Source organism: Pseudoalteromonas sp. TB41, from assembly GCF_000497975.1.
In the GTDB taxonomy this organism is placed as follows: Bacteria; Pseudomonadota; Gammaproteobacteria; order Enterobacterales; family Alteromonadaceae; genus Pseudoalteromonas; species Pseudoalteromonas tetraodonis.
The window spans coordinates 1-57,671 of sequence record NZ_AUTH01000087.1 but is presented as its reverse complement, the minus strand read 5'-3'; the positions used below and the strand labels follow the sequence as shown (position 1 = coordinate 57,671).

The window sequence follows — 57,671 nt, the reverse complement described above, 5'->3', positions numbered from 1 at the left end:
CACCATAGATCCTAGCTTTTCGAGTACGTCACTTAGCTTACTCGACCGTGGTTTTGTTTATGCAATTGCGCATGTGCGTGGTAGTGAAATGCTAGGGCGTTCATGGTACGAACACGGTAAAAAACAGCATAAACAAAATAGCTTTAATGACTTTATAGATATAACCAAAGCGCTCACTGAGCAAGGATACGGCAACAAAAGTAAAGTGTTTGCCTCTGGTGGCAGTGCTGGGGGGTTATTAATGGGAGCTGTGGTAAATCAAGCGCCTGAACTTTACTGTGGAGTGGGCTGCCATGTGCCATTTTTAGATGTGCTCACCACAATGTTAGATGAAAGCATTCCGCTTACAACAAATGAGTATGATGAATGGGGTAACCCAAATGACCCCCATTTTTACGACATTATTGAAGCGTATTCACCGTACGACAATATTAGCGCGCAACACTACCCCAATATATTGGTGACAACCGGCTTGCACGACTCACAAGTACAGTATTGGGAACCAATGAAATGGGTGGCTAAAATGCGTGAATATAAAACCGATGATAATATTTTAGTGTTTAAAACCGACATGGATGCAGGACATGGTGGGGCATCGGGTCGCTTTAAGAGCTTAGAGGAAAAAGCGCTAGAAATGGCCTTTTTTATCGCTTTGTCATAGCCCGTAAATGATTGTTACAAAAAAGCCTCAGTAATAACTGAGGCTTTCTATTTTTTAAAATAACTTAATCTAGGTAGGCTTTTAACATCCACACTAGTTTTTCTTGCTCTTTAATGTAGTCACTCATTAATGACGCGGTACCTTCATCATCAGCTTCAGCGGCTTGTGCAAGAATATCGCGCTGCATTTTAATTAAGCTGCTGTATCCGGCAAGTAAGTTCTCTACTGCGGTTACGCCATCGCTGATCCCTTTTGCTTCTTTAATTTCACTTACTTCTAAGTAATCTGAAAACGCATGTAGCGGTGCACCATCAAGCGTTAAAATACGTTCTGCGATTTCATCTACTTTTAATAGTAGTAAGTTATAAATTTCTTCAAACTTTAAATGTAATTCAAAAAAGTTTCGGCCTTTAATATTCCAGTGAAAACCGCGTGCATTCATATATTGAATTTGATAGCTGCTTAAAAGCGTATTCAGTGACTTAATGATATCTTCACTTTTTGTACTGTTTAAACCAATTGCATTTACTTGCGACATACCTTGCTCCTTAAAGAACCGTTTTATGAATTTGTTTACACCTTGTTCAATACAGTCATTATTACCTAAGATGGTGTATTAATAAAATTGTTTATATATATTGGTGTCATAGCTAAAAGCTATCACCTTAGCTCGACTTTTTAAATAAGTTAGCTAACGCTGTTCAATAGATATGGGTTGTGTTTATAAAAATACTACCTTGAGCAGCGAAATTGTTTATTTTGTGAGTACAAAATATGATCTAAAACAAGCTTTTGACAGGCGCAGCGCACACTTATTTTATTTATTGATGTAGGTCAAAAAACGCACACCAGTAAAGCGCATAATCACTATAACCCAACTTGATAGAGAACACTTTATTGAGTTAAGGGGCTACTTGATTAGATGCGGAGAGAAATTATGGAAGCTAAAACACGTAAAGAAAATAAAGCTGAACTCATCGTTATTGGTATTGCTTTGCTAGGGTTTGTATTAGGGTTAGTTGCGCACTTAGCGGGTGCGAGTTTTGCAAACTCTGATGCCTTTGGCTATATTGCTGCACCAATGCCGCTGGTATTAGGTATTATATTTTTGATCAGCTATAAAGTGGCGGCTGCAGCCGAGGACTAAATGTCCTCATTCAAGCGCTCAAGAATATAATTAACGACTTGGCGTGAGTAAATCATACTGGTATGGCTTAAGTGAAATACCTTATGTTCGGCCATACCCTTTAGCTTTGTTTCATCTAGTAATACGGTGCCATCAGAGCGGCTGCCTTTTACAATGAGTGGCATTAAGCCAATCGGTAAGTCGCCGGCAATGCTATATAGCTTGGCTTTAAAAGGCCAATCACCATTCTTAGAGAGTAAAAACTCAACGCTATTTTTTAATAATAGCTCGAACCCTTTTTGCTGCATTTTTTCAGCAATATGGCTGCCAGTATGTGGCGTTCCTAAGGTGATTACCTTTTCAACATGATGACTTGGCGCTGAGTTTGCCTCTAAATAGGCGCGAGCAACTAAGCCCCCCATAGAGTGACACACTAAAGCAGAAGGCTCGTCGCCGATAAAGTCATCTATTTGCGAAAAAATAGCATCCCGATTAGGATCACGCGTATTGTAGGTAAGGTTTAAAACTTTAACGCCCGACTCTTCCAAGCGTGAGCACAACGGGCGCATCACCAAGCCAGACATATATAAGCCATGTAAAACAATAACGTGTTTAACCTTCATACGCCCCCTAATCGTGGGTAGTTACATTAATTGCTGAGGTTTTATCTCAATGTTAGTGGTGTCGGTATTAACCCAAACTTCACCATCTTGAATAGTAATAGCCAATTTAATATTGCGATCAACCAACGCAGCTAATAGTTGAGTGGCTGCATAATCAAGGCTAAAAATACTTAAGTTTTTAAACTCGTATAATTTAGGCTGATGCTTTTGCCACCAAATAGCTTGGTTATTTTCGCCATAGGTATATAAAATTACTTTTTTAGCTTTATTACAGGCTTTTTTAAGGCGCTTTTCATCTGGTAACCCCAGCTCAATCCACAGCTCTATTTCTTCACTGTAATTGACATGCCAAAGCTCCGGCTCATCATCAGCGCTTAACCCTTTGGTAAACTCTAAACCATCACAGCTATTAAGTGCAAAAGCGAGTAAGCGGATCATCAACCGCTGATCTGTTTCTGATGGGTGTTGTGCCAAGGTCAGGTGAAAGTCTTGGTATACGTGACGGTCCATATCGCTAAGCGATAACTGCGCCTTCATGATGGTAGATTTGAGAGCCATAGTGTCTTATATGAAAAAATTTGCGTCAGTATAGCGCAATTAAATGAATTGCCAGTTAAAATAGCTACAAATTATACGTTAGGAGTTAAAAATGGCTATCCAGTGGTTCCCTGGGCACATGAATAAAGCCCGAAATGAAATTAAAGAAATAATGCCACAAATGGATGTGATCATTGAAGTGCTAGATGCGCGCATTCCTTACAGTAGCGAAAACCCGATGGTGGCTACCCTGCGTGAAGGTAAGCCGGTCATCAAAATTCTCAATAAAGCCGATTTAGCTGATCCTAAAATGACGCAAACCTGGAAAGACTATTTTGAGCAAGAAAATGGCGTAAAAGCCATTGCATTTGGTAACGATAAAGCCGCAGAAGTGCATCGAATTAATGAGCTATGTAAAAAGTTAGTGCCACATAAAGTCGGTGCCGATAAGCAAATTAAAGCCATGATCATGGGTATTCCTAACGTAGGTAAATCAACACTCATTAATGTGCTTGCTGGGCGTATAGTAGCTAAAACGGGTAACGAGCCTGCAGTTACTAAGGCGCAGCAACGTATTAAACTTGATGATGGCATTATGCTTTACGATACGCCAGGGATGCTGTGGCCAAAAGTAGAGAACGAAAACTCAGGTTATCGTTTAGGCGCAACCGGTGCGATACGTGATACCGCTATTGAGTACGAAGAAGTGGCAAGTTACACCGCTGAGTATTTATTGCATGCTTATCCTGAGCTTTTAAAAGCGCGCTATAAATTAGATGAACTGCCAGAAAGCGATTGGGAGTTTGTTGAAATGGCGGGTAAAAAGCGCGGCTGTATTCGCGGTGGTAACCAAATCGATACGTATAAAATGTCGGAAATTCTAATTAATGAATTACGAGATGGCATTATTGGTCGTATTACCATGGAAACACCTGCTATGCGTGAAGAAGAAGAAATAATGGTGGCTGAATTGCGCGCGGCAGCAGAGGCGAAAAAGCAAGCCAAAGAAGAAGAGAAAAAACAACGCCGAGCACGTGCACGAAAAAACCGTCGTTAATTTATAAAAGCGCAGGTTAAGGCCTTACGCACTAAATTACAGACATAAAAAAAGCCCGTAAGGGCTTTTTTAGTTTCATATCTACCGTCACCGATATGAGCAATGTAGCAAGTAAATGAGTAGGGCGGAAACAGGTCATAAACAGCAAGGGGCGTTGTGGTTTATAACAGGTTTCCATAGCTGTTAACGTGCGCCACACGTTGTTTCAGAGTCGAGAAACAAATGAACTTTTCCGTCACAAGAAGTATGCTTCGTCTTGTTGATAGTGATTATCAATTAGATTTAAATAACTGTCAACACCTAAATGCAAATAATTCTTATTTTACCTTTTTGTTCATTTATAGCACTAAAGTAAGGGCTGCTTTTTGCTACACATCCCCTTATGCTAAGTTAAGTATTATAAAAATAATAACAAGAACAAAAATATGTTTTCAATTTGGTTTATTAGCCTTATTGCTGTGGTGTATCTAGGGATATTATTTGCAGTTGCGGGCTGGGCGGATAGGCGTAAGGTACTTCCTTTCAAAGGCTTAACCTACGGGCTGTCATTGGGTGTTTATTGTACCTCATGGGCTTTTTACGGCACCACAGCACAAGCGGCTAGTAATGGCTGGTGGTTGGCACCTACCTATGCGGGCACGATTATATTATTTATTTTTGGCTGGCAGCTGTATTGTCGTATTGCGCATATTTGTCGACAGCAAAAGCTTACTTCTATGGCTGACTTTATTGCCACTCGTTATGGGCAGTCGTCGAGTTTGTCAGGGCTTATTTCACTTATTTCAGTGATAGCAATTGTACCGTATATTTCTTTGCAACTTAGTGCGACCGCACAAAGTATTAATTTACTCACCGACCGAGCCCCCACTCAAAGTAACCAAGTATGGGCAGATAGTACGTTTTATATTACGTTATTGCTGGCTTTATTTGCTATTTTATTTGGCGCTCGCAGGCTTAAGCCTAGTGAGCATAACCCCGGATTAATTGCCAGTATTGCTTTTGAATCAATTGTTAAGTTACTTGCCTTTATTGCGGTGGGCTTGTATGTGTGTTTTTCTATATTTGATAGCCCTATTGCTTTGTATGAACAGGCGCAAGCGCTAAATATACCAACACACGTTGCCGCGACTCAAAGCCCCGTTTATGTCTATGTTGCACATACCTTGTTGGGGATACTAGCAACGTTATGTTTGCCGCGTCAGTTTCATATGAGCTTTATTGAAAACAATAACAATAATGAACTGGCAACTGCTCGCTGGTTATTTCCGTTGTATTTATTACTGATCAACTTATTTATTTTACCTATAGCTTACGCTGGGCTGGTTTATTTTAGTGATAGTAGCGTTGGTCAAGATACCTTCGTATTAGCGCTGCCAATGGCGACAGATAATAGCGGGGTAACCTTACTGGCCTTTTTAGGTGGCTTTTCAGCGGCCACAAGTATGGTGATTGTGTCGGCAATTGTGCTGTCGGTGATGATCACTAATGATTTTATTAATCAGTTTATTTTGCGTCGCTCACAGTTAACGTCAAGCAGCCGAGGATTGGATAAAAACAACTTATTGCATGCGCGTAAAATTGTAATTGTACTTATTTTATTACTCAGCTATTTCACTCATAGAGTGCTGGCAGAAACCACCACTCTTGCAACCGTTGGGCTTATGTCGTTTACCTTAGTTGCGCAATTTGCTCCTGCGATGATTATTGGTTTATGGTGGCGCCACGCATCGTGTCGTGGTGCACAGCTCGGTATTTTAAGTGGCTTTGTAATTTGGGGTTACACTTTACTGCTACCTAATTTAGCCAGTGGTTTTGGCAGCCAAAGTAGTTGGTTAATAGAAGGGCCATGGCAAGTTGCTTGGTTAGCGCCCACTAATTTACTTTCATTGAATTTAGAAAGTATTAGCCAATCATTACTGTTGTCGTTAGGGGTTAATACGTTAGTGTATTTGCTTGTACCACTATTTAGTCGTGCAACGCTTGCTGAGCGCCTGCAAAGCAATAAGTTCATATCTCAATTAAACGACTCGCGATTAAACACCACATTACAGCCACTCAATTATGAAGATTTAGGGGCATTACTACAGCGTTTTGCTGAAAAAGACGCGAGCCATTCTTTAGTGCAGCAGTATTTTCCGCATGATAAAAGCCAATGGAAACGGATTGCTAATGTTGAGCTTGAGTTATTAGTTGAGCGTGAAATGTCAGCGGTTATTGGTGGTGCATCAGCACGGCTAATTTTAGATGTAGCGAAAAATGAGCAGCGTCAGCCTTTAGAGCAAGTTGCTGAGTTTGTAGATGAAGCTAGCCAAGTGCTTAAATTTAATCGTGATTTACTGCAATCTACCATTGAAAACATTCAACAAGGGATTAGCGTAGTAGATAGTGAGTTGCGTTTGGTCGCTTGGAATCAGGGCTATAAGCACATGTTTAATTACCCCGATAGTGCTTTATATATAGGCCGACCCGTTGCCGATATTATTCGCTTTAACGCTGAGCGAGGCTTATTTCGTGGTGAGGATATTAATACAGAAGTCGATAAGCGTTTAGCCTATTTAAAACAAGGCAGTGCGTATAAATATCAACGCGCACATAGTGATGGCCGAGTATTTGAAATGCAAGGAAATCCGTTGCCTGGTGGCGGGTTTGTAACGACCTACACCGACATAAGTGAGTTTGTAAAACAACAAAAAGCACTCACCGAAGCGAATGTTAGTCTTGAAGAAAAAGTGGCTACGCGCACTGCCGCATTAACACAGGCTAACCAAGCGCTTTCTAAAGCTAAGCAAGTAGCAGAGCAGGCAACAGTAAGTAAAACGCGTTTTTTTGCCGCGGCGAGTCACGATTTATTGCAGCCATTTAATGCCGCAAGTTTATTTTGTTCGCTAATGAACGAAAAAGCCCAAGATACTGAGCTTAAAGATCTAGCTATGAATATTAAAAATTCCTTAGCAAGTGCAGAAGAGCTACTTTCGAGTATTTTAGAGTTAACTAAACTCGATTCAGGTTCGTTTAAAGTACAGTTAACGGAATTTAATGTGAGTAGTTTAATAGAGCCACTGCGTAATGATTATTTAGCACTAGCTCAAGAAAAAGGCCTCGGTTTTATTGTTGAGTCGTGCGATGCGCGAATTTATACCGACAAAGCATTACTTAAGCGTGTACTAAGAAACTTACTTAGTAATGCTATACGCTACACAGAGTATGGTGAAGTACGTTTAAAAGTTTTACTTGATGAACATCATGTATCGTTTGTGGTTGAAGATACAGGCATAGGCATTGCTACCAGTGATCAGCAGAGTATTTATCAAGAATTTAAGCAGCTGGGCGATAAACCTAACGCCGAGGGATTAGGATTGGGGCTTTCTATCACCAAACGTATTTGTGATTTATTAAATATTCCTTTGGTAATGGGCTCTCAGCTTAATAAAGGCACTCAATTTACTTTAACCATGCCATGCAAACCTAGTTTAAAAACACCAGCCACTGCGCATGTACCTGCCAATTCAGAAACTGAATTGGGTCGTTTATGTATTTGGCTTGTGGATAACGATCGTAATGTACTTGAAGCGCTAAAACAGTTGCTAGAAAACTGGGGCTGTGAAATTGCCACCGCCACTAACTTAATTGAACTTGAGCAACTCAAAGCAGAAAATACACTACCACAACTACTTATTGTTGATTATCAATTGGATGATGGTGTAACGGGGCTTGAGGTGATTGAGCAAGCAGGATTAATGACGTTGCCTGCCATTGTTAATACTGCAAACCACGATGAGCAAATACGCGAGCGCGTACTCGATGCAGGTTATCCTTTATTGTACAAACCACTTAAAGCACCGGCATTAAAAAGAATGATAAAACGACTGACTTAGAGATGTACACTATATTAGCTCGCCTCTAACTTACCAACTTGAGATAGCTGATTAAACAAAATGCCTGCTTGGGTACGGTTATACACATTCAGCTTTCGCAAAATGGCCGATACATGTTGTTTTATGGTGGTTTCTTGAATCGACATTTCAAAGGCAATTTGTTTGTTCAAGAGCCCGTCGGCTATCATCGCGAGTACACGGTATTGCTGTGGAGTGAGTTTTTCTAGGTTGCGGGCAAAATTGCTCTGTTCGTCATTAACAACCACATCAGTTAAGTCAATATCTGTTGGCAACCAAGAGTCTCCATTGAGTACATGTTCAATGGCTTCACTGATCACATCAAGGGATGATGACTTTGGAATATAGCCTGCAGCACCTAAGCTCATGGCTTGTTTTATGATAGTGGGGGTTTCGTTAGCCGATACCATAATAATTAATATATCAGGGTATTGATTTCTTAGTTGCGAGAGCGCTTGTAAACCATTGGCGCCAGGAATTGTTAAATCTAAAAATATCAGCTCTATCTCGGGGTGTGATTTTAATAAGCTAAATAACCCATCGATATCGCTGGTTTCTTTTATATATTGTTCTGGTACAGAAGTCGCTGCTGCTTGACGTAGCGCACTTCTGAATAAAGGGTGGTCATCAGCAATTATGGTATTCACAGCACAAGCCATTTCAAATAGTCTCCAATGCATTAAGTTATATGTGATTTTGCGATGTGAAACAAGGTTTGTCTGTGGGGATATACAGACAAACCTTAACGCTTAAATTAAATTTTAAAAACGATAGCCCACAGTGAGTGATATTGTGCGGGGGTCACCGTAATAACCAATTAAGGTATTATCGCCACCAAGACCCGGTGTGTATTTGCTGGTATCAGTTGGATCTGATGGGTCAGGAGCCACAAACTGATAACCACCAATCATGTATTCTTCATCGGTTAGGTTTTTACCATAAATACCCGCAGTCCAATGGCCATCTGCGCTGTACCAAGTAACACCAATATTTAATAATCCGTAGGCGTCTTGTGTTAAGAGGCTATCTTCTTCGAATAACGCATAATCACCGCGATGGTAATAATTACCATTTATAACGAAGTCGCCCATTTCTGTGTATAAACGATAGGTAGCACCTAAGTTGAAAGTTAGATCTGGGGTGTTTGAAACACTAAAACGGTCTGATTTATCAAATGTTTCACCGGTATCAGGATTGGTATCAATTACATTTTCAAAACTACTGTCGATGTAACCTATTGACGCGTCGAAAGTTAGTGCATCGTTTGCAACATAGCTAAGTTCTAATTCAACGCCATCAGACTTAGACTCGCCAATATTACCTAAGCGCTGGTTTAAATCGGCGGCGCTGTCACCGGGTAATACCGATATGTACTGACGGTCTTTATGATCAAGTGTGAATACAGTTAAATTTGCGCGTAAATTATCATTCCATTCGCTTTTCATGCCTAACTCAATAGAGTCAACCACTTCGGGCCTTGCTGCAGGTTCTGCTGTTGTAGCTCGTGGATTAAATGTCCCTGACTTAAACCCTTGCGAGTAACTAGCAAAAAACATGATGTCGTTATTATATTGATATTCAACACCCGCACGAGGCGTAAAGCGTGACCAATCTTCGCTGTCATCTAGTACCGTAGGCACGAGTTGTCCTTCTGGGCGAACATAACCCGGGATCCAACCTGATTCAGGGTAAACAATGTCAAAAATAAGACCATTATTTACAATCGCTTCTTTGCTGTCTTTGGTATAGCGAGCGCCAAGTGTCATTGACCATTTTTCATCAAAGTCGTAGCTTCCTTGTATATAAGCCGCTTTGCTGGTGGAATTGCTGCAACCGCTTACTTCACGCGTAAGCCCAGGGGCACCTAAACTTTGACCAAGCACACCTAATATTGCTTCAAACTGGCCACACGATTCACCATCATAGTAATATAAGCCCGATACTAATTTGTAGTTATCGCCACTGTGATTTAGCTGCAACTCATGCGTGGTTTGTTCATCGTCATAAATGGCTGGAACATCAAAAATAGGTAAAGAGGTATTATCAAAGTCGATATTGGTTGGTGAATAGCTCTCTCTTGTTGCTGCAACGTATTTAATGCTGGTGTTTGCGCTCATATCCCAGCGAGCAGTTAAGCTCATACCTTCAAGTTCTACTTTGTTCCATGTAGGTAAACTAGTATAAGAGTCATACACGCTATCTGGCACAGGTGCATTCGTTAACAAGCTTGGAAGTAAGCGATACCCGCCTTTCGCATTGGAGTCATCATCGGTTTTATCCCACGCTAAACGAAAGAATAAGTCATCGGTAGGGGTGTACTCTAACGTAACCCGTGCTGCGGTAACATCTTTGTTATAGTTTTCGCGGTCTTGATTATCAAGCGCTGACGTTAAAAATTCACCATAGCCATCACGGTTCAATGTGGCAAAACCAAAACCAACATAGAGTTTTTCGTCAATAAGCGGGAGCTGCCCAGTGACTTTTAAATCTTTTTGGCTGTAGCTGCCTACGGTGCCTTGAATATTTAGCGTTGCATCTCCGCTCATTTCTTTGGTGACATACTTAACTGCACCACCAATAGTGTTTTTGCCATATAGCGTACCTTGTGGGCCACGTAACACCTCAATTTGTTGTACATCAAGTAAGTCGAGCACGGCACCTTGCGGGCGGGCGATGTATACATCATCAATGTAAATACCTACGCCAGGTTCATAGCCCCAAAGCGGGTCTTGCTGACCTACACCGCGAATAAACGCAGTGATGGTAGAGTTAGTGCCTCGGCTTGATTGTAGCGTAGTGTTGGGTGAAAACTGCTGTACTTCAGTCATTACGCTGATGCCGTTTTCTGCTAATTCTTGTGCGCCAATTGAGGTTACGGCAACCGGAACTTCTTGTAAGTTTTCAACGGTTTTGCGAGCGGTTACTTCTATTCGCTCTAACTCTGCTTTTTTTACTTTAGGCGCTTGTTCAGCTGCCACACTTGTTGCACTTAATAAGGCGAGTGAAACAGCGAGTGTAACGGGTGTGATATTTTGTTTGAGCTTTATCATTGGTGTGTTCCTGTTGTTATTAGTTGATTATTTGTTTGCTCATGTCACCTGCACTTAATGTAGAAGATAGTGTTAAAAAATGAATTAGTACCATAGTGCTATAAAAGCTTAACACCTTGACTTATATGATTTTTGTGTAAGTTTTATAACGTATAGTACCTTAGTGCTATGTCTTTATTTGCGCTGAGCGATAAAACTAACAACAGTTACTGCGATGTCACCTCATCTGGGTAATAACAATAATTATAGGAATGTCTATGCTGAGCATGATAGGGCTGTTAGGCGGTTTAATACTGCTGATAATTTTAACGTTGCGCGGGGTCAATTTATTTATTGCCGCGCCAATATGTGCATTGTTGGTGGCACTAACAAGCGGGATGGCTATATTCCCGGTGACTGCCGACAGTAATTTTATTAACGCGTACATGGATGGCTTTGCTGGATTTTTAAGTGCATGGTTTTTTATGTTTTTACTGGGCTCGTTGTTCGGTAAGTTTATGGAAGATACTGGTGCAGCAGATAGTGTAGCCAGTTACATTGTTGGCAAGTTAGGTATGAAGCATGCGGTGCTGGCGGTGGTGATTGCTTGTGCCGTGCTGACTTATGGCGGAGTCAGTGTATTTATTGTGGCGTTTTCGGTTTACCCGATGGCGCTCAGTTTATTTAAAGATGCCGATTTGCCGCGGCGCTTTATACCCGCAACATTAGCGTTTGGCTCAGTGACATTCACTATGACCTCTGCGGGCTCGCCTGAAATTCAAAATTGGATACCCGTAAAGCATTTAGGTACCTCACCCTATGCGGCATGGGAAGTAAGCTTAGTAGTGGCCATTTTTATGGCAACAGTCGGTTACTTTTGGCTAAATAAAATGATTAAAAAGGCGGTTGCCAAAGGTGAGCGTTTTGCTGCAAGAGACGATGACCCAATTATTTTAGAGCGTGAACGCCCTCATCCAATCACCGGCGTAATTCCTTTGCTGGTGGTGCTACTCTTATCATTTATGTTGCATGATGTTTTACAACAAACCGCACTAATTGTGGCGTTGCTTGGTGGTGTTTTAAGTATTGTGGTCATCAATTACAAGTATTTTCATAACATGGCAAATGCCATCAATATGGGTACCACTGGCGCCTTAGTTGCTATAGGTAACACTGCTGCTGTAGTAGGGTTTGGCGCAGTGGCTAAAGTATCACCGGCGTTTATTGCTGCTGTTGATGCTATGACTCATATGCCAGGTAATGAGTTAGTGGGGGCTGCTGTTGCCGTGAGCGTAATAGCCGGATTAACGGGTTCAGCATCCGGCGGGCAAGCGATTGCACTACCGCTTGTGGCTCCTGGATATTTGGATATGGGGGTTAATCCAGAGCAATTACACAGAGTGGTTGCTATTAGTTCTGGTGCATTAGACAGCCTGCCACATAATGGTTACGTGGTCACAACTATACGTGCCATTTGTAAAGAAACACATCAACGCGCTTATTGGCCATTAGCCGCATTGACGGTGGTTATCCCATTGGTTGGGGTGGCTCTTGCGCTGAGCTTATTCATCACTTTTTAAGGAATTGCAATGAAAACAATATTAATAATAGGGTTGCTGTTTTTATTTAGTAGTACGGTGTCTGGCGCTGATAAAGCCGAGCCGTTACTAGTAGAAAAGCAACATTTCAGCACAGAAAACTTCACAACGGTTTCTGGCACAACGTTGCCACAGGTTGATATTGGTTGGGAAAGTTATGGTGAGCTTAACAAAGCCAAAGATAATGTAATCTTGATCACTCATTATTTTTCAGGAACCTCTCATGCAGCAGGTAAATATTCAGCCGACGACGCCGCAGCAGGATACTGGGATGCGTTAATTGGCCCAGGAAAAGCCATAGATACTAACAAGTATTTTGTGATCAGCTCTGACACCTTAGTCAATGCTAATTGGCATGACCCACACGTAATCACTACGGGTCCTGCATCAATTAACCCTGCGACAGGTAAACCTTATGGCTTGGATTTTCCAGTGGTTACTATTACTGATTTTGTTAACGTACAAAAACGCTTATTAGAGAGTTTGGGCATTACTAAATTACATGCCGTGATGGGCGCATCTATGGGCTCTTTTCAGGCGCTAGAGTGGGCAACGCGTTATCCAGATCAGGTTGAACGCCTAATCCATGTTATTGGTGCAGCAACCATGGATGCATGGACTGTCGCTGCGCTTGAAAAATGGGCACTCCCCATTCGTTTAGATAAAAACTGGCAGCAAGGTAATTACTACGACAAGGAGCGCCCATTAGATGGACTTGCCGCAACCATGTTAAATATTACCCAAGATGCGATGCATCCAATTATTTATAACGCTAGCTTCCCTGACTTTAACGTACTTGATGAAGGTGCGTTAAAAGACATTCGTACCTTACCTAAGTTAAACCAAGTACTAGCACAGCGTGCAATGGCGCGTGCAAAAACCCAAGATGCAAATCATGTATTGTATTTGGTACGGGCATCACAACTGTTTACTGCCGGTATGGAAGGGAACTTAAGCGCAGCACTTAAAAAAATTAGCGCTAAAACACTGTTATTGCCTGCAACCAATGATTTACTGCTACGCCCTGAAAATATGCGCACTGTATATGAGTCAATGAAGTCGCTGGGGAAAGAGGTTCAGCTTTCTGAAATTGAAGGCGGCTGGGGGCATCTCGATGGAATTTTTTCAATCTCGCCTAAAGCGCAGCTGATCAGTGAATTTTTAGAGGAGTAGCAGTATGAGTAAAAACGTATTAATCACCGGCGCGGCTAGTGGTATAGGGCTACACATTGCTGAGCAGCTAGCCCGAGCTGGGCATAGCATTATTGTGACCGATCTTAATGAACAGGTAGCTCAACAAGCCGCGCAAAAAATAGTTAATCAGGGCGGTAACGCTCAGGGCTATGCATTGAATGTGGCAGATAGCCAAGCGATTGAAGATTTTTTTAGCACTTTTACGCTACCTGTGGATGTATTAATTAATAATGCAGGAATACAGCATGTAGCGAAATTAGAAGACTTTCCTGCAGATAAGTGGCTGCTTTTACAGCAAGTGATGTTGGTAGGTCCCGCAATGATGAGTAAAGCGGTACTGCCACGCATGCGTGAGCAAGATTTTGGCCGCATCATTAATATAGGTTCTATTCACGCCATGGTGGCCTCTAAGTATAAATCTGCTTATATCGCCGCGAAGCATGGCTTAATTGGCTTTGCTAAAACCATGGCATTAGAAACAGGTGATGCCAATATTACTATTAATACAGTGTGCCCAGCGTATGTAAAAACGCCATTAGTGGAGCAGCAAATTGCCGCACAAGCCAGAGAGCATGGTATTTCTGAGCAGCAAGTAATTGACACCATTATGCTGGCACCCATGCCGAAAAAGGCATTTATCGGCTTAGACGAAATCTTGCATACCGTGAGTTTTTTAATGGCAGATGCTGCACGCAACATTACCGCTCAAGCAATCGCCATTGATGGCGGTTGGACTGCACAATAAGGGGGAGCCAATGGCAGGTTTTGATAAAGTAGTAACAAGCTACAGTGACGCTATGACTGGGCTTGAAGATGGCATGACCGTGATTGCTGGTGGTTTTGGTTTGTGTGGTATTCCTGAAGGCTTGATTGCACAAATTAAACGCCAAGGGACACGTAATTTAACCGTAGTATCTAATAATTGTGGTGTTGATGGTTTTGGGCTTGGATTACTACTTGAAGATAAACAAATTAGTAAAATGGTCGCTTCTTACGTCGGTGAAAACGCACTTTTCGAGCAACAATTACTTAGTGGCGAGTTAGATGTTGAACTAACGCCACAAGGGACGCTAGCCGAAAAAATGCGCGCAGGCGGCGCCGGAATTCCAGCGTTTTATACCGCAACGGGTGTCGGTACGCCTGTGGCTGAAGGTAAAGAAACCCGTTCAATCAAGGGGCGCGAATATTTATTAGAGCCCAGTATAATCGGTGACTTTGCCATTGTTAAAGCATGGAAAGCGGATCGCTACGGTAATTGTATTTATCGTCATACAGCGATGAACTTTAATCCTATGGCAGCCACCGCTGGTAAAATTACCGTATTAGAGGTTGAAGAAATTGTCGAGCCCGGAGAGCTTGAGCCAAGCCAAATTCATACGCCAGGTATTTATATCGATCGCGTTATTAAAGGTGAGTTTGAAAAGCGTATTGAAAAAACCACTACTCGAGCGGCAAAGTCCTAAGGAGCACATAATGGCATTAACACGAGAGCAAATAGCAAAACGCGTGGCAATGGAATTACAAGATGGCTACTACGTTAACTTAGGAATAGGGATACCTACATTGGTGGCCAATTATGTGCCTAAGGGCATTGAGGTAATGCTGCAATCAGAAAATGGGTTACTGGGCATGGGGCCCTATCCTAGCGCTGAAAATGTAGATGCCGATATGATCAACGCAGGAAAAGAAACAGTAACCGCAGCTACGGGTGCCGCTATTTTTAGCTCTGCTGAAAGCTTTGCCATGATCCGTGGTGGCCACGTTGATTTAACCGTGCTGGGTGCGTTTGAAGTGGACCAAAACGGCAACATTGCCAGTTGGATGATCCCTAATAAATTGGTCAAAGGTATGGGCGGGGCGATGGATTTAGTGGCTGGGGCAAAAAACATTATTTGCACTATGACCCATGCTAATAAACACGGTGAATCAAAGCTACTGAATGAATGCAACCTACCGTTAACCGGTGTTGGGTGTATTAATAAAGTAATTACTGATTTGGCTCTATTAGAAATAAAAGATGGCGCTTTTCATTTATTAGAATGCGCACCCGGTGTGACTATTGATGAAATCAAAGCCAAAACTGCGGGTAATTTAGTTATTAGCGACAAAGTCAAAACTATGAGTTTTGAGTGATTTTACTAACGATTTACATGGAGCAAAATAATTGTGTTTGCTTCATGTCATCATCCGATTGCGCTTTTGATGTTCAACAATGACGCTGATAAAGACTTAAGTCGTTAAAATACAGTTTATAATATGCCTCTTTTAAGCCCATCTCATACCTCAAAATATCTTTAAAGCAAGTTTTTTATAAATTGATTGCATTTTAAGCGACTTCTATGGTGATGTTCGCTTTAAGTAATGCTATACTCCCGCCGAATAATTTATCGACTTTATTAAGAGTAAAATTAATGGCAGATTTATCGAAGTACAGAAACATTGGTATTTTCGCGCACGTTGATGCGGGTAAAACCACAACTACTGAGCGTATCCTAAAGCTTACAGGTACTATCCACAAAACAGGTGAGGTTCATGATGGTGAATCGACTACCGATTTCATGGATCAAGAAGCTGAGCGCGGTATTACTATCCAGTCTGCGGCAGTAAGCTGTTTCTGGAAAGATCACCGTTTTAACGTTATCGATACTCCTGGACACGTTGACTTCACCGTTGAAGTTTACCGTTCACTTAAAGTATTAGATGGCGGTGTGGGTGTATTCTGTGGTTCTGGTGGTGTTGAGCCACAATCAGAAACTAACTGGCGCTACGCGAATGAGTCAGGTGTTGCACGTATCATCTTCGTAAACAAATTAGACCGTATGGGTGCTGATTTTTTCCGTGTAACAGCGCAAGTACAAAAAGTACTTGGTGCTACTCCACTTATCATGACTTTACCAATCGGTATCGAAGATGAGTTCTGTGGTGTTGTTGATGTTTTAAACAAAAAAGCATACATCTGGGATGAGACAGGTCTTCCAGAAAACTACACTATTGAAGACGTTCCTGCAGACATGGTAGAGAAAACTGATGAATACCATGAAATGCTTATCGAAACTGCTGTAGAGCAAGACGATGACCTAATGGAAGCGTACATGGAAGGTGAAATCCCTTCAATCGAAGACATCAAGCGTTGTATCCGTAAAGGTACTCGTGACCTTGCGTTCTTCCCTACATTCTGTGGTTCTGCATTCAAAAACAAAGGTATGCAACTTGTACTTGACGCAGTAGTAGATTACCTACCTGCTCCTACAGAAGTTGATCCTCAACCTCTTATGGATGAAGAAGGTAACGAAAACGGCGAGCATGCAATCGTATCTGCTGACGAACCTTTCAAAGCGTTAGCATTTAAGATCATGGATGACCGTTTCGGTGCATTAACATTCGTACGTATCTACTCTGGTGTGCTTAACAAGGGTGACACTATCCTTAATGCATTTACTGGTAAAACTGAGCGTGTTGGCCGTATGGTTGAGATGCAAGCAGATGAGCGTAAAGAGCTTACTTCAGCGCAAGCGGGCGATATCATCGCTATCGTTGGTATGAAGAACGTGCAAACTGGTCACACTCTTTGTGATCCTAAGCACCCAGTAACACTTGAGCCAATGGTATTCCCAACTCCAGTAATCTCGATTGCTGTACAGCCTAAAGATAAAGGCGGTAATGAGAAAATGGGTGTTGCTATCGGTAAAATGGTTGCAGAAGATCCATCTTTCCAAGTTGAAACTGATGAAGATTCAGGTGAAACTATCCTTAAAGGTATGGGTGAGCTTCACTTAGATATCAAAGTAGATATCCTTAAGCGTACTTACGGTGTAGACCTTATCGTTGGTCAACCACAGGTTGCTTACCGTGAAACTATCACTCGTGAAATCGAAGATAGCTACACGCATAAGAAACAATCTGGTGGTTCTGGTCAATTCGGTAAAATCGATTACCGTATCAAGCCTGGCGAAGTGGGTTCTGGTTTCACGTTCACATCTTCAGTTGTTGGTGGTAACGTACCTAAAGAATTCTGGCCTGCAGTTGAGAAAGGCTTTAAGTCAATGATGAACGAAGGTGTTCTAGCTGGCTTCCCAGTACTTGACGTTGAAGTTGAACTTTTCGACGGTGGCTTCCACGCCGTGGATTCATCAGCAATCGCATTCGAAATCGCAGCTAAAGGCGCTTTCCGTCAGTCTATCCCTAAAGCGGGTGCACAACTTCTTGAGCCAATCATGAAAGTTGACGTGTTCACGCCAGAAGATCACGTAGGTGACGTAATCGGTGACCTTAACCGTCGTCGTGGTATGTTAAGCGACCAAGAAGCTGGTTTAACTGGCGTTCGCATTAAAGCAGACGTACCGTTATCAGAAATGTTCGGTTACATCGGTTCACTACGTACAATGACATCAGGTCGTGGTCAGTTCTCTATGGAGTTCTCACACTACGCACCATGTCCACAAAACGTAGCTGACACAGTAATCGCTGCAGAAAAAGAGAAAAAAGCAGCTAAGTAATTAGCACTTTAACTCTTTAAAAAAACCCGCACTTGTTGCGGGTTTTTTATTGTCTGAAGGTTATTAAGCTCGAAAATTAAAGCGTGCGGTCATAAAAAAGGAGCAACAGTTAGTTGCTCCTTTTTTATTTATTATGACTATACCAATCTTCAAAATAGCTGACTTAATTAAGCGAATTGGTATTAATTTAGCTTATTAGCTGTTTTTGTAATGAGTGCTTTAAACTTCTTACGATGTGATTCACTACTAAAGCTCTGAATAGGCATGGTTACTTTGTGTTCTTGTGGTAACAGCGGTATTGCTGTTGAATAACGCCCTGCAGGTGGAACGGTTATCTCTTTGAGGTGTACTTTAAGTGCCGCTAATGTTACATCATTATCGACTTCACTCGGGCAGAGAAAAATCCCCCATTGTCTGAGCTTAACGCCTAGCTTGATACTACTTGAATAGCGCACAATAGGTGCAGCGAGTATGAGTCCTAATAAAATAGGAGATAACCACCAAAAAAAGACTGGCGTAAAGTAATAAGCAACGCTACCCCATACAATGGCAATCAGCGAAGAAAGCAATGTATAACTAAACGCTTCTTTCCATGGCACCATTCTGCCTTCACGCGGTTGAGCGTCCCATTTTACTTTTTTACCTAAAAATACACAGACTACAAAATATGCATGAAAAACCATCATTAATGGTGCCACAATAATGGCAAATACGGTTTCAATTATAGACCCTAAAGTAAGTTTTAATGCACCACCAAAGCGCTGCTTACGGTGTACTAAGGTAACAATCACGCCCATGAGTTTAGGCAATAATAAAATAATGATAGTTAGGTAAAGTAATGAGTCAATGAGTTCTGTTTTGGCTATTTGCCAAGTTGGAAATAGTTGATAGGCGCGATTAAAATAGACATCACTATTTAAAGCGCGTGTTACCGCATCTATGGTACTTAACGCCAGCATAGATAACCAAATGAGTGATGATATATACGCGGTTGCACCCAGTAAAAAATGCAGCTTACTCATTAGCTTTAATTTTGCTGATGATAATAAGCCAAGGTGTTGAATATTACCTTGAACCCAGCGTCTATCGCGTACAGCATAATCTAATATGTTGCTCGGAACTTCCTCGTAACTGCCTTCAATATCGGCAAGTAATAATACGTCCCAATTCGCGCTATGTAATAAAGAGGCTTCCACAAAATCATGACTTAAAATTTCACCACCAAAAGGCGCTTTACCTTTTAGTGTTGGCAAGCCACAGCAATCAATAAATGCTTTGACGCGAATAATGGCATTATGGCCCCAGTAATTGGCTTTGTCGGTCTGCCAAAAAGCAGAGCCGGTAGCTAACATTGGACTATAAAGAATTGAAGCGAACTGTAAAAAGCGTCCAAAAAAGGTATCTTGGCGCACAGGAATAGGGATAGTCTGAATCAATCCCGCTTGTGGATTATTTAGCATACTGGTAGTGAGCTCTAGCATGCATTGGCCAGTCATTACACTATCGGCATCCAATACAATCATATGCTCGTATTGGCTACCCCAGCGCTCACAAAAGTCGGTTAAGTTACCCACTTTACGATGTTTGTTATCTTCACGGCGACGATAAAATACCTGCTTTGCAGTATCACCTAAGCGCTCACATAACGCATGCCATGCACTTAATTCATTACTAGCAATAGTTGCGTCTTGTGTATCGCTTAGTAAATAAAAATCAAAGTGTTTTAATTGCCCTGTCGCTTTTAATGATTGTAAGCTGACTTCAAAGCCTGCAATCACTCTGTGCGTATCTTCGTTATATATAGGCATAACCACAGCTGTTTTTTGCTGTGATAGTGCTTCACTGTTAATAGAGACCGGCTTTATTTTTTTAAGTGTGAGTGGATCTATCCGAAATAGCTGCAGTATAAAACCAATACAACCACTACAAAATGCGGTGACTATCCACGCAAAAGTAATAGAAAATAAAGCAAGAAGTGCATACTCAAGCAAGGTCATGCCATTTGAGTTTAAAATTTCAAACATAATTGAAATGCCATAGCCTGAAAGACCAATAGCAGCGATAGCAAATAACCACACACGAAGTGTTTTAAAAGGCATCGGCGTGCCTGCGCTTTGTTTACTTGATGTCATTTGGATACCAAACATAGCTCCATACCTCGCTCACTTCTTTATTACGTAGCTTTAGCGATAAACGCATATCTACAGGATCACTACCTTGGGGAGCGACTTTAAAAGCAACACGCCAACCTAATGATTTTGGTAATTTTTGCACTGTAATATCGCGGGCTTCACCGGTAGTAAGCTGAAGATCTGCGCTAAGTGCTAATTTTGCTGATAACTGATTGATATCAGGGCCGGTAAAGTCAACAGTAAATTGACGATGGCTTTTTGGCGGTGGATTATCTTCACCAGGTAATGCGGCACTACCAATACGCGTTCTAGCTACTTTGGCCAAATTATTTTGGCTTAGATAATCATTAAACGTCGTCATCTTATAGCTAAACTTTAATGCCTCTCCTGCTTTGAACGGCTTTTCAGGAACCCAATAACTTACAATATTATCGTTTGTTTCAGTATCTGTTGGAATTTCTACTAGCTCAACACGGCCATTGCCCCATTCACCTTGTGGTTCTATCCAAAGGCTAGGGCGGTCATGGTAATGCGCTTCTATATCAAAGTAGTTATTAAAGTCACGGTCACGCTGCACAAGGCCAAAGCCTTTTGGATTCTCATATGAAAAAGAGGTTACACTGAGTTGGGATGGATTATTAAGCGGACGCCATACCCAATTACTCTCTTGTGACTGCGTGAGCAAACCATCTGAATCATGTACTTCAGGGCGGTAATCATCAAAAAACTTAGTGCTATTTTCACCGTGATAAAACATGCTCGTTAATGGCGCTATACCTAGCTTTTTAACATCTTTACGCGCAAAAATTTGCATGTCGACGTTAACTCGTGTCTGTGTGTTTGGGTCTATTTCAAACTTGTAGGCTCCGGCTACCGATGGGCTATCGAGTAAAGCAAAAATAGTAATATTAGTTTGCTCTGGTGTTGGTTTTACTAACCAAAACTCTTTGAATGAAGGAAACTCTTCACCAGATGTTTGTGCGGTATCAATTGCCAATCCGCGTGCTGATAAGCCATAAACTTGATTAGGTCCAACTAGGCGAAAATAAGAAGCGCCCTGAAACACCACAATTTCATCTTTATAGTCATCGTTATTTAGTGGGTAATGCAATCTAAAACCAGCATGCCCTAACTGTGTACCTTCAACACTTTTTGCTATTTCATCTTTTAGGTGTGCTGCTGTTCCATCATATTGATAAAAGTCTGTGCTAAATGGGAGACGGCTAAGCTTGGCATCTTGATCAACGATATTGATTTTGACTGGGGTTTTATATAAAAAACCTGGGTGAAACAGTTGCAGCTCATAAAGCCCTTCATCTTTCCATACCGATTGATCGTGTTTGAAGCGGATTGAGCGGTAGTCTTGATAATCAATACTATTGAGCGCTTCTATTTGTATGTTTTTAGGTGCAATGTAATCTTGCTCAGCAAGCTTTTTAGCACGCGCACTTATCACATCAAATAAGCTGCCTTGTGGTATTGCCGCTTCTAATGAGGTTGCTGCAATGGCGTTGTTCGTTCCCCACAGTGAAAAAACTATCAACATCCCTACCAAAGGTTTAAAAGCCCTTTGACAAGTTGATATAAGGTGAATGCGTTCTTTCATTTTGAATCCTTTATAAAAATATATTTACAGCGAGAGTAACGTCTATCTCAATGGTTTTTATATGGGTTAGCAGGACTGGGCAATTATCGTTTTAGCGCAGGTGTAGTAACGCAGCTTCACACTTTGTATTTATTAAACAATAAATGAAAGGTGTGAAATTTGATAAAGGCCATATCAAGGTTTGCATAGATAGTAAGCAATGTTTGCTGAAGCTTGTCTGAATTACATTTGTATAAAAAATAAAAAAGCCGCGAAAGCGGCTTTTGAGTAACTATATAGATATTTTAGGTCACAATACCTAATTGTTAACCGACTAATTAAGCTTAATCAGCATACTTTGTTGCTTTGTACGTTAATTTAACATTACCAAAAGGAATGGCGCCGTTTACACGCACTCGCCACTTACCTTCTTTAGGGTTGGTAAATGAACAGCTTTCGCTATTACCGAAGCTTATTGAGGCGCAATCTTTTCTGAAAAGAGTCGGGTTTCTTTTATGGCGTTCAAATAAGTTTGCATCACCCCAGCCACCGTCAAGGCTAACCGTTAGCTCGTCATAACCTTGTGGGATTTCAAAGCTGTAGCTTTTCCACCAAAACCACCCGCCAATATTATTAATTTCGCCAATAATTACTTCAGGTTCTGGCTCAGGTGGCGCGATAATGGTCGAGCGAATATCGACAATAACAGGGTCATGATCTGACGCTCTGTAAGGACCTTGAGCATATAAGGTTGATTGTTGTGCGTCAGATTTAAATTCAACATTATAATCAAGCGAGATAGGCTCATCGGCATTAATGTGCCAATCGGTTGCACTGACTACTTTATTTAATAAGCTTGGACTGACTAGGGCGTGATCTAAACTACCCGCTCGGCCAGAAAAGCTATAAGAGTAACCTAAAGTGTTGCCATCTAGCTCAGCAACCACATTTTTAAGGCCTTTATCAGCAAATGCACGGATAGGATCTTCCATTGCATAGGCGTTCATGTCGCCAACAAGAATGATATCTTCATCATCAACCCCTGTTGGTTTGCTATTTAACCAATCAGCAAATGCATTGGCGCCAGCAGTTCGAATTTCGTTCCAACATGCTTGGCCGTCATTTTGATCAGCGTTTCCACCAGTTGCACTTCCACAACCACCTTTAGATTTTAAGTGAGCAACGGCAACAGTAAAGACTTCTTCTGTCTCTAAAGACTTAAAGCTTTGCGCAATAGGTGCGCGATTGCTGTAGTCAAAAGGCGCGTCAGTTGTAATCGCTGCTGTTCCTACTTGCTGTACTTTATTAGCACGATAAATAAGCGCGGTAGTAATAGCGTCGGTGCCGATTTTATCAACGCCAAAGTCCACAAATGCATATTGATTTTGACTGTCGGCATCATTAAGTGCATTTACTAAGCTTGCAACTGCGCTAGATTCGCCAAAGCCGTCATTTTCAATTTCCATTAAGCCAATCACATCAGCTTGCATAGCACTGATAGCACTAACTAGTTTGGCCTGCTGACGAATTAATTCTACTTCTGAGTCAGCGCCTCGGCTAGTTGGGAAACCGCCGCCTTGGCCGTCGCCATTAAAGTAGTTAAGTACGTTAAAGCTGGCAACACGTAAATCAGCGTCAGGGTTTAACTCTGGTGCATCGGTACGCGGATTCGTTGCTATAAACTGAGGTGTGACCGTTGGGTGAATACGGTAAGTGCTAAAACTGTACGCTAGGGCGCCAGTAACGGTATTTACTGTATCGCCAGTACGCAGCGTATTCTCTGCTGATAATCCAGGTACAGGGTAAGCAATAGGGTCGCGATTTTGACGAGTTGAGCCATCATCTACGAGTATTTTTTTTAGTTAGATTTTGCGCTTCAACCGCATTTGCTGCCGCACCAGGAAGTGCAACTTGTGTCCCTTGATATAAACGTTCGGTGGCAAGCTCTAATTCACCGTAACGACCTAAACCATAGTTATTCGTGACAACTAATGGCTGCTCTAGGGTCACCAACATACCTTCAAATGCTTCTAACTCACTTTGATCGATAACGGGTAAAGTGATTTTAGTCGGATAAGCTGAAAGGCCGGTATCACAAATAGCAACTTGGCTAACATTACCAATTTGGGTGGCATCAAAGTACTCTTCAACAGTACCTTGTACGCGAACATGGTCGCCAACATTAACATCAGTATTGGTAAAGTAAACAAATACACCTTCAGAAGTAAGGGGATTTGTATCTTCATCACTATTAAGTGAATTTACAAAAAAGCCTTTGAGCTGATCATCTGCTTGGAAATCAGCTGTCACAACGCCTTCAAATTCAACCACAGTGTTAACCAGTGGACTGCTTGCGCCTTCACCTTGAATACTGCTAATTAATGTTTTATCAGCGCCACATAGTAAAGGATCTTCAGGTTCTGGCTCAGGATCTGGATTAGGTGAAGAATTCCCTGCAAAGATACCTAGATCACTAAAATCATCTTGATCAAATTGCAGCCATAGCTCACTTGGATTAAAAGCGCCATCGGCATCAGTGCGTCCGTTTAATTGAGTTTCTTTACGGCGCAGTGTTTTATTTTGCGTTTGTACGCCACCTTCAGACCAAAATGAACCTGGATCTACGCCGCGTTGACCAAAGCTGTCAATAACGGTTGAGCCTTGCGTAAGTACCAGTGCGTCATCACCATTAAAGTTAGTGACGGCGCTGAGTTGATCTGCTTTTTCTTTTAATTCAACTGAAGCATTACCATTAACAATGACATACGTGCTATTAGCAGCAAGTTCACCGGTTAAATCGAGCGTATTGTTTGCCTCTGTATTGCCATTTGAATAGAGACTTAGGGTGTAGCCATCCAATGACAGTGGGGTTGTCGAATTATTAAATAGTTCTACTGCTTTATTATAGCTACTGCCCTCTACGTATTCTGATATAACGAGGTTAGCGGTAGCGGGTGCACTGAGGCTTGCTAACACAAGCGCCAATGGCGTTATTTTTGTTTTCAACATTATTATTTTTTCCCGTGTTTTTGTTTCCCCAAATGGGACGCTTAGTGTAATGAAAAATGATTACAAATAGAATACAGAATGTTAACAATATTAAGTTTTGTTATTTTTTGAGGTAGAACGTACAGTTGTGTGTTTGGTTTTAGGTAAGGCAGAGCCTGTGTAGTGTGATTACTATCTATAAAAATAGGGGGTAACGCTGCATAAATGCCAACTATGTGTTGTTCTTAAACATAAAAAAAAGGGCAATAAAGCCCTTTTATATCAATATGCTTTTATTACTTATTTAAATAGCGGGCAGCTTGCTTTGCAAAGTAAGTCAGAATGCCATCAGCACCTGCACGTTTAAATGCTAATAGAGACTCCATAATAGTGGCTTCCTCACTCAGCCAGCCGTTATCAATAGCGGCTTTATGCATCGCGTACTCACCACTTACCTGATAAGCAAATGTTGGTACACCAAATTCATCTTTAACGCGGCGTACAATGTCTAAATAAGGCATACCTGGCTTAACCATTACCATATCGGCGCCTTCTTGCAAATCAAGAGCTACTTCACGAATAGCTTCATCAGAGTTGGCAGGATCCATTTGGTAAGTTTTTTTATCAGCGCCTTTTAAGTTTCCTGCTGAACCGACAGCATCTCTAAATGGGCCATAGTAGCTTGATGCATACTTTGCTGAATAGGCCATAATGCGAGTGTGAATAAAGCCATCGGCTTCAAGGGCTTCACGAATTGCACCAATACGCCCGTCCATCATGTCCGATGGGGCAACAACATCAGCACCTGCATGTGCGTGTGATAGCGCCTGCTTAACTAAAATTTCGGTAGTGACGTCATTAATTACATAACCTGCATCATCAATAATGCCGTCTTGACCATGCACAGTAAATGGATCAAGTGCAACATCGGTGATCACGCCAAGCTCTGGAAAGGTTTCTTTTAATGCGCGAACAGTTCTTTGTGCTAAGCCATCATCGTTATACGCTTCTTCAGCGAGTAGAGATTTTTTATCTGCAGGCGTAACAGGGAAAATAGCGAGCGCAGGGACGCCTAAATCAACTAATTCTTTAGCTTCTTCTAGCAGTAAATCAATTGATAAACGTTCAATGCCGGGCATCGATTCAATGCTTTCACGACGGTTTTTACCTTCAAGCACAAAAACAGGATAAATAAGATCATTAACACTCAGCTGGTTTTCAGCCATAAGGCGACGAGAGAAATCATTACGGCGCATTCTACGCATGCGAGTATATGGGAAAAGGTCTAGTCCAGATTGGGCCATAAGTTATACGCTCCTACTGTGAGATTGGAAAATTAACCACTTGATTGCGGCCATGTTGTTTTGCTAGATAGAGTGCCTTATCGGCACGCTCAGTAAATATTTCAGGGTTATGAACATCATCGGCAATATGAGTATAAACACCGGCACTAATGGTGTATTTAATCGTAGTACCTGCAACACTGACAGTGTTTTTTTCTATTGCGCACCGTATTTGCTCGGCAATAGCTAACGCACCTTGATTATTAGTATTGGGTAGCAGGACGACAAATTCTTCACCACCATAACGCGCCACTTCATCAAGAGGACGTTTTAATTGTTGTTTAATAACATCACAGACTGCTCGAATTACCTGATCGCCGGTTAAGTGGCCATACGTATCGTTGATTGCTTTAAACTTATCTATATCAAGCATAATGATGCTCAAGGGTGTTTGCTCACGGCGTGAACGGCGAATTTCCATGATTATTTTTTTATCAAAAAAGCGTCTATTTTTTACCCCTGTTAGAGCATCTTCCATATTGAGTTGTTCAAGCTCGCGGTTTTTATCTTCAAGTTCCCTAAGTGTGACTTGTAACTCAAAGGTGCGCTCATCAACTTGGTTTTCAAGTTCATGACGAGTGCGCTCTTGTAATTCAATCCGCTCATTTAAGAGCGCATCTTGCGCTGCACTTTTTGCAATCAACGCCTGTTGCGTTGTGACTTGCTCATCGCGTTGTAATATAAATAATTTTATGACGGTGTAGCTTAAACAAAATGAGCAGCTTAATGAGGCTGCGAAGGTGAGTATTAAGCTGGATCTAGTGACTGTATACAGGCCTGTTAACGCAACGGAAAAATGAATGACTACAATTAAAAAGAACCCGAGTGCCATTAATAGAGATTTATTGGGGCTCGTGGGGTTTTTTCGTAGGTAAAATAATGTTGTGACAACATGATAACTTAAAATGACAGGAATGCTTAAAATAGCAAACAAAGCCACGCTTGGAGTAGGCAGCAACCCTATAAGTACAATAACCAATGCATATAAGGTGGTTATTATTGTTTGCCCTTTAACTAAGTTGGATTTAATGGGTATGCAAACATGGCGCTGTAAAGGAAGAAACAATACCGTGATCAGCATTAGCAAAATAGGCAGCATTAATTGCTGTAAGGCTGCTATGCTTGGAGGGGCATAACGAAACCCAAATCCGCCTAAATATGCTAAAAATAGGCTAAGCATCAGTGTAATCACACCGGCATAGGCAAAATAATGTTTACGTGAAAAAGCAAATAAAACCAAGCTACTGATAGCCAAAGAAAAAATAAATCCAATCAGTAATCCATAGTGCAAGTTGAGCATACTTTTATGGGCTAATAATGCATCTTGTTGCCATAAGATGAGAGGGACGCGAAGCCCGATTCCCGCATTATTATTAACGTTAAGATAAACGGTGGTTTCGCTGTTAGCGGGAAGTGTTAATTTAACCAGCAAAGACTCACTTTTAATCGCTCTATTAGATAAAGGAAGAGCATCACCAAGATGTTCCGATTTTAGTTGCTTCTCACCCATAAAGTGGTACAGGTATACATTGTTTAGAAGTGGGTTATCTAACGATAAAATTGGCTCTGTTGGCTTATTAAGATAATTATTTAGTTGAAATTTAATCCACACAGGGCGAGTTTCTAGGCCTAAATTAAGCGGTTTATTATTAAGTGACTGCCATTGTTGTAAGTTGCTTTGTTGTGCATCTTCTAATGAGTTTGGGGTAAACGAATAATGAATCGACTCTATTTTTTTTGAGCTAAATTCGCTATTTATATCAATTGCACTTGCAGGGAAACAGGATGTAAAAAACACCATGGTGAATGCCAGCAAGGTGCTAAAGATGCGCATTATTTTTTCTCTAATCCAAATAAGCGATTAAAGTTTTCACGAGTATGTTTTGCCACTTCAGATGCCGGAATGCCATAAAGCTGAGCAAGCGTGTCACACACATAATGCAGCAATGCTGGCTCGTTTCGTCTTGATTTTGGCTTTGGTTTAACAGTACGAGGAATTAAAAATGGCGAATCGGTTTCTATTAATAAACGTTCAATAGGAATACTCGGTATAAGTTGCTGTAACTCCTCGCCACGTCGTTCGTCACATACCCAGCCGGTAATACCAATATAAAGTCCTAAGTTTAAGTAACCTGAGAGTGCTTGTGCATTACCTGTAAAGCAGTGCAGTACACCGCGAACAGTAAATTCTTTTAAAATAGTGAGCATATCCTCACTGGCATCACGTTCATGCAAATAAACAGGCAAGTTGAGTTTTTCAGCTAATGCGAGCTGACGACGCAAAACAGCACGTTGTATATCTCTAGGGGAAAAGTCGCGATTGTAATCTAGTCCGCATTCACCTACGGCAATAACCTGCTCATTTTGAGCGAGCTGAGTAAGTTGTTGCTCAAGCTCAGGGGTTGCTGTTTTAGCGTCATGAGGGTGAATACCAGCGGTAGCATATTGATTATAGTGCGCAGCAAGTGCTAATGATTCTTCACTGGAGGTTATATCACAGCCAATAATCAGCATCTGGTTTACGCCCGCATCTTTTGCTCTGGCGAGCACCTCTTGATGCTGACCATCAAATTGATGATTAGTTAAATTTACGCCAGCATCAATTAACGTGTATTGCATTACTGAGTACGTTTTACACGAATTGAACGGTTTTGATCTGCTTTTTTAAGTAAAAAAGAGTTGAATACGCCACGGCTAATAATAACAGTATCGCCTTCGTCTAATCTTAAGCTATCTGAACCAATTTGACGCCATTGCTGGTTATTTTCTAAGGTAATGATTAGCTCACCATAAGGTGCTTTTTTAACAGATGAAATCATTGACGTAATAGACTCTTCACCATTTTCCGCAATTTCTTTATGCTCTAAACCAAACTCTTTTGCTTTAGTGGCCACAGGCGCTGTTGCAGCGGGAGCCTCAGCTTTTACATTTGTTTGTGCCGATTTGCTTAGCTGGCTTTGTGCTGGTTGTGTTAATGACTTTCCGGCAATGGTGTTGTCGTAGCAGAGTAAACGATTAAAGTCGTTTTCAATAAAACTACAGGCTTGCAACGCTTGTTCATTGATAGGAGTTGCGGCTAAAACCGGTACACTTGCTAAAGCGAGTAAAGAAAGTAAATGCTTATTCATATTATTCCTCAGATTCTTGTTGTGGTTTTGCGGTATAAAATTTCGCTAAAATTAAGCCAAGCTCAAATAACAGCAGCATAGGGAGTGCTAATAGAGTTTGTGATAAAACGTCTGGTGGCGTTAAAAACATCGCCACTACAAATACGCCGACCACTATATAAGGGCGCTTTTCTTTTAGGCTTTGTGTGGTTGTTGCACCGCTCCAACAGAGCAACATAATCGCCACTGGAATTTCAAATGCAATGCCAAAAGCAAAAAATAGCTTGAGCACAAAGCCTAAATAGCTACTGATATCTGGGGCTAGGGTCATCATTTGAGGACCTGCACTGGTGAAAAACCCTAAAATAATTGGCAGTACTACAAAGTAGCAAAAAGCAATGCCACCATAAAATAAGAAAATACTGGAAGCTAATATTGGCATCAGCATTTTCTTTTCGTGCTGATATAAACCTGGGGCTATAAATCCCCAAATTTGATGTAAAATCCAAGGGATGGCCGCAAATAAAGCAACAAACAACGTTAGTTTAAAGGGAGCAAAAAATGGCGCAGTGACATCCGTTGCTATCATAGTGGCAGTACTAGGTAAATGAGCGACTAGAGGAGCAGCTACAAACGTATAAATATCGTTTGCAAAGTAAACCAAACCAATAAATATCACTAAAATACTCAATAGCGATTTTATCAACCGGTCACGCAACTCGATTAAATGAGCGACAAATCCTGATTTTACTTCTTCAGTCATTGTTTTCTATACCTGCATTAAGCGCATGAAAAAAGAGAGTGCCATAATTATTTAGAGTCATCTGTTGCTTGGTTATTAGTGGCTTGGCTTTGATTTTTTTTATAGCTGTGAGTAACTGATTGCGCTGCTTGTTGCAGCTCAGAAACAGAGTGTTGTAGGTCAGGGCTTAAATCTTTAAGACCTTGTTGCTCTGCTTTTTTTAGGTTTTCATGTAGCTCGTTTACACGAAGCTCTTCACTCACTTCAGCTTTTACTGAGTTAGCCATTGCTTTGGCTGTTTTAACCCAGCGGCTTACGGTTCTAATAGCAACAGGTAAGCGTTCCGGCCCTAGTACTACCAAACCGACAATAAATACCACAACAAGCTCCCACATTCCCATGCTAGTTAAACCTTGTCGTTATCTTTAGTTTTGCTAGTTGTACTTGAATCGATTGGTGTTGATTCTGATGATTTTTGGATCTGTTCAGTTTTATCTTCGCTAGCTTGTTTTTCAGCATTTTGGTCATCAGACATAGCTTTTTTAAAGCCTTTAACTGCGCCACCTAAATCACCACCCATACCGCGTAGTTTTTTTGTACCAAATAAAAGTACAATGATTGCAAGTACAATTAATAATTGCCAAATACTAATACCACCAAAACCCATGGTTTTCTCCTGCTTTTAAGCCATAAAATAATAAGGTTAAGTGCTGATTATACGCCTAAAGTGGCAAATAGCACTTAGTTTATGCGCGGCGCCAAGCCGCTATAAAGCCAATAACAGCACAGCTTAAGACAACGCCAGCAGCGATTAAGTTGTGTTGTAAATAAAATAAAGCTGAGACAATCATCGCAGCACTACTAAACAGTCCTAAAACCAATGGTTTATGTGAAACCTTAATTTCAGGTGCGTGAGAGTGTGGTGCTCGCTTTAAATTTTGATAAATTAAATCGGGTAGTTCAGGCATTTTTTCTGCCCAAAACGGTAAGTTTGCATACATTTGCTTTAGCACAGACAGCGGGCCCACTTGTTGTTTAACCCAGTCTTCTAAAAATGGTTTTGCTGTTTTCCACAAGTCCAGTTGTGGGTATAGCTGACGACCTAAGCCCTCAACATACAGCAAGGTTTTTTGTAATAATACGAGTTGCGGTTGAACCTGCATATTAAAACGACGTGCGGTATTAAATAAGTTAACCAATACATGACCAAATGATATTTCAGCTAGTGGTTTATTAAAAATAGGCTCGCACACGGTGCGAATAGCAAATTCAAACTCTTCAATGCTGGTATCAGGTGGTACCCAGCCTGAATCAACATGTAGCTGTGCTACTTGGCGGTAGTCGCGGTTAAAAAAGGCAATGAAATTTTCAGCTAAATAGCGTTTATCTTCTTTGTTAAGAGTTCCAACAATACCGCAATCTATACCAATATATTTAGGATTATGCGGGTTTTCGCGTGACACAAAAATATTACCAGGGTGCATATCTGCATGAAAAAAACTATCGCGGAATACTTGAGTAAAAAACACTTCTACTCCGCGTTCTGCTAATAACTTCATGTTGGTGTTTTGTGCCATCAACGCTTCAGTGTCCGAAACCGGAATACCGTAAATACGCTCCATAACCAGTACATTACTGCGGCTATAATCACTATATACTGTTGGAATGTATAACGATTCTGAACCTTCAAAGTTACGCTTTAATTGAATGCCATTAGCGCCCTCACGCATTAAGTCGAGCTCATCGAGCAATGTTTTTTTATACTCTTTAACCACTTCCACTGGGCGTAATCGCTTGGCTTCGTTAATTAACTTACCGACAACCTTAGCCAATTTTTCCATTAGTGCTAAGTCAGCGTTGATTTGTTGCTCAATATTAGGGCGAATAACTTTAATAACAACATCTTGCGATTCACCTTGAGGATCAACAAGGGTAGCAGTATGCACTTGAGCAATTGAGGCCGATGCCAAAGGTATTTGTGAAAATTCGCTAAATAGCTGGCTAATATCATCTATTTCTAATGCTTTTTCGATGATTCTCTGGGCTAGTTCACCTTCGAACGGTTCTACCTGATCTTGTAAAAAGGCTAATTCCAAGGCGATATCATGAGGCAGTAAATCGCGCCGAGTTGAAAGCATTTGGCCAAACTTTATCCACACAGGGCCAAGTTGTTGTAGTGCTAAACGAAGTCTTAAGCCAGGAGGTTTATCTTTGTGTTGGTTGCGCAACCAAAACAAACTGCCACGAGCAAGTTTAGCAAACCAAGGTACTTTATGTTTGGGTACAAGCTCATCAAGTCCGAAGCTAAGCAGGGTTTTAGTTATGTAATACAGTCGGGCAGTTGACACAAAAAATCCTTAGCGCGTTAAAGGGCTTTAATTAGGGCGTTAATACGTTGCTCAATGGCGGCAACTTGGCTTTTTAGTGCTCTATTTTGTTGTTTAAATTGCTCAAGCTCTAATGGGTGAATGGTGATTGCCAGTTCGTCTTGGCACACACTAATAAAAGTATTATCGAGCTGAGACTTTGCTTTTTTACCCTGCTGCTTAAGCGACTGCAAGTGCAAATAAAGCTGTTGTGCAGGCGCGTCGCCAATATGCTTTGCTAGTTGCTCTGGCCAATCAATCTCTACACTTGAAAAGGCTGAACTATAGTGTTGAGCTATATTTAAATCGCCTTGTAAATCAAGCTTATCTTGGCGAATAAGTTGAGTCAGCATGGCTGGGTTTTTCAGTGCTAACAACGTATCTATATTGGCGCTGATCATACAATCAGCGTCAGCATGTTCGAATGCAGTGTAAAGATGTAGCTGCTGATTGGCATAAGTAATGGCTATTTTTTGCTGCCAGTCTCTAACCTCAACTAATAAGCGCTGATGCTCTACCGTTTTTAGTTTATCGAGTAAGCTCGGATCGAGTTTAAGCGCTTGATTTAATACTTGCTCAATAAGCGAAAGTACAAAGCTCGGTAGCATAAAAAAACTGCCTGCAGCCGGTTGTTCTTTACTGTGTTCTTCAAGCGCCATAAATTACTAACCTTAGTATTTAAATCCACGATGCAGGGCAACAATGCCACCAGTTAGATTTTGATAAGTCGCTTGCTCAAATCCTGCTTCCACCATCATCGCTTTAAGGGTTTCTTGATCTGGATGCATACGAATTGACTCTGCTAAGTATTGGTATGATTCACTGTCGTTAGCAACTAGTTTACCCATAGTAGGTAAAATGTTGAAAGAGTAAAAGTCATACGCCTTGCTGAGAAGCTCTTGCTCTGGTTTTGAAAACTCAAGAATGAGTAAACGACCACCTGGCTTTAAAATGCGGTACATAGAGCGCAATGCTTTATTTTGGTCGGTGACATTACGTAAGCCAAAAGCAATCGTAATTAAATCAAAACTATTATCAGGGAAAGGTAAGGCTTCGGCATTCATTTGTACGTAATCAATGTTGCCTACAAGGCCTAAGTTATGCAGCTTTTCGCGGCCTACTTTTAACATTGAAGAGTTTATATCACCTAAAACAACCTGACCGGTTTCGCCAACAAGCTGGCTAAACTTTGCAGTTAAATCGCCAGTACCGCCGGCTAAATCTAATACATGATGACCTTTACGAATACCTGAGCTGGCAATTGTTTGACGTTTCCATAAACGATGAATACCAAAAGACATGAGATCATTCATAACATCGTACTTTGTCGCAACAGAATGAAATACATCAGCAACCATAGAAGCTTTTTCGGTTTCGGCAACAGTTTTATAGCCAAAATGCGTGGTCTTTTCAGGGTTCTCGTTCATGATTAATCTCTATCGTGGTAATAAAGACTAGTGTACTTGATTGTGCACCAAGGGTGCAATTTGAATATGATTTATCAGTTAATTTTATTGTTTGAACAGTGTACTGGGTTATTGAGATGCGCGTGATTTAAACGCCGCGTTTGAGGCACTTTTAACTAGTTGGTTAAAGTCGCCTTGTTGTTCCGTAATCCCTAATGAGAGAGAAATGGGAGGGAGTTTTAGATCGCTTTTTGAACTTATAAAGCGTAGTTTTTCAACTCCAGTTATTACTTTTTCTGCAATCAGCTTAGCAGTTTCTGGCTCAATGTTAGCAAGTAGAACGATAAATTGGTCTTTTGCAGAGCGCCCGGCTAAGCCACTTTGTGAAACATACTTTTGAACTTGCTTAGCTACTTTATTTAAAATCACTTCTCCAATGGCATCACCAAAGTTATTAATAAAATGCTCTAAATTATCAATTTGAATGGCAATTGCTGAAATTGACTTATCTTGTTTTAGCCATAATTGTGTTTGCTTAGTTAAATAATGGCGTTTGTATAAGCCTGTTTGTGGGTCAATCACATGTTGTTTGCGCAAGGTATTAAGTTGTTTTTTAGTGGCTTCGTGTAGTTTTTTTGCCTGGCTAAGTTCTTGTTTAAATTGTGCTTGTTGTGAGAGAAGTAACTGTGTTTGCTCATTTAACCTTTCTAAAGCGAGGCGGCTGTTAGCAATATTATTTTCATCTAAAGAATGCAAGCAGTCATTAACATGGCCTGCAAAATCGTTAAGTTTTTTTTCTGTTTGCTGTGCATTTCGCGATAGTGAATTGATCACGCCATTGACGTTTTCAATCATTGCTACTTCGGTTTTATGACCCTGATTTAAATATTCAAAATAGAGTTGCTCAATAAATAGCTCATCAATATTTTGATTTACATCTATGGCATCATCAATAGCATTGTTAAGCGCAAAATGGATTTTACTAATGTATGTATACACAACTTGAAAATTTAAGGGGGTAGGAGGCAAAACATGATGCTCTAAAAACATACATACTTTTGTCATTTTTTCTTGTGCTATAGCCATGGAGTCATGGAACATCATTTGCAATTACCAACCAAATACGCATAAATGCTGATTTATAAAACTCGTCCAATGAGGCAATTTGCTTCCAAGCAACGATACAATAATCATTATATCCGTTATTTAAAAGTAAAATGAGTCGGAGTTGGCTAAAATAGGACTATAATTTCAATAACCGTTGTTTTTCTGAGCAATTACTCTAGGGCCTATTGACCTTTCAGGATTAAAACTTGTTCAATCTAGAGGTGATTTAATCGCGGCGCGAGATTTGTAACCTAGTGGGCTAAGTAAAAAGCGAGTAACAAAGAGTTAATCACCTCTAGGCAGAACCCTTTGGGCAGCGCAAGTTTGGCATCTATGCTGCGTTATCGCCTACTTATGGGGAGTAACCACACTACATAGGCTCTGCCTTGCCTAGAAGCCAAACACACTGCTGTAAATTTAACCTCGAAAGATAAACAGACCCTAGTTATTTATAGTTTTGTATTAACTTAAGTTAATACAATGTCTCACGGGCGTATATTTTGCGCAGTTGGTCGTATATCTATTTGCTATTTATCTAGGCTACGATAGGTTTATCACATCTGTAATATTACTAAGATCAATCACTATGAATTTATCTCTTTCAAAACAAATGCGTCTTTCCTTATTAAGTGTCACTTTAGTGTGCTCACTAAGCGCGTGTCAGCTCACCGCAATTAATGCGGATCAACAATTTACGCAAGCGGCTGAGAATATCGTACAGCATCGCCAAAATATTAGCCCGTATAGTAACCCCGAAGGAGTTGATGGCTACTTATTACCTAATTTGTCAGCTGAATTTTTAGCGCAGCAATATCAAAAAAACACCCAGCTATTAGCAGATTTAGATGCCATAGATATAAGTAAGCTCAGTGATGAAAACCAAATTAACTACAGTATTATTCGAGCGCAAGTGCAAAATAGTGTTGATGAATATGTATTTAATACGCACTACATGCCTTTAACGTCAGAATATGGCTTTCATTCAAGCTTATCGTTTATTGTTAATAGCTCTGATTATAAAACTGCTCAAGATTATCAAAACTACTTAAAGCGATTACAACAAGTGCCGCGCTTTTTTGAGCAAAACATAGGTTGGATGCGTAAAGGATTAGAAGTTGGTTTAACTCAACCCAAAGCGGTATTAATTGGTTATCAAGACTCGATTACTGCTTACATTGTTGATGACGTTACACAATCTGAATTTTATAAGCCATTTTTAAACAATACCGCGGGTTTAAGTGATAGTGAATTTGCAGATTTGCAACAACAGGCTAAAGCCACTATCAGTGGCCAAGTTATTAAAGCCTATAAAGATTACTTAACTTTTTTTAATACTGAATACTTACCTGGCGCGCGCAGTGATATTGGTATTTCGTCAACACCGAATGGTGAGGCCTTTTATGCAAATCGTGCTAAATATTACACCACCACACAAATGACCCCAAAAGAATTACATGAGCTGGGTTTAGCGGAGGTTGCGCGCATTCGTAGTGAAATGGAAGCGGTTATTAAAGAAGTAGGTTTTAAAGGCACGTTTGCAGAATTTATCTACTTTTTACGAACAGATCCGCAGTTTTACGCCACAACGCCTGAGCAATTATTAAAAGAGGCCGCGTATATTGCAAAAAAAATGGATGCGCAGTTGCCTAAATTATTTCATACCTTACCGCGCAAACCTTATGGCGTAGCGCCGGTGCCTGCCAATATTGCTCCTAAGTACACTACTGGGCGCTATTCAGGTTCGAGCCGTGATGATCAAGCCGGCTTTTATTGGGTGAACACGTACGCTTTAGATAAACGACCACTCTATGCTTTAGAAGCGTTAACTTTGCACGAAGCGGTGCCGGGTCATCATTTACAAATTTCACTCAATGCAGAACTTGAAAGTTTACCTAGCTATCGCCGTGATGCGTATTTATCAGCGTTTGGTGAGGGCTGGGGATTGTATTCAGAGTACTTAGGCGTTGAAGCGGGTTTTTATCAAGACCCGTACAGCAACTTTGGTCGTTTAACCTACGAAATGTGGCGTGCTACACGTTTAGTGGTTGATACGGGTATGCACATGTACGGCTGGAGTCGTGAGCGTGCAATGAATTTTATGGCCGATAATACGGCGCTTTCATTACACAATGTAAAAACAGAAACCGATCGTTATATTTCATGGCCTGCACAAGCGTTGTCATACAAAATTGGTGAGTTAACAATTAAACGTCTGCGTGCAGAGGCCGAGCAAGCATTAGGTCAGCAGTTTGATATTCGTGAGTTTCATCATCAAATATTGCGCCATGGTTCAGTGCCTTTGTCGGTGCTTGAGCAGCAAATACGTTTGTATATACAAGCAGAATTAGCAAAAACAGATAGCTAATAGCGCATTATTTTGAAACTATAAAAGCGTGGTGTTATTTAATGACATCACGCTTTTTTAGCATTTAAGGATAAGTAATGAGTCAATTTATAATGTTCAGTATCGATGTGTTTGCCAGCTTATTTATTGTTGTATTTGGATTGCTGGTTATATTAATTGCTATTTTTTATGTTCGAGATGTTACCCAAACAAAGCATGCTATTAGGCGTAATTATCCGGTAATTGGACGTTTTCGGTACTTTTTTGAGCGCCAAGGTGAGTTTTTCCGTCAGTATTTTTTTGCTCTCGACCGTGAAGAAATGCCCTTTAATCGCGCCGAACGCAGTTGGGTATATCGGGCTGCTAAAGATGTTGATCATACGGCTGCTTTTGGTTCAACCCAAAGCTTAGAAACGACAGGCACCGTAATGTTTATGAACTGCGCATTTCCTACCTTAGATGAAGAAGCCCTAGCGCCTAGCAACGTAACGCTTGGGCCTTATTGTAAATTTCCTTACACCACAAATTCGTTATTTAATATATCGGGCATGAGCTTTGGCGCGTTATCCAGTCCTGCTGTACGTGCACTCTCAAAGGGGGCAAAATTAGCCGGTTGTTGGATGAACACGGGGGAAGGCGGACTTAGTCCGTATCACTTAGAAGGTGGTGCCGATATCGTGTTTCAAATTGGTACGGCTAAATATGGTGTACGCGACGAGCATGGAAATTTAAGCACAGAAAAACTAAAAGCAGTTGCTGCACACCCTGCAGTTAAAATGTTTGAGCTGAAAATGAGCCAAGGTGCCAAGCCAGGTAAAGGCGGTATGTTACCTGGGCGAAAAGTGAATGCTGAAATTGCTAAAATAAGAGGCATACCTGAGGGGCAGGATTCAATTAGCCCAAATGGGCACCCAGAAATAAAAAATCCAAACGATATTTTAGACATGCTCACCACGATAAGAAGTACAACCGGTAAACCGACAGGCTTTAAAGCGGTAATTGGTGAACATACTTGGTTAGAAAGTTTATTTGCCGAGATAAATCATCGTGGTATTGAGTCTGCACCCGACTTCATTACCATTGATAGTGCTGATGGTGGTACCGGCGCTGCACCTCAGTCTTTACTCGATTCGGTGGGGTTACCGCTAAAAGAAAGTCTTCCTTTAGTTATTCAGTTACTAAAAAAGCATGGCCTTAGAGAGCGAGTTAAAATTATTGTCTCTGGCAAATTAATTGTGCCCTCAAAAGTTGCGTGGGCATTAGCACTGGGTGCCGACTTTGTTGTGTCTGCACGTGGACATATGTTTGCACTAGGCTGCATTCAGGCTATGCAATGTAATAAAGATACCTGCCCCACAGGAATTACTACGCATAATGAACGTTTACAACGGGGCTTGAATGTTGAAGATAAAGCGCAGCGGGTCGCAAATTATAATAAATACATTCATTACGGTGCGGGGCTTATTGCACATTCTTGTGGCGTTACCAGTGCTCGCGAATTAAAACGCAAACATGTGCGTATAGTGCAAGAAAGTGGTCTTTCTGAGCCACTAGATAAAATGTACGAACACTATCATTAGATATAGCTTAAAGGCGCTTAAAGCGCCTTTTTTAATAAAATAAAGACTTAGTTTAGGGTCAAACAGACTCTAATTTAAATGGCTTATTAGCAAGCTGAAAAACGCGTCTTTAGTATCGCAAGTGTGGGCATTTAAAATCAATTGCTCACCCAGTGCTAATGTTTGTTTTTGTACGTTTAACCGTGCGGCCTCATCGGTAATGCCTTCTATATCAATTACATTAGCAAGGCCTATAGTGCGTCTAATTAGCTCTATGCCACAGTAGCCAATAGCATCTTGTAAAACATGTTTCATAAAATACTCTGCGTAGCCTGAAGCTTTAAGTGTCTCATCAGTTGTTTGCTTATTTATGAGCTCAAACCACTGTTGTTCAAATGTGGCGTAGCATTCAACCAATGTACTTAATAAATGGGTTTGATAATTACGACGTGCTACAAAGTCGTCAATGCGACCGTGCTGAGCACAGTAATTTAGTAGTAAGTTACCGATAAAAGATCCAATATCAAAGCCAATAGGGCCAAAAAAGCCAAACTCAGGGTCGATCATTTTAGTGGTAGTTTGATTAACAAAAATACTTCCGCTGTGCATATCGCCATGCAACAAGGTTTGTGGGTTCGATAAAAAGTTAGCTTTTAGCTTTGCTACTTCAAGTTTTAATGCCCCGTTTTTACGAATAGCCTCAACTTCAGTTTGTAATTGTGCCGGATAGTTGTTGCGTTCATGCTCTGTGTACGGATCGCTAAAAAATAAATCTTCAGTAATTTGGCACAATTCAGGGTTAGTAAATTGGCTAATACGTGCTTTTTTATCTTGCGCTAATAAATAAAAGTCAGAGTTATAAAAGCCCGTTTGGCTTAAATACACAGCTACGTGGTGAGAAAGGTTTGGAAATTGTTCAGCATTATTTTGCGCTGTTCGCAAAATTTGTAAATCACCTAAATCTTCTAAAATGGTCAGAGCTAAGTCTTTATTGTAATGTAAAACAGTAACCGTATGCGCAGGGCAAATAGCCCCATGATTAAGTAAAACTTCTGCCTCTATGCGTGCTCTATCAAGTGTTAATGGCCACGACTCACCTACACAACGCGCATACGGTAAAGCTTGCTTTAATATAATACTGTTGTTTTGCTCATCCGTAATTCTAAATACTAAGTTGAGATTACCGTCACCAAACTCATAAGCGGTAAGCGCTTGCCCCGGCTTAAAAAAGTCGTATTGATTAGATTCAATTAACGAATTGATGTAATTAATAGCGTGCTGTGCATTAAAAGCAACATAGTTAGTCATGGTTTTATTCTCAATAAAGATGCATTTAAGCATTCTATACCTTTAAATGTTTAGATGTCTATAAGTCTAACTTGAGAGTTCTTCAAAGTGGTGTAAAATAACCCTACGCACTTCTAATCTTTTGAGCCTTATGCAAAATTTAATCGCAAGCAGTTTAAAATATGAAAATAGTACGCTGAGCGTACTTGATCAATATTTGCTTCCTCATCAGCAAGTGTGGCATGAATGCCACACTGTAGAGACAATGAAAGAGCTGATCATCAGCTTAAAAGTGCGTGGTGCGCCACTTATAGGCTTAGGGGCCAGTTTATTAATTGCTTATTTAGCTGAGCAAGGTATGACTAGAGACGCGCTTGCAACCGCCATAAATGAGCTAGAAGCCACTCGCCCAACAGCGGTTAACTTAATGCATTGTATGGCGGCGTTGCGCCAAGCGCTTAAACAAACTGATTATGTTGCCAGTATTGTTGCAACGACTGAGCAGTTATTTATTGAAGACATTGAGCTATGTGAGCGTATGGCAACACGTGGTGCCGAGCTAATAAATAGCGGCGACAATATATTAACTCACTGTAATACCGGCGCTTTAGCCACTGCGGGCATAGGTACGGCATTGGGTGTTATTTATAAAGCACAACAAGTCCATGGCAATGTTCATGTGTGGGTGGATGAAACACGCCCCTTACTGCAAGGCGGGCGTTTGACCGCGTTTGAATTGGAGCGTTGGCAAATACCTTACACGCTAATTTGCGATAACATGGCGGCCAGTTTAATGGCTGCAGGTAAGGTAGATAAAATTGTTGTAGGGGCTGATCGTATTGCTGCTAATGGCGACTTTGCCAATAAAGTCGGTACTTATAATTTAGCGGTGCTTGCGCATTTTCATAATATTCCATTTTATGTGGTGGCACCGGTTACTACGCTTGATGTAAAGACTGCCCAAGGTAGCGATATAGAAATAGAGCAACGTAATCCACAAGAAGTGCGTGGTGTTAGTGGTAGTTTTGGCGAGGCATTGTGGGCTCCCACTAATGCTAATGTATATAACCCCGCATTTGACGTAACACCCGCAAACTTGGTTACTGGGTGGGTGTTAGATACCGGTGTTTATAACCAGAGTCAGGTAGAAAGTGGCGTGCTTTTAAAGCTGAAGTAATTTTGCGATGCGTTTGGTCCACGTTATGTTTATTAGTGTGGACCAGGGTTTTGAATGATTAAATTACGGTAATAATGGAAATTGCTCTGCAATCGGTGATTCCGTGCTTTGTGCTACCCAACCTTCTGTATTGTTAAATAGACGAATAGCGGTAAATTCTGGGTCGCTACCCATATCAAACCAATGAGGGGTAAGCTTAGGTACTGAGATCAAATCGCCTTGTTGACAAAGTACTTGGTACACTTTACTGCCAATGTGTAAGCAAAATAACCCTTGGCCTTTGACAAAAAAGCGTACTTCGTCTTCGCTGTGAGTGTGTTCAAATAAAAATTTTTTGCGCAATTCTGCAGCATCAGGGTTGCCTTTAACCAGCGATATAACGTCAACAGTTTGATAGCCGCCTTGCTGTTTTAAGCGTTCAATATCGCCGTTGTAGGCAGTTAAAATATCATCATTGCTGGTGCTTTCAGTAATCTCGGTATTTGCCTGCCATTGCTCAAAACGCACATTAACCTTAGCAAGTTCAGCGGTAATACGTTGAACGTCGCTACTGGTCAGCAGTGCATTATTGGCGTCAGAATCTGCAAAAATAGTGAGTTGGCTCATGCTAAATGCTCCGCTTTAAATTGGCTAAAATCGTTAATGTAGTTGTGCTTTGATGAGCTTTCTTGCCCATCGCGAATTAAATGTAAAGTTTTAAGCCCAGTGGTTTTTGCAGCATCAAGCTCTGCAACTACATCACTTAAAAACAATACTTCGTCTGGGTTAAAAGGCAATTGCGTTATTATGTTTTCATAGGCGCTTGGCGCTTGTTTAGCGCCTACTTTGGTATCAAAGTAATCACTAAATAGTGAGCGAATATCGCCAAAGTCAGAATACTGAAAAATTAAATGCTGTGCTTTCACAGAGCCCGACGAATAAACGTATAACTGTTGGCCAGCTTGCTTTTGTTGTTGTAAAAATTGATAAGCATCTGGGTATAAGTGACCAGTAAAATCACCGTTTTCATAGCCTGTTTGCCAAATTAAACCTTGTAATTGCTTAAGTGGCGTTATTTTTTTATCTTCTTCAATCCAAGTAAGTAAAGTGCTAATAACGGTGTCGATATCGGCATTAGGCTCGTTAATTTCAGCTTTTACAGCGCTAATTTGTTCTGCTACTTCAGGCTGTTCTGTGTGACCGCGCACAAATGCAGGCAGTTGTTGTGCGGCATAAGGAAATAGCACATCTTTTACAAACGAAATACGCGTAATAGTGCCTTCAATATCAGTTAGCAATGCTTTGATCATAGTGCGGTTCCTGTTATTTTTAAGCGTTCTAGCTCGCAACTAAATAAAAACTCTAATGCCTCTAAATGGCGGCGAACTTCATCAATGTTACGGCCAACAGCATATAAACCATGACCTCTGATCAATACGGCATGCTTAATTGGTGAGTGTAAGTGATGGTCGCTCACAAGTAGGCTTAAACGGTCTATATCTTGATCGTTATCGAAAATAGGGATGGCCAGTGATTCTAAGTGCGATGTAATACCGCTGAGCGCTTTTTGCATCTCGTAGCCGATTAGTTCAAGCTGATGGCGTTGAATAATATTTGAAAGTACAGTTGCCGCTACCGAGTGAGTATGCAAAACATATTGCGCGTCAGGAATAAGTTGATACAAGCTCAAATGCAGTTGTGTTTCGGCTGAGGGTTTTATTGCCCCTGCAACACGCTCACCTAAATGATTTAATTGTAGAAAATGCTCAGGCATTAACGCGCCTTTGTCCTGGCCACTGGCTGTGACTACAAAGCCCGTACTGGTGCGAGCTGAAAAGTTTCCACCTGTTGCGGGTACCCAACCTTTTTGACTGACCCATTTTCCGGCTTCAATAAGTTCTGAAATAGCGGTATTGTTTTGCATACATTCCTCACTAATGAGCATAAAGCTATTTGTTTTAGACGGCTATACTTCTGTTTTAAGCAATGATAGCATCGCTTTGGGCGTAAAACCATCATTAAGGGTAACCAGTGTTTGAAAGTAAATTGCCAAATTTAGGCACCAGTATTTTTAGTCAAATGACTGCTTTAGCAAATCAATTCGAAGCGATTAATTTATCGCAGGGTTTTCCTGAGTTTGATGCGCCTGAGCTACTTAAAAAACAGCTTAATCATTATGTGCTTGAAGGAGTTAATCAATATTCACCTTCATCTGGTGTACCGCGCCTGCAGCAACAAATTGCCCAGTTAGCAAAACGAAAATATGCGGTTGAAATAGATGCCGCGCAGCAAGTAACTGTAACCTCAGGGGCAACCGAGGCGCTGTTTGTTGCAATTCAAGCGCTAGTGCGCGAAGGTGATGAAGTCATTGTATTTGACCCCGCTTATGACTCATACCAGCCAGCGATTGAATTGGCCGGTGGTAAGTCAGTTAATATTGCTCTGCATGCTCCGAGTTATGTAATTGACTGGCAAACGGTGGCTGCGGCTATTAATAGCAAAACGCGGGCTATTATTATCAACACTCCACATAACCCAAGTGGTAAAACGTTAAAACAGCACGATATTAATGCTCTAAAAGCCTTAGTCATCGAGCATGATTTATACCTGATAAGTGATGAAGTATACGAGCATATTACTTTTGATAAGCAACCACATTTAAGTGTGTTACGAGATGAGGAATTGTTTGCTCGCAGCTTTGTGATCTCAAGCTTTGGTAAAACCTTTCATAGCACCGGTTGGAAAATGGGCTACTGTATTGCGCCTACTGATTTATGCGAAGAATTTCGAAAGATTCATCAGTATGTTACTTTTTCAAGCTTTACGCCTGCACAACATGCATTAGCCGATATGTTAGAACAGCAAGGTGAGCATGTGGATGCGCTAAGTGAGTTTTATCAACAAAAACGCGATGTGCTCAGTAATGCTCTACAAGATAGCCGCTTTAGCATTTTACCAAGTGAAGGCACCTACTTTTTACTGCTTGATTACAGTGATGTATCTGACTTAAATGACGTAGAATTTTGCCAATGGTTAGCAGAACAAGCAGGCGTTGTAGCCATTCCACTGAGCGTGTTTTATCAGCAACCAAGCAATGATAAAGTTATTCGTTTATGTTTTGCTAAAAATGATCAAACCTTAATAGAGGCAGCACATATTTTATGTCAACTTTAACCTTAGCATTATTACAAAGCTCGCTGCATTGGCTCGATAAAAAAGCCAATTTAGCTATGTTTGAAAAACAGCTTGCTAACGTCACCAATCAACCTGATTTAATTGTACTTCCTGAAACCTTTGCCACTGGATTTGCGGTTAACCTTGACTGTGGCGACGCTGAAAATGGCTCAGTACTGAGTTGGCTCAAGGCACAGGCGAAGCACTATAATGCGGTAATTGCAGGCTCAGTATTGGTAACCCAAGGAAGTAAAAAAGCGAATCGGTTTTACTGGGTACAACCAAATGGAGAAGTGAGCTACTACGATAAACGGCACTTATTTTGTTTAGGTAACGAAGGCGAGTTTGTAGTGGCAGGACAAGCGCGTGAAGTGTTTGAACTCAATGGGTTTAAAATATTGCCACAAGTATGCTACGACTTACGGTTTCCGGTGTTTCAGCGCAATAACAATGACTACGACGTGATGATAAATATTGCCAATTGGCCAGCAGCAAGGCGCAATGTATGGGACACTTTATTAATGGCACGAGCAATGGAAAACCTATGCTACGTGGTTGGCGTAAACCGGGTTGGTGAAGATGGCAATGGTATTGCCCACAGTGGTGGAACTGCAGTGTATGACTTTAAAGGTGAGCCACTGATTAAAGCGAATGACGACCAGCAAGCACTACTAACAATCACGTTAAATAAAGCGCCGCTTGATGAGTTTAGAGCTAAATTTCCAGCACATTTAGATGCCGATGCTTTTACATTGGTATAAATTAGCGCCCAGCCGATAAAGTGCTAAAATAGCCGCTGATATTTTTATTGGCGGCTTTATGAATACAACCCTTATTACACCGGTAATTTTAGCTGGCGGTATTGGCACACGGCTTTGGCCGCTGTCGCGCCAAGCAATGCCAAAGCAGTTTTTATCTTTGCTTGATAATAAAAACCAGCAGTCGTTATTGCAAAGCACGTTAGTGCGTGTTGCAACTGAGGGCTTTAATCCCGCTATTTTGGTCTGTAATGAGCAGCATCGATTTATTGCCGCGCAGCAGGCAGCATTTGCAAAGCCCCATGCCATAGTACTTGAGCCAGAAGGCAAAAATACCGCACCAGCCATTGCCCTTGCCGCGCACTATGCATTAAAAAATAATATTACAGGTCCTTTGTTGGTGATGCCTGCCGATCATTATATTGAAGATTTTACGCCATTAACTGCTCAGTTATCTGATGCGGTGACACTGGCTGAGCAAGGTAAATTAGTTACATTTTCAATTACGCCAACAGAGCCGCATACCGGTTATGGCTATATCAAACAGGGCACAGCAATTATAGGTACTGCTTGCTTTGAGGTAGACCAGTTTAAAGAAAAACCTGATTTAGCAACTGCATCAACCTATTTAACTGAGGGCGGTTATAGTTGGAACAGTGGCATGTTTTTATTTACTCCCGCTGCATATCTAAAAGAGCTGGAACGCTTTGCGCCAAAAATAGCTAAAAGTGTTGCTAGTGCCACTGATTTTAAACAAGACTTAGCGTTTACAAGAGCAAATACTCATGCACTTGAATCTTGCCCAAGTGACTCGATTGACTACGCTATTTTAGAGCGCAGTAATAATGTGGTGGTAATGCCCGTTGCGTTAAAGTGGAGCGATGTGGGCAGTTTTTCTGCACTGGCAACGCTAAGTAAAAAAGAGCCACAAGGTAATAGCCCACACCAAGAACATATCGCCCAAAACAGTGGTAACAACTTAGTTATTAGCGAAGATAGACACACAATAGCGACGTTAGGAGTAAGCGATTTAGCAATTATTCATACCCACGACGCCACTTTAATTGCTGATCAAAATGCGCTTGATGCCCTCCCGTTATTGCTCAAGCAACTGGCATCAACACATAACAACAAACTGACACACCATCAGGTGGTTTACCGCCCTTGGGGAAATTATCGTACGCTGGTAGAAAGTATCGGTTTTAAAGTAAAAAAAATAACCGTTAATAGTGGGGCCAGGCTCTCAACGCAGCGTCATCAGCATCGCGCTGAGCATTGGGTGGTAGTATCAGGCACTGCAGATATATGTATTGACCAGCAAAGCTTAACGCTGACCCACGACCAATCTTGTTATATTGCAGCAAAACAGCTGCACAGTTTAGCGAATAATCAGCCCGAGCCCTTAATTGTGATTGAAGTGCAAACGGGCGCTATATTAGATGAAAGCGATATAGAGCGATTTGACGATATATACGGCAGAAAATAACAGTATAAATAGTGAAAATACTTGATTATTTGTCACAGTAGTAAAACTGGTTAGCCCGTAGCCCGTAGCCCGTAGCCCGTAGCCCGTAGCCCGTAGCCCGTAGCCCGTAGCCCGTAGCCCGTTTTTACCCTAGTCCTTGCCGCACATACTTTAAATACGCCTCTAAACTGTGTTGCCACAGTGTGCTGGCTTCATTTAACGAGTTATTTAATGGCTTTTTATCAAGTAAGCGTCGCTCAATTTTTTTTAGAGCTAGTCCATAGCTATTAAAACCAAGTTGCATAGCGGTGCTAGCTTGGCGATGTAATAACTTAATGCATTGCTCGGGGTCTTGCTCTAATAAAGCTTGGCAACGGCTCAGCTTATTACGAGCAGAAAGAATAAATTCATTATAGATAGAAGACACTTCATCAATACTAAAAGAGCTTGTAAGGGTCTCTGTTGCGGTTTCATCGTATAACGTATCAATCAGCTCGATGGCAATATTAGCTGTTTGTGTTGACTGTGAATCACTCAGTGCTTGGCGTAGTTTCTCTTGCTTTAATGGCTTGCCAACAATGTCTTTAATACCCAGTGCTAAGTATTCTTTTATTTCATCAGGGCTCAAACTGGCAGTAAAGGCCAGCACCGGCGTTCGCTGATTTTTATGCTCCACCCGTTTGAGAGTTTTTAGTACCTGTTGCCCTGTTAAATCGGGTAAGTTCATATCAAGTAACACCACATCAAAGTGATATTTTTTCATCAATTCAATCGCACTTTTGCCATCTTTAGCGAGCTTAATTTTATGCTCGTCGTCTGCCATAAATTCAACGGCAATTTTTTGGTTCAGATCTAAATCTTCAACAAGTAATACATCAAGCCCAGTTAAATAATCCTTACTTTGGTGGCGTTGCTCTACAAGGCTAAGTTCACCAATGGCTAACGTCATGTTAAAGCTAAAGACACTGCCTACTCCCAGCTCACTGGTAATTTCTAGCTGGCTATTAATTTTATCGAGAAGGCGACTAGTTATAGCAAGTCCTAGGCCTGTTCCGCCTTTTTCTTTACCTGCACTGCTTTGAATGTAGGGCTCAGTTAAATAATCAATTTCATCTTTTTCAATACCAGGGCCTGAATCGAGTACACTTACTTTAAGGGTATGATCTAGCTGGGTTTCATTAATTAAGTCTATTTGTACTTTTACCATACCCGTATCGGTAAATTTAATCGCATTACCTACAAGGTTAATAATAATTTGTCTGAGCTTTTGTTGGTCGCAGTAGTAACAGGCTTTATCGGGGATGTTACAGGCGAGCTCAAATTTAAGTTGTTTTTGTTCGGCCAGAGGGCTTAACAGCAGGCATAAGTTTTGCAGCCACGTTTTAAACTCTATGTCTTCTTCGTACAGGGCTTCGTCGTGCTGATCTAAGCTTGCGTATTCCAGCACTTTATCTACCAGTAAGTTGAGTGACTCTGCTGAGTTGATAATGGCCTCACAATAAGCTTTGTTTCGGCTGTCGCTGGTTTGGTTTAATACTAGTTGTGCACTGCCTAATATGCCGTTTAGTGGTGTGCGTATTTCATGGCTGATGGTGGATAAAAACAGTCCGCGAATTTCTAAATCTTTATGAGCTTTTTCAGTGAGTTTATTAAGTCGTAATTCCCTGCGCTCATTACATAACAACGCCACACCTGCAGCATAGAACATGGGGGCAATAACACTATTTAAAAATAACAGTGAGTTAAACCATGAATTTAAAATGGCATCCTGTTGTGCAATGTCATCCATAAATAGGCTTCGGGTAATAAAACTTGCTGCAACTAAAGTTAAAATAATTATGTAAACAATACTGGCGTTAGGGTAGGGTTTTCGCGCATATTTTATAAATATAAATAATAAAAAAGTGGCCTCTACAATATGCTGCAGATCAGAAATATATACCCGTGAGCGCATTGAGGGCTGTAAAAATGTGAAATAAACAAGCAGCAAAGCGCTGAGCGCTGTAAATAGGCAAACAAACTTAAGGCCACGACCATGATAATTTAAAAATTGACTCAGTGACAAACAATGCACAATAGAGGCTAAAAACATCATGTTATTAGCAAGGGTAATGGCAATCTGATCAGGAATTTTGCCTATTAGCGCAAAACTAACAATGGCAGCTAATAGCAGTAAAGGATAGAAAATATAAAGTAACGTGCCGGGAACATGCTTATTGGTACGCCAGGTTAAAAAGTTCAGTAGCGTCATCACTGTTATAACGGCGATACTGGCAAAATAAAGCGTAAATGAGTCGAGCATTAAGACCCCAACAGCGTTTTTTAAAGAAGATATAAAAACAGGCACTTAAAGTGCCTGTATGGTATTTATTCAAACAAACGTTAACGAATTTCGTCAGGAATGTTTTGTTGTGCCCAAGAAAGTAATTCAATACGGTTACGACATTTAGTTTTTCTAAATGCACTGTATAAATGAGTTTTAACCGTATGCGGGCTAATACTTAACTCTTCAGCAATTTCTTTATTTTTAGAGCCATTACTCATTAACGAGATAATTGCTTTTTCACGCTTCGTTAGCTTTATTGGTTCAATATCACCATCAGTTAGCTTATGCAGCGCATCTTTATTAAATTGCAGCATGCGGTTAAGCGCATTACACATAATGTCACGACGATACCAAAGCTGATCTTCGAGTAATAAACGAATCCCTTTCATGAGTACATCGGCATTATCTGTGGTGTAAAATACACCACGAATACCGCTAAGTAATGCGCGATTAGCAAGCTCTGGGTTTTCATCTAAATTGAACAACACAATATCGCACTTGATGCGTAAATTAACGAGTTGCTCTTTTAGCTTTGTCCATGCGTCTTTACTTGATGTTTCAATGAACAATAAGCGAGTACCTACCGGAACATCTAAAATATTTGTACCCGTAGTTACGTCAAGGCCTTGCGTTTTTAACAATGGCTCTAAAACGTTAATACCAATAGTGTTAATTGGTTCTTCATCTAACAACAAAAAGGCTGAACTGCTCATGTTTTTTTACTCTTTTATAAAGCTGGCTAATTAATTTTACCACAATCCCTACACACCTTTTGTATTAGAAAATCATTATTTCACTGGAGAAAAGGTGCGATTTCCGATTATTTAAACATAAAATGTTGCAAATAAGTAATTGTTTTTTTTCGTGTAGTAAGAAAAACGCCGTATTTTTGATTTTTTTAAACTAATCTAAGATTTAACTAAGCACTATAGCGCCGTTTTTTTAGTTTCTTGGTATGGAGGCCAGCCCATTTCTTTACCTGCGAGCATATGTAAATGTATGTGATACACAGTTTGGCCACCATGTTCATTACAGTTCATCACAACGCGGTAGCCGTCATCGCTAAAGTTGTGTTGCTTGGCCAGTTTTGCGGCGACCGTGTATAAATTACCAACTAAATGTGAGTTTTCATTATTTATATCATTTATAGTGGCAATTGGTTGCTTGGGAATAATTAATACATGAAATGGCGCTTGAGGATTAATGTCTTTAAACGCTAGCGTGTCATCGTCTTCGTAAATAATATCTGCTGGAATTTCGCGATTAATAATTTTAGTAAAAATAGTCTCTTGGCTCATAATGATGACTCTAATTTATTTGATTAATATATGTGTCACTAATGACAAATTTTGCTAGCAGTGTCAAACTGAAATCAACTAAAGGAGTAATTATGCGTAAATCAATATTATTAGGCAGTGTAGCGGCGCTCTTAGTGAGTGCATCGAGTTTGGCAGAAAATATTCACTTTCCTGAGGAATTTGTTCCTTTGCAAGTGGGTGAACGAATAATTGAAAGTTCGCTTTTTAGTCGTGTTGATGATGTTGAATTAGCACCGGGTACTTATCAGCTAAAACTTAAATACACAGATTTATATGACTTAGGTTATGACGATCATGAAGTGATTGAATCAGAACCTTTTTGGGTGAATGTAACCATTGAAGCGGGTAAAGATTACACCTTAGTATTTAATCGTGCTGAAAATGCGGTAGCGGCAAAAGTATTTGCTGAAGCACCGCAAGTGAGTTTAAAAGCAAAAGGCAGCACCTTAGCTAAGCCATTAAATGTGATAGCTGAACGACAAGTTCAAAGCGCACAGTTTAAACAGCAAACAACAGCAATCCCAGCGGGCCCGCAAAAACCGAGTCGTCCCATTAAACCGATTACGCCAATTAATGGAAAAGGCATGCCAAGTGCGGCAAATATGCTCGACTTTTGGTGGCAACAAGCAACGCTCGCTGAAAGGCAGGCTTTTTTAGATAAAGTAACAAAATAATTAAGCATTAAAAAAGGGCCAAATTGGCCCTTTTTAGTTTATTGGTAACGCTATTATTTATTCAAATAACGCGTCAATGGTACCTTGTGCAAGTGGGTGATAACCCGGACGTGCTTTTAAGTACACGCTTTGTGCCCAGTCTTTTTTACCATGTGTAATAAGTGCTTTGTAAAGTGGCACTATTAGCTTACGACGACCAATACCCGATAAGTGTTTATCAAGCGCAGGGTAAATCGGTTTGTAACCGTTACCCACTGCTAGCATGTACCATGCAAATGCGCGTTCTGCGTTAGTTGATTGGGTTAAGTTAAACTCGCCGTCTAATTCAGTCATTTTTTCAATGCTTAAATCGCGCGGTAGGTTATTTAAAAAGTGCAGCCACTCATGCACTGTCCAATTTGCAGTAGGTAATTGTGCGGCAGTTGTATCCCCCTTTAACCATGCTTGTGTTGCAGCATCTACTTTATCGAACGCATCAGAGGTAGGGTTAGGTGCATCACTTGGTAAACCAGGCTCAAAAATCCACTCGTTCACTTTATCCATGCTCACTACACCAGGGTACTTTTCAATTAAGTTAGCTTTGATATAAGTCACAAATTGCGCAGTGGTTAGCGATTTAAACGCAAATTCATTAAAGTAAGTTTTAACAAAGTTATCAAACTTATCACGGCCATATTTTTCTTCTAGGTAGATTAAAAATAGCTGACCCTTTGTGTAAGGCACTGAGCTAAACGCATCATCCGGATCGCGGCCATTAAGTTTTAAATTAAGGCGAGTGTCTGGTGCATCAATGGTTTTAAGTTGCGCACGTAGGCCAGCTGCATCAAGCGCTTGCTCCATTACTGCACGGTCGCGACCAAATACTTCTTCCATAATGCGGTTTTCAACGTAAGAGGTAAATCCTTCGTTTAACCATAAGTCTTCCCATGTGGCATTGGTTACTAGGTTACCAGACCAAGAGTGAGCAAGCTCATGTGCAATCAGGTTAACGAGGCTTTTATCGCCAGCAACAACGGTTGGGGTAATAAATGATAGACGCGGGTTTTCCATGCCACCAAATGGGAAGCTAGGCGGTAGCATAAGTAAGTCATAGCGACCCCAAGCATATTCACCATACATCGCATTGGTTTTGTCGATCATCGCTTGGGTGTCATTAAATTCAGCAACTGAGGCATCCAAAATAGTCGGTTCAGCAAAAATACCGGTTTGTTTAGACATCGCTTTAAATTCTAAGTTACCAGCACCAATCGCAATTAAGTAAGGCGAAATTGCTTGTGGCATATTGAAGTGGTAATCACCGTCTTTATAAAGGGCATCTTTATTATCGGCACTCATTACCGCACGCACATCTTCAGGGGTATGAATACGTGCAGAATAAGTCACACGCATTGCCGGTGTATCTTGCACAGGGATCCAACTACGTGCATGTATCGCTTGCGATTGACTATACATAAACGGGTGCGTTTTACTGGCTGTTTGCTCTGGCGTTAACCACTGTAAGCCCGACGCTTCTGGGCGACTGTTGTAGTAAATACGGACTTTTTCAGCTTGGCTTTTAAATGTAATGGTTAGTTTTGAGCCTTTAACATCGTCGCGATTAGCAAGGTTAAAACTGGCTTTATGCCAATTGCCATTGGCTGTTTGATACATCACTTTATCAATATCAAGATCGCGGGTATCAAGTACTAGCTTTGTGCTTTTCGCGTTTTGCCATTGTAGCGTATGCTCAACAAAACCTTCTAATTGCTTGTCGGCAAAGTCGATGTCTAAATCAAGGTTTAAATGCGTGGTGATAACATCATCAAGGTTGGCGTAGGAATTTTGATCAATAGCGCTAGCCATTGCTTGCGAGCACATACCGGCCATAGCGAGGCTTAAAAAAAGAGGTTTGATTTTCATAATTACCTTGAGTACAAATAAAAAAGTACCCGTTTTATAACATGATTGCCACAGTGGGTTGAACAATTTTTACAAGCTGATGCGCAATTTGCGACGATGAGTTAAACTAGAGCGATTAATTACTGGTACCTTTAGGACCCTTGTGGCGCACTCATTACAACCCCTACATACATTTGCATTAAGTAGCCAATGCCAAAATTTTATTGAGATCACCGACTCAGCGCAGCTTCAAACTCAGAGCTTTAACGCGCCTTTTTGTCTGTTAGGGGAGGGCAGTAATACCATTTTTTTAAATGATTATGCTGGCACGGTTATTAAAATGGCGACCCAAGGAATTAATATTACTGAACGGGAAAATGATTTTTTAGTCAGTGCGGCTGCCGGTGAAAATTGGCATCAATTAGTGACTTACTTGCTTGAGCAAAGCATAGCAGGGTTTGAAAATTTAGCACTCATACCTGGCACAGTCGGTGCTGCGCCAGTGCAAAATATTGGTGCCTACGGTGTAGAAATAGCACAATTTATAGAAGCTGTTGACTATTTTGATATTAATAGCAACTGCTTCAAATCTTTAACTAATCAGCAATGCCACTTTGCTTATCGTGAATCGGTTTTTAAACACGCGTTAAAAAATAAAGCGGTGATCACCCAAGCGCACTTTAAACTGCCAAAAATATGGCAACCAGTACTCAGTTATGGGCCGCTTCAACAACTAAAAAATCCGACGCCACAGCAAGTATGTGAGCAGGTGATACAAACACGCAATAGCAAACTCCCAGACCCTTATAAACTAGCTAATGCTGGGAGTTTTTTTAAAAACCCAATTATTACGAATGCTGCGTTAGTGCCGTTACTTGCGCAGTTTCCTGAGTTACCTCATTACCCACACGGAGCCGGTCATCATAAAGTCGCAGCGGGATGGTTAATAGAGCAAGCGGGATTAAAGGGATATAAGATTGCCGGTATTGAAGTGCATCAGCAGCAAGCTTTGGTGCTCGTTAACCATGGTCACAGTACAGGGGATGATTTGATCAGCATGATCACCCATATTCAAAACACTGTTTTAGCGCGCTATAACATAAGCTTAGAACACGAAGTGCGGTTAATTGATCAACACAATGAATGCCATATCTCTTTGGAGCAATCAGCATGAAAGCACCTGATGGAAACAAGCTGGCTATTTTAAATGCGCTTAATAAAGGCGGGTTTGTCTCTGGGCAAGCTTTAGGAGAGGAATTAGGGATTAGTCGTGCCGCTGTTAGTAAACACATTCAAAGCCTACAAGCTATGGGCTTAGATGTATTTAAAGTTACAGGTAAAGGCTATTGCTTAAATAACCAAGTAGGGTTACTTAATCAGGAAAAAATACAACAGCTTTATGCTGAGTTAGGGCAAAATACCGCTAATATTGAAGTGCAGCCGCTCATTGATTCAACCAACAGCGAACTAATGCGCCGCATTCAGGCTAAAACACCACTTCAGTCGGGCACGGTAATCGTTGCCGAAATGCAGCAAGCAGGTCGGGGGCGTCGAGGGCGTGTATGGCAATCGCCATTTGGTGCCAACTTATACTACAGCTATTTTTGGCGATTAGATGATGGTTTACAAGCCGCTATGGGTGTATCGATTGCGGTTGGTTTAGCGGTGTATGATGCGATAAAAGCACTTTATGGTATTGATGTAGAGTTAAAGTGGCCAAACGACATTTACATAAACAAACAAAAGCTCGCTGGCGTATTAGTTGAATTAGACGGGCAACCACAAGGGCCCTGTCAGTTGGTGATAGGAATTGGTATTAATTTAAATATGCCACAAAGTGCAAGTCAGCACATTGACCAAGCATGGACAGATTTAAGTCAGCACACCCAGCAGCTAGATAAAAATCAATTAGTAGCTTCATTAACTTATTGGTTAGAGCAGCGCTTAGCGCAATATCGCGAGAACGGCTTACAAACTATGTATCAACAATGGAATGCATTAAATGCGTTTGCAGGCGAGCAGGTAGAGCTTAATACTGGGCATCGTAGTTGGCGTGGCATTTGTGAAGGTATAGATGCGCACGGTGGTGTACGTATTCGCCAAGACGGCGAAGTAAAAAGTTATTATGGCGGCGAGATTTCATTAAGAAAGGCGCAAGCATGAGATTGTTAATTGATGTAGGTAATACTTCACTCAAAGCCGTATTGTGGGAAAACGGGCAAATACAGCCATGTGATATTAATAATATTTCATGGCAGCAAATTACGGTTGTTATTTACGCTTGTGTTGGTCGTAGCGAGTTACTTAAACAATTATTAGCGCAAGCCAAAACGCATAATATTGATTGTTTTGAGGCTACGGTTAGTAGTGAGCTTGGTGGGTTGCGCTGCGCGTATCAGCAAGTAGGTAATTTGGGTATAGATAGATGGTTGGCGCTTATTAGCGGTTATACGCTTTACCCTAATACGGCTGCTATTGTTGTTGATGCTGGCACGGCTACTACTATAGACGTTCTCAATAATGATGGGCAGCATCTAGGAGGCTGGATATTACCTGGGCTTGATTTAATGACCTCATCACTCACTCAAAATACTCAGCGGGTATTTGATGATGCAAACACGCCATTTGCTAATGAGCTTGGAAAAAACACCCCTAATGGGTTAAAAAACGGAGCCTTAGTGGCAACTATGGGTGCCATTGAGCAAGCAAGATTGCATTTAAAGACAAAAAATAGCCTCTTAATTTTTGCGGGTGGTTATGGTCAGCTGTTACAAGGGCATTTTTCACAGAGTATTTTCGACCCAATGCTAGTAATGAAAGGCTTAAATTACTGGTATGAGTTAGCTAAAAAGAGTTAAAAACAACAAAAAAACAGCTTTTTGCGCGAATAGTGAGCATTTGAAGCATTAAATCACATTTTTTTTAATTTTTTGGTTGCATCCCAATAAACCTTACTCTAGAATCTCGCCCCGTACTAAAGCAGTGCCGACTTAGCTCAGCTGGTAGAGCAACTGACTTGTAATCAGTAGGTCAACCGTTCGACTCGGTTAGTCGGCACCACTTTCCTTTTACCGGAAGTGCTTAGTAAAGAATTATCGTGGAGGGGTTCCCGAGCGGCCAAAGGGATCAGACTGTAAATCTGACGGCTCAGCCTTCGCTGGTTCGAATCCAGCTCCCTCCACCACTTTATTCTAGACGGTTAGAGGTAGTTTAAGAACAGGTTCCTTAAAGCGGGCATCGTATAATGGCTATTACCTCAGCCTTCCAAGCTGATGATGCGGGTTCGATTCCCGCTGCCCGCTCCAATTTGATGATGCTGATATAGCTCAGTTGGTAGAGCGCACCCTTGGTAAGGGTGAGGTCGGCAGTTCAAATCTGCCTATCAGCACCAGTCAATCGAATCGCCTTAAACACTTCCTTTATCTGTCAGAAAAAACTATTTGAAATTTGAAAAAATTAACTTAATCTACCTATGGTGGATTATTTTCATATGTAATCTAGATACACAAAACTGATAGGTTCCGTCATGGCAAAAGAAAAGTTTGAACGCGTAAAACCGCACGTAAACGTTGGTACAATCGGCCACGTTGACCACGGTAAAACTACACTAACTGCAGCAATCACTAACGTACTTGCAAAAGTATACGGCGGTGTTGCTAAAGATTTCGCATCAATCGATAACGCTCCAGAAGAGCGCGAGCGTGGTATCACAATCTCAACTTCACACGTTGAGTACGATACGCCTACTCGTCACTACGCACACGTAGATTGTCCTGGTCACGCCGATTATGTTAAAAACATGATCACTGGTGCTGCTCAAATGGACGGCGCTATCTTAGTAGTTGCTGCGACTGACGGTCCTATGCCACAAACTCGTGAGCACATCCTACTTTCTCGCCAAGTTGGCGTTCCTTACATCGTTGTATTCATGAACAAATGTGACATGGTTGATGATGAAGAGCTACTTGAGCTAGTAGAAATGGAAGTTCGTGAACTTCTTTCTGAATACGACTTCCCAGGTGATGACTTACCACTAATTCAAGGTTCTGCACTTAAAGCACTTGAAGGCGAAGAGCAATGGGAAGCTAAAATCGTAGAGCTTGCAGAAGCACTAGATACTTACATTCCAGAGCCAGAGCGTGACATCGATAAGCCATTCATCATGCCTATCGAAGACGTTTTCTCAATCCAAGGTCGTGGTACTGTTGTAACTGGCCGTGTTGAAGCTGGTATCATCAACGTGAACGACGAAGTTGAAATCGTTGGTATCAAAGAGACGACTAAGTCTACTTGTACTGGTGTTGAGATGTTCCGTAAGCTTCTTGACGAAGGTCGTGCTGGTGAGAACATTGGTGCACTTTTACGTGGTACTAAGCGTGAAGACGTTGAACGTGGTCAAGTACTAGCTAAGCCTGGTTCAATCAAGCCACACACTACATTCACTTCAGAAGTATACGTACTTTCGAAAGATGAAGGTGGTCGTCATACTCCATTCTTCAAAGGTTACCGTCCACAGTTCTACTTCCGTACAACTGACGTAACAGGTGACGTACAGTTACCAGAAGGCGTAGAAATGGTAATGCCTGGTGATAACGTTAAGATGACTGTAACGCTAATCGCGCCAATCGCGATGGACGAAGGTCTTCGTTTCGCTATCCGTGAAGGTGGCCGTACTGTAGGTGCTGGTGTTGTAGCAACTATCGTAGAGTAATAATTAACGTTTAAGTTAATTGTTAGAAAA

The 57,671-nt window shown here is 41.1% G+C and carries 47 protein-coding genes, 4 tRNA genes and 1 pseudogene (1 of these 52 running past the window's edge); 25 read left to right on the top strand and 27 right to left on the bottom strand.

Features of this window, described 5'->3' with window-relative positions; genetic code table 11:
• Positions 1-661, top strand: partial view of an oligopeptidase B gene (locus L641_RS0114480; RefSeq protein ID WP_024602254.1) — the end only. Its footprint begins 1,412 nt before the window's first position; the window shows 661 of its 2,073 coding nt (coding positions 1,413-2,073); its start codon lies off the left edge, out of view; the stop codon is at positions 659-661.
• A 64-nt stretch (positions 662-725) separates the two neighbouring features.
• Here L641_RS0114480 and L641_RS0114475 read toward each other — a convergent pair whose 3' ends face one another.
• Positions 726-1,199 carry a Dps family protein gene (locus L641_RS0114475; protein ID WP_008112861.1) on the bottom strand — a complete coding sequence of 158 codons (474 nt, stop codon included), beginning with the start codon at positions 1,197-1,199 and terminating at the stop codon, positions 726-728.
• Positions 1,200-1,598: 399 nt separating this feature from the next.
• On the opposite strand from L641_RS0114475, the gene L641_RS0114470 reads away from it, so the two are divergent.
• Positions 1,599-1,808, top strand: a complete 210-nt coding sequence (locus tag L641_RS0114470; protein ID WP_016899028.1) for a hypothetical protein — start codon at positions 1,599-1,601, stop codon at positions 1,806-1,808.
• Here L641_RS0114470 and L641_RS0114465 read toward each other — a convergent pair.
• The gene (locus tag L641_RS0114465) at positions 1,805-2,410 is read right to left on the bottom strand and encodes an alpha/beta hydrolase (protein ID WP_024602253.1); all 606 of its coding nucleotides are present in this window, start codon (positions 2,408-2,410) and stop codon (positions 1,805-1,807) included. The genes L641_RS0114470 and L641_RS0114465 overlap by 4 nt on opposite strands.
• Before the next feature lie 21 nt (positions 2,411-2,431).
• Positions 2,432-2,968 carry a YaeQ family protein gene (locus L641_RS0114460; protein WP_024602252.1) on the bottom strand — a complete coding sequence of 179 codons (537 nt, stop codon included), beginning with the start codon at positions 2,966-2,968 and terminating at the stop codon, positions 2,432-2,434.
• Positions 2,969-3,059: 91 nt separating this feature from the next.
• On the opposite strand from L641_RS0114460, the gene ylqF reads away from it, so the two are divergent.
• Both ylqF and L641_RS0114450 read left to right on the top strand, forming a co-directional pair.
• Positions 3,060-4,004, top strand: a complete 945-nt coding sequence (gene ylqF, locus L641_RS0114455) for a ribosome biogenesis GTPase YlqF (protein ID WP_013466219.1) — start codon at positions 3,060-3,062, stop codon at positions 4,002-4,004.
• A 425-nt stretch (positions 4,005-4,429) separates the two neighbouring features.
• Positions 4,430-7,879: a PAS domain-containing hybrid sensor histidine kinase/response regulator gene (locus L641_RS0114450; protein ID WP_024602251.1), complete on the top strand. Its 3,450-nt coding sequence runs from the start codon at positions 4,430-4,432 to the stop codon at positions 7,877-7,879.
• Between the two features lie 14 nt (positions 7,880-7,893).
• Here the strand turns inward: L641_RS0114450 and L641_RS0114445 are convergent, their stop codons facing one another.
• Positions 7,894-8,556, bottom strand: coding sequence for a response regulator transcription factor (locus L641_RS0114445; protein ID WP_010392247.1), 663 nt, complete (start codon positions 8,554-8,556; stop codon positions 7,894-7,896).
• A 102-nt stretch (positions 8,557-8,658) separates the two neighbouring features.
• A complete protein-coding gene (locus L641_RS0114440) occupies positions 8,659-10,947 on the bottom strand; it encodes a TonB-dependent receptor (RefSeq protein ID WP_024602250.1) in 2,289 nt (762 codons plus the stop codon).
• Between the two features lie 257 nt (positions 10,948-11,204).
• On the opposite strand from L641_RS0114440, the gene L641_RS0114435 reads away from it, so the two are divergent.
• From L641_RS0114435 to fusA, 6 genes are all read left to right on the top strand, one after another.
• Entirely contained in the window at positions 11,205-12,506 is a 1,302-nt protein-coding gene (locus tag L641_RS0114435) for a GntP family permease (protein ID WP_024602249.1), read from the top strand.
• Between the two features lie 9 nt (positions 12,507-12,515).
• Positions 12,516-13,697 (top strand): homoserine O-acetyltransferase, encoded by a 1,182-nt coding sequence (locus L641_RS0114430; RefSeq protein ID WP_013466215.1) that lies wholly within the window; start codon positions 12,516-12,518, stop codon positions 13,695-13,697.
• 4 nt (positions 13,698-13,701) lie between these two features.
• Entirely contained in the window at positions 13,702-14,463 is a 762-nt protein-coding gene (locus L641_RS0114425) for a 3-hydroxybutyrate dehydrogenase (RefSeq protein ID WP_024602248.1), read from the top strand.
• Positions 14,464-14,473: 10 nt separating this feature from the next.
• Positions 14,474-15,181, top strand: a complete 708-nt coding sequence (locus L641_RS0114420; RefSeq protein ID WP_024602247.1) for a CoA transferase subunit A — start codon at positions 14,474-14,476, stop codon at positions 15,179-15,181.
• Between the two features lie 10 nt (positions 15,182-15,191).
• On the top strand, positions 15,192-15,851 hold the full coding sequence (locus L641_RS0114415) for a CoA transferase subunit B (RefSeq protein WP_024602246.1): 660 nt from the start codon (positions 15,192-15,194) through the stop codon (positions 15,849-15,851).
• Positions 15,852-16,129: 278 nt separating this feature from the next.
• Entirely contained in the window at positions 16,130-18,214 is a 2,085-nt protein-coding gene (gene fusA, locus L641_RS0114410) for an elongation factor G (protein ID WP_013466210.1), read from the top strand.
• A 182-nt stretch (positions 18,215-18,396) separates the two neighbouring features.
• Here the strand turns inward: fusA and mdoH are convergent, their stop codons facing one another.
• The 14 genes and pseudogenes from mdoH to L641_RS0114340 form a co-directional block, all read right to left on the bottom strand.
• Positions 18,397-20,361, bottom strand: coding sequence for a glucans biosynthesis glucosyltransferase MdoH (gene mdoH / locus L641_RS0114405; protein WP_013466208.1), 1,965 nt, complete (start codon positions 20,359-20,361; stop codon positions 18,397-18,399).
• A complete protein-coding gene (locus tag L641_RS0114400) occupies positions 20,333-21,952 on the bottom strand; it encodes a glucan biosynthesis protein G (RefSeq protein WP_016899060.1) in 1,620 nt (539 codons plus the stop codon). Before L641_RS0114400 ends, mdoH begins: the two co-directional genes overlap by 29 nt.
• A 323-nt stretch (positions 21,953-22,275) precedes the next feature.
• Positions 22,276-24,940, bottom strand: a pseudogene (locus L641_RS22355) (ExeM/NucH family extracellular endonuclease).
• 275 nt (positions 24,941-25,215) lie between these two features.
• Positions 25,216-26,223 carry a porphobilinogen synthase gene (gene hemB / locus L641_RS0114390; RefSeq protein ID WP_008108557.1) on the bottom strand — a complete coding sequence of 336 codons (1,008 nt, stop codon included), beginning with the start codon at positions 26,221-26,223 and terminating at the stop codon, positions 25,216-25,218.
• A 13-nt stretch (positions 26,224-26,236) separates the two neighbouring features.
• Positions 26,237-28,096 carry a diguanylate cyclase gene (locus tag L641_RS0114385; RefSeq protein ID WP_024602245.1) on the bottom strand — a complete coding sequence of 620 codons (1,860 nt, stop codon included), beginning with the start codon at positions 28,094-28,096 and terminating at the stop codon, positions 26,237-26,239.
• Positions 28,096-28,881: a TatD family hydrolase gene (locus L641_RS0114380; RefSeq protein ID WP_008108554.1), complete on the bottom strand. Its 786-nt coding sequence runs from the start codon at positions 28,879-28,881 to the stop codon at positions 28,096-28,098. The genes L641_RS0114385 and L641_RS0114380 overlap by 1 nt, the downstream gene beginning before the upstream one ends.
• Positions 28,881-29,390, bottom strand: coding sequence for a hypothetical protein (locus tag L641_RS0114375; protein WP_008108551.1), 510 nt, complete (start codon positions 29,388-29,390; stop codon positions 28,881-28,883). Before L641_RS0114375 ends, L641_RS0114380 begins: the two co-directional genes overlap by 1 nt.
• Position 29,391: 1 nt before the next feature.
• Positions 29,392-30,132, bottom strand: coding sequence for a twin-arginine translocase subunit TatC (tatC, locus tag L641_RS0114370; protein ID WP_008108549.1), 741 nt, complete (start codon positions 30,130-30,132; stop codon positions 29,392-29,394).
• Positions 30,133-30,179: 47 nt separating this feature from the next.
• Entirely contained in the window at positions 30,180-30,512 is a 333-nt protein-coding gene (gene tatB / locus L641_RS0114365) for a Sec-independent protein translocase protein TatB (RefSeq protein WP_008108547.1), read from the bottom strand.
• A gap of 5 nt (positions 30,513-30,517) precedes the next feature.
• On the bottom strand, positions 30,518-30,778 hold the full coding sequence (tatA, locus tag L641_RS0114360; RefSeq protein ID WP_008108546.1) for a Sec-independent protein translocase subunit TatA: 261 nt from the start codon (positions 30,776-30,778) through the stop codon (positions 30,518-30,520).
• A 79-nt stretch (positions 30,779-30,857) separates the two neighbouring features.
• A complete protein-coding gene (ubiB, locus tag L641_RS0114355; protein ID WP_008108545.1) occupies positions 30,858-32,459 on the bottom strand; it encodes a ubiquinone biosynthesis regulatory protein kinase UbiB in 1,602 nt (533 codons plus the stop codon).
• A 17-nt stretch (positions 32,460-32,476) separates the two neighbouring features.
• Positions 32,477-33,136, bottom strand: coding sequence for an SCP2 sterol-binding domain-containing protein (locus tag L641_RS0114350; RefSeq protein ID WP_008108543.1), 660 nt, complete (start codon positions 33,134-33,136; stop codon positions 32,477-32,479).
• A 12-nt stretch (positions 33,137-33,148) separates the two neighbouring features.
• The gene (gene ubiE, locus L641_RS0114345; RefSeq protein WP_008108541.1) at positions 33,149-33,904 is read right to left on the bottom strand and encodes a bifunctional demethylmenaquinone methyltransferase/2-methoxy-6-polyprenyl-1,4-benzoquinol methylase UbiE; all 756 of its coding nucleotides are present in this window, start codon (positions 33,902-33,904) and stop codon (positions 33,149-33,151) included.
• Positions 33,905-34,012: 108 nt separating this feature from the next.
• Positions 34,013-34,969 (bottom strand): diguanylate cyclase, encoded by a 957-nt coding sequence (locus tag L641_RS0114340; RefSeq protein ID WP_024602244.1) that lies wholly within the window; start codon positions 34,967-34,969, stop codon positions 34,013-34,015.
• 607 nt (positions 34,970-35,576) lie between these two features.
• On the opposite strand from L641_RS0114340, the gene L641_RS0114335 reads away from it, so the two are divergent.
• Positions 35,577-37,355: a DUF885 domain-containing protein gene (locus L641_RS0114335; protein ID WP_008108538.1), complete on the top strand. Its 1,779-nt coding sequence runs from the start codon at positions 35,577-35,579 to the stop codon at positions 37,353-37,355.
• Between the two features lie 77 nt (positions 37,356-37,432).
• On the top strand, positions 37,433-38,914 hold the full coding sequence (locus L641_RS0114330; protein WP_024602243.1) for an FMN-binding glutamate synthase family protein: 1,482 nt from the start codon (positions 37,433-37,435) through the stop codon (positions 38,912-38,914).
• A 69-nt stretch (positions 38,915-38,983) separates the two neighbouring features.
• Here L641_RS0114330 and mtnK read toward each other — a convergent pair whose 3' ends face one another.
• Positions 38,984-40,201, bottom strand: a complete 1,218-nt coding sequence (gene mtnK, locus L641_RS0114325) for an S-methyl-5-thioribose kinase (RefSeq protein ID WP_024602242.1) — start codon at positions 40,199-40,201, stop codon at positions 38,984-38,986.
• 130 nt (positions 40,202-40,331) lie between these two features.
• On the opposite strand from mtnK, the gene mtnA reads away from it, so the two are divergent.
• A complete protein-coding gene (mtnA, locus tag L641_RS0114320; protein WP_008108533.1) occupies positions 40,332-41,357 on the top strand; it encodes an S-methyl-5-thioribose-1-phosphate isomerase in 1,026 nt (341 codons plus the stop codon).
• Positions 41,358-41,420: 63 nt separating this feature from the next.
• Here mtnA and L641_RS0114315 read toward each other — a convergent pair whose 3' ends face one another.
• The 3 genes from L641_RS0114315 to L641_RS0114305 are packed head-to-tail and all read right to left on the bottom strand — an operon-like array spanning position 41,421 to position 43,260.
• On the bottom strand, positions 41,421-41,963 hold the full coding sequence (locus L641_RS0114315; RefSeq protein WP_008108531.1) for an acireductone dioxygenase: 543 nt from the start codon (positions 41,961-41,963) through the stop codon (positions 41,421-41,423).
• Complete coding sequence (gene mtnC, locus L641_RS0114310; protein ID WP_008108529.1) at positions 41,960-42,646, bottom strand: acireductone synthase; 687 nt, start codon at positions 42,644-42,646, stop codon at positions 41,960-41,962. The genes L641_RS0114315 and mtnC overlap by 4 nt, the downstream gene beginning before the upstream one ends.
• On the bottom strand, positions 42,643-43,260 hold the full coding sequence (locus tag L641_RS0114305; protein ID WP_008108527.1) for a methylthioribulose 1-phosphate dehydratase: 618 nt from the start codon (positions 43,258-43,260) through the stop codon (positions 42,643-42,645). The genes mtnC and L641_RS0114305 overlap by 4 nt, the downstream gene beginning before the upstream one ends.
• A 107-nt stretch (positions 43,261-43,367) precedes the next feature.
• On the opposite strand from L641_RS0114305, the gene L641_RS0114300 reads away from it, so the two are divergent.
• The 3 genes from L641_RS0114300 to L641_RS0114290 are packed head-to-tail and all read left to right on the top strand — an operon-like array spanning position 43,368 to position 46,754.
• Positions 43,368-44,510 carry a methionine aminotransferase gene (locus L641_RS0114300; RefSeq protein WP_024602241.1) on the top strand — a complete coding sequence of 381 codons (1,143 nt, stop codon included), beginning with the start codon at positions 43,368-43,370 and terminating at the stop codon, positions 44,508-44,510.
• Positions 44,498-45,271 (top strand): amidohydrolase, encoded by a 774-nt coding sequence (locus L641_RS0114295; RefSeq protein ID WP_008108524.1) that lies wholly within the window; start codon positions 44,498-44,500, stop codon positions 45,269-45,271. Before L641_RS0114300 ends, L641_RS0114295 begins: the two co-directional genes overlap by 13 nt.
• Before the next feature lie 58 nt (positions 45,272-45,329).
• Positions 45,330-46,754, top strand: a complete 1,425-nt coding sequence (locus L641_RS0114290; protein ID WP_024602240.1) for a mannose-1-phosphate guanylyltransferase/mannose-6-phosphate isomerase — start codon at positions 45,330-45,332, stop codon at positions 46,752-46,754.
• 124 nt (positions 46,755-46,878) lie between these two features.
• Here the strand turns inward: L641_RS0114290 and L641_RS0114285 are convergent, their stop codons facing one another.
• The 3 genes from L641_RS0114285 to L641_RS0114275 form a co-directional block, all read right to left on the bottom strand.
• Positions 46,879-49,035, bottom strand: a complete 2,157-nt coding sequence (locus L641_RS0114285) for a response regulator (RefSeq protein WP_024602239.1) — start codon at positions 49,033-49,035, stop codon at positions 46,879-46,881.
• A gap of 80 nt (positions 49,036-49,115) precedes the next feature.
• Positions 49,116-49,772: a response regulator transcription factor gene (locus tag L641_RS0114280; protein WP_008108518.1), complete on the bottom strand. Its 657-nt coding sequence runs from the start codon at positions 49,770-49,772 to the stop codon at positions 49,116-49,118.
• Between the two features lie 213 nt (positions 49,773-49,985).
• Entirely contained in the window at positions 49,986-50,357 is a 372-nt protein-coding gene (locus L641_RS0114275) for a histidine triad nucleotide-binding protein (protein ID WP_013466185.1), read from the bottom strand.
• Positions 50,358-50,449: 92 nt separating this feature from the next.
• Between L641_RS0114275 and L641_RS0114270 the strand changes: the two genes are divergently transcribed.
• A complete protein-coding gene (locus tag L641_RS0114270) occupies positions 50,450-51,052 on the top strand; it encodes a DUF2057 domain-containing protein (RefSeq protein ID WP_024602238.1) in 603 nt (200 codons plus the stop codon).
• A 57-nt stretch (positions 51,053-51,109) separates the two neighbouring features.
• Here L641_RS0114270 and L641_RS0114265 read toward each other — a convergent pair whose 3' ends face one another.
• The gene (locus tag L641_RS0114265) at positions 51,110-52,951 is read right to left on the bottom strand and encodes a M1 family metallopeptidase (RefSeq protein WP_024602237.1); all 1,842 of its coding nucleotides are present in this window, start codon (positions 52,949-52,951) and stop codon (positions 51,110-51,112) included.
• Between the two features lie 142 nt (positions 52,952-53,093).
• Here L641_RS0114265 and murB point away from each other — a divergent pair, with 142 nt between their 5' ends.
• The 8 genes from murB to tuf all read left to right on the top strand — a co-directional run bounded on the left by murB (position 53,094) and on the right by tuf (position 57,641).
• Positions 53,094-54,104, top strand: a complete 1,011-nt coding sequence (gene murB, locus L641_RS0114260) for a UDP-N-acetylmuramate dehydrogenase (RefSeq protein ID WP_024602236.1) — start codon at positions 53,094-53,096, stop codon at positions 54,102-54,104.
• Complete coding sequence (gene birA, locus L641_RS0114255; RefSeq protein ID WP_024602235.1) at positions 54,101-55,093, top strand: bifunctional biotin--[acetyl-CoA-carboxylase] ligase/biotin operon repressor BirA; 993 nt, start codon at positions 54,101-54,103, stop codon at positions 55,091-55,093. The genes murB and birA overlap by 4 nt, the downstream gene beginning before the upstream one ends.
• Entirely contained in the window at positions 55,090-55,788 is a 699-nt protein-coding gene (locus tag L641_RS0114250) for a type III pantothenate kinase (RefSeq protein ID WP_024602234.1), read from the top strand. Before birA ends, L641_RS0114250 begins: the two co-directional genes overlap by 4 nt.
• Positions 55,789-55,914: 126 nt before the next feature.
• Positions 55,915-55,990: transfer RNA gene (locus L641_RS0114245), tRNA-Thr, on the top strand.
• Positions 55,991-56,029: 39 nt separating this feature from the next.
• A tRNA-Tyr gene (locus L641_RS0114240) sits at positions 56,030-56,114 on the top strand.
• A gap of 46 nt (positions 56,115-56,160) precedes the next feature.
• A tRNA-Gly gene (locus L641_RS0114235) sits at positions 56,161-56,235 on the top strand.
• Between the two features lie 10 nt (positions 56,236-56,245).
• Positions 56,246-56,321: transfer RNA gene (locus L641_RS0114230), tRNA-Thr, on the top strand.
• 135 nt (positions 56,322-56,456) lie between these two features.
• A complete protein-coding gene (gene tuf, locus L641_RS0114225; protein WP_013463851.1) occupies positions 56,457-57,641 on the top strand; it encodes an elongation factor Tu in 1,185 nt (394 codons plus the stop codon).
• Positions 57,642-57,671 lie beyond the last annotated feature (30 nt).

Bases quoted from the DNA above. Each gene is read 5' to 3' on its own strand.
- L641_RS0114475 (WP_008112861.1), bottom strand. From the start codon at position 1,199: ATGTCGCAAGTAAATGCAATTGGTTTAAACAGTACAAAAAGTGAAGAT.
- L641_RS0114470 (WP_016899028.1), top strand. From the start codon at position 1,599: ATGGAAGCTAAAACACGTAAAGAAAATAAAGCTGAACTCATCGTTATT.
- L641_RS0114465 (WP_024602253.1), bottom strand. From the start codon at position 2,410: ATGAAGGTTAAACACGTTATTGTTTTACATGGCTTATATATGTCTGGC.
- L641_RS0114460 (WP_024602252.1), bottom strand. From the start codon at position 2,968: ATGGCTCTCAAATCTACCATCATGAAGGCGCAGTTATCGCTTAGCGAT.
- ylqF (WP_013466219.1), top strand. From the start codon at position 3,060: ATGGCTATCCAGTGGTTCCCTGGGCACATGAATAAAGCCCGAAATGAA.
- L641_RS0114450 (WP_024602251.1), top strand. From the start codon at position 4,430: ATGTTTTCAATTTGGTTTATTAGCCTTATTGCTGTGGTGTATCTAGGG.
- L641_RS0114445 (WP_010392247.1), bottom strand. From the start codon at position 8,556: ATGGCTTGTGCTGTGAATACCATAATTGCTGATGACCACCCTTTATTC.
- L641_RS0114440 (WP_024602250.1), bottom strand. From the start codon at position 10,947: ATGATAAAGCTCAAACAAAATATCACACCCGTTACACTCGCTGTTTCA.
- L641_RS0114435 (WP_024602249.1), top strand. From the start codon at position 11,205: ATGCTGAGCATGATAGGGCTGTTAGGCGGTTTAATACTGCTGATAATT.
- L641_RS0114430 (WP_013466215.1), top strand. From the start codon at position 12,516: ATGAAAACAATATTAATAATAGGGTTGCTGTTTTTATTTAGTAGTACG.
- L641_RS0114425 (WP_024602248.1), top strand. From the start codon at position 13,702: ATGAGTAAAAACGTATTAATCACCGGCGCGGCTAGTGGTATAGGGCTA.
- L641_RS0114420 (WP_024602247.1), top strand. From the start codon at position 14,474: ATGGCAGGTTTTGATAAAGTAGTAACAAGCTACAGTGACGCTATGACT.
- L641_RS0114415 (WP_024602246.1), top strand. From the start codon at position 15,192: ATGGCATTAACACGAGAGCAAATAGCAAAACGCGTGGCAATGGAATTA.
- fusA (WP_013466210.1), top strand. From the start codon at position 16,130: ATGGCAGATTTATCGAAGTACAGAAACATTGGTATTTTCGCGCACGTT.
- mdoH (WP_013466208.1), bottom strand. From the start codon at position 20,361: ATGTTTGGTATCCAAATGACATCAAGTAAACAAAGCGCAGGCACGCCG.
- L641_RS0114400 (WP_016899060.1), bottom strand. From the start codon at position 21,952: ATGAAAGAACGCATTCACCTTATATCAACTTGTCAAAGGGCTTTTAAA.
- hemB (WP_008108557.1), bottom strand. From the start codon at position 26,223: ATGGCCCAATCTGGACTAGACCTTTTCCCATATACTCGCATGCGTAGA.
- L641_RS0114385 (WP_024602245.1), bottom strand. From the start codon at position 28,096: ATGCGCATCTTTAGCACCTTGCTGGCATTCACCATGGTGTTTTTTACA.
- L641_RS0114380 (WP_008108554.1), bottom strand. From the start codon at position 28,881: ATGCAATACACGTTAATTGATGCTGGCGTAAATTTAACTAATCATCAA.
- L641_RS0114375 (WP_008108551.1), bottom strand. From the start codon at position 29,390: ATGAATAAGCATTTACTTTCTTTACTCGCTTTAGCAAGTGTACCGGTT.
- tatC (WP_008108549.1), bottom strand. From the start codon at position 30,132: ATGACTGAAGAAGTAAAATCAGGATTTGTCGCTCATTTAATCGAGTTG.
- tatB (WP_008108547.1), bottom strand. From the start codon at position 30,512: ATGGGAATGTGGGAGCTTGTTGTGGTATTTATTGTCGGTTTGGTAGTA.
- tatA (WP_008108546.1), bottom strand. From the start codon at position 30,778: ATGGGTTTTGGTGGTATTAGTATTTGGCAATTATTAATTGTACTTGCA.
- L641_RS0114350 (WP_008108543.1), bottom strand. From the start codon at position 33,136: ATGGCGCTTGAAGAACACAGTAAAGAACAACCGGCTGCAGGCAGTTTT.
- ubiE (WP_008108541.1), bottom strand. From the start codon at position 33,904: ATGAACGAGAACCCTGAAAAGACCACGCATTTTGGCTATAAAACTGTT.
- L641_RS0114340 (WP_024602244.1), bottom strand. From the start codon at position 34,969: ATGGCTATAGCACAAGAAAAAATGACAAAAGTATGTATGTTTTTAGAG.
- L641_RS0114335 (WP_008108538.1), top strand. From the start codon at position 35,577: ATGAATTTATCTCTTTCAAAACAAATGCGTCTTTCCTTATTAAGTGTC.
- L641_RS0114330 (WP_024602243.1), top strand. From the start codon at position 37,433: ATGAGTCAATTTATAATGTTCAGTATCGATGTGTTTGCCAGCTTATTT.
- mtnK (WP_024602242.1), bottom strand. From the start codon at position 40,201: ATGACTAACTATGTTGCTTTTAATGCACAGCACGCTATTAATTACATC.
- mtnA (WP_008108533.1), top strand. From the start codon at position 40,332: ATGCAAAATTTAATCGCAAGCAGTTTAAAATATGAAAATAGTACGCTG.
- L641_RS0114315 (WP_008108531.1), bottom strand. From the start codon at position 41,963: ATGAGCCAACTCACTATTTTTGCAGATTCTGACGCCAATAATGCACTG.
- mtnC (WP_008108529.1), bottom strand. From the start codon at position 42,646: ATGATCAAAGCATTGCTAACTGATATTGAAGGCACTATTACGCGTATT.
- L641_RS0114305 (WP_008108527.1), bottom strand. From the start codon at position 43,260: ATGCAAAACAATACCGCTATTTCAGAACTTATTGAAGCCGGAAAATGG.
- L641_RS0114295 (WP_008108524.1), top strand. From the start codon at position 44,498: ATGTCAACTTTAACCTTAGCATTATTACAAAGCTCGCTGCATTGGCTC.
- L641_RS0114290 (WP_024602240.1), top strand. From the start codon at position 45,330: ATGAATACAACCCTTATTACACCGGTAATTTTAGCTGGCGGTATTGGC.
- L641_RS0114285 (WP_024602239.1), bottom strand. From the start codon at position 49,035: ATGCTCGACTCATTTACGCTTTATTTTGCCAGTATCGCCGTTATAACA.
- L641_RS0114280 (WP_008108518.1), bottom strand. From the start codon at position 49,772: ATGAGCAGTTCAGCCTTTTTGTTGTTAGATGAAGAACCAATTAACACT.
- L641_RS0114275 (WP_013466185.1), bottom strand. From the start codon at position 50,357: ATGAGCCAAGAGACTATTTTTACTAAAATTATTAATCGCGAAATTCCA.
- L641_RS0114270 (WP_024602238.1), top strand. From the start codon at position 50,450: ATGCGTAAATCAATATTATTAGGCAGTGTAGCGGCGCTCTTAGTGAGT.
- L641_RS0114265 (WP_024602237.1), bottom strand. From the start codon at position 52,951: ATGAAAATCAAACCTCTTTTTTTAAGCCTCGCTATGGCCGGTATGTGC.
- birA (WP_024602235.1), top strand. From the start codon at position 54,101: ATGAAAGCACCTGATGGAAACAAGCTGGCTATTTTAAATGCGCTTAAT.
- L641_RS0114250 (WP_024602234.1), top strand. From the start codon at position 55,090: ATGAGATTGTTAATTGATGTAGGTAATACTTCACTCAAAGCCGTATTG.
- tuf (WP_013463851.1), top strand. From the start codon at position 56,457: ATGGCAAAAGAAAAGTTTGAACGCGTAAAACCGCACGTAAACGTTGGT.